At 37.5% G+C, this 57671-nt stretch carries 58 protein-coding genes (2 of these 58 cut by a window edge); 17 read left to right on the plus strand and 41 right to left on the minus strand.

What is annotated here, in order from left to right:
• The 11 genes from yihA to CCAL_RS02795 all read right to left on the minus strand — a co-directional run.
• A protein-coding gene (yihA, locus tag CCAL_RS02745; RefSeq protein WP_170016286.1) for a ribosome biogenesis GTP-binding protein YihA/YsxC crosses the window boundary here: on the minus strand, positions 1-536 show its 5' portion. The gene continues 73 nt to the left of window position 1, outside the view; 536 of the gene's 609 nt are visible here — the first part of the coding sequence; its start codon is at positions 534-536; its stop codon lies off the left edge, out of view.
• On the minus strand, positions 533-1012 hold the full coding sequence (gene lptA / locus CCAL_RS02750) for a lipopolysaccharide transport periplasmic protein LptA (protein WP_169936233.1): 480 nt from the start codon (positions 1010-1012) through the stop codon (positions 533-535). The genes yihA and lptA overlap by 4 nt, the downstream gene beginning before the upstream one ends.
• Positions 988-1512, minus strand: coding sequence for an LPS export ABC transporter periplasmic protein LptC (lptC, locus tag CCAL_RS02755; RefSeq protein WP_170016288.1), 525 nt, complete (start codon positions 1510-1512; stop codon positions 988-990). Before lptC ends, lptA begins: the two co-directional genes overlap by 25 nt.
• Positions 1503-1991 (minus strand): KdsC family phosphatase, encoded by a 489-nt coding sequence (locus CCAL_RS02760; RefSeq protein WP_170016290.1) that lies wholly within the window; start codon positions 1989-1991, stop codon positions 1503-1505. Before CCAL_RS02760 ends, lptC begins: the two co-directional genes overlap by 10 nt.
• Positions 1988-2575, minus strand: a complete 588-nt coding sequence (gene hisB, locus CCAL_RS02765; RefSeq protein WP_194239113.1) for an imidazoleglycerol-phosphate dehydratase HisB — start codon at positions 2573-2575, stop codon at positions 1988-1990. The genes CCAL_RS02760 and hisB overlap by 4 nt, the downstream gene beginning before the upstream one ends.
• A gap of 2 nt (positions 2576-2577) precedes the next feature.
• Complete coding sequence (locus tag CCAL_RS02770) at positions 2578-3387, minus strand: septal ring lytic transglycosylase RlpA family protein (RefSeq protein WP_228026613.1); 810 nt, start codon at positions 3385-3387, stop codon at positions 2578-2580.
• Positions 3374-4585: a lytic transglycosylase domain-containing protein gene (locus CCAL_RS02775; protein ID WP_170016292.1), complete on the minus strand. Its 1212-nt coding sequence runs from the start codon at positions 4583-4585 to the stop codon at positions 3374-3376. Before CCAL_RS02775 ends, CCAL_RS02770 begins: the two co-directional genes overlap by 14 nt.
• 12 nt (positions 4586-4597) lie before the next feature.
• Complete coding sequence (locus CCAL_RS02780; protein ID WP_170016293.1) at positions 4598-5386, minus strand: TatD family hydrolase; 789 nt, start codon at positions 5384-5386, stop codon at positions 4598-4600.
• On the minus strand, positions 5383-6639 hold the full coding sequence (locus CCAL_RS02785; RefSeq protein WP_170016295.1) for a GGDEF domain-containing response regulator: 1257 nt from the start codon (positions 6637-6639) through the stop codon (positions 5383-5385). Before CCAL_RS02785 ends, CCAL_RS02780 begins: the two co-directional genes overlap by 4 nt.
• A gap of 80 nt (positions 6640-6719) precedes the next feature.
• Positions 6720-8240 carry a DNA repair protein RecN gene (locus CCAL_RS02790; protein ID WP_169999789.1) on the minus strand — a complete coding sequence of 507 codons (1521 nt, stop codon included), beginning with the start codon at positions 8238-8240 and terminating at the stop codon, positions 6720-6722.
• Positions 8233-9096, minus strand: coding sequence for an NAD(+) kinase (locus CCAL_RS02795; RefSeq protein WP_169936249.1), 864 nt, complete (start codon positions 9094-9096; stop codon positions 8233-8235). The genes CCAL_RS02790 and CCAL_RS02795 overlap by 8 nt, the downstream gene beginning before the upstream one ends.
• Before the next feature lie 102 nt (positions 9097-9198).
• On the opposite strand from CCAL_RS02795, the gene aspS reads away from it, so the two are divergent.
• Positions 9199-10956, plus strand: coding sequence for an aspartate--tRNA ligase (aspS, locus tag CCAL_RS02800; protein WP_169972063.1), 1758 nt, complete (start codon positions 9199-9201; stop codon positions 10954-10956).
• Between the two features lie 284 nt (positions 10957-11240).
• Positions 11241-11810 (plus strand): adenylate kinase, encoded by a 570-nt coding sequence (locus CCAL_RS02805; protein ID WP_170016297.1) that lies wholly within the window; start codon positions 11241-11243, stop codon positions 11808-11810.
• Between the two features lie 512 nt (positions 11811-12322).
• Here CCAL_RS02805 and CCAL_RS02810 read toward each other — a convergent pair.
• Positions 12323-12676, minus strand: coding sequence for a histidine triad nucleotide-binding protein (locus tag CCAL_RS02810; RefSeq protein WP_169936255.1), 354 nt, complete (start codon positions 12674-12676; stop codon positions 12323-12325).
• 137 nt (positions 12677-12813) lie between these two features.
• Here CCAL_RS02810 and pheS point away from each other — a divergent pair, with 137 nt between their 5' ends.
• The 8 genes from pheS (at position 12814) to efp (ending at position 22638) form a co-directional block, all read left to right on the plus strand.
• The gene (pheS, locus tag CCAL_RS02815) at positions 12814-13809 is read left to right on the plus strand and encodes a phenylalanine--tRNA ligase subunit alpha (RefSeq protein WP_170016299.1); all 996 of its coding nucleotides are present in this window, start codon (positions 12814-12816) and stop codon (positions 13807-13809) included.
• Positions 13806-16139, plus strand: a complete 2334-nt coding sequence (pheT, locus tag CCAL_RS02820) for a phenylalanine--tRNA ligase subunit beta (protein WP_172285049.1) — start codon at positions 13806-13808, stop codon at positions 16137-16139. Before pheS ends, pheT begins: the two co-directional genes overlap by 4 nt.
• On the plus strand, positions 16136-17410 hold the full coding sequence (gene aroA, locus CCAL_RS02825; RefSeq protein ID WP_170016571.1) for a 3-phosphoshikimate 1-carboxyvinyltransferase: 1275 nt from the start codon (positions 16136-16138) through the stop codon (positions 17408-17410). The genes pheT and aroA overlap by 4 nt, the downstream gene beginning before the upstream one ends.
• Complete coding sequence (locus CCAL_RS02830) at positions 17400-18224, plus strand: 4-hydroxy-3-methylbut-2-enyl diphosphate reductase (protein ID WP_170016569.1); 825 nt, start codon at positions 17400-17402, stop codon at positions 18222-18224. Before aroA ends, CCAL_RS02830 begins: the two co-directional genes overlap by 11 nt.
• A gap of 106 nt (positions 18225-18330) precedes the next feature.
• On the plus strand, positions 18331-19986 hold the full coding sequence (locus tag CCAL_RS02835; protein WP_172285050.1) for a 30S ribosomal protein S1: 1656 nt from the start codon (positions 18331-18333) through the stop codon (positions 19984-19986).
• Positions 19987-19991: 5 nt separating this feature from the next.
• Positions 19992-20477 carry a hypothetical protein gene (locus tag CCAL_RS02840; RefSeq protein ID WP_169936267.1) on the plus strand — a complete coding sequence of 162 codons (486 nt, stop codon included), beginning with the start codon at positions 19992-19994 and terminating at the stop codon, positions 20475-20477.
• The gene (serA, locus tag CCAL_RS02845) at positions 20474-22051 is read left to right on the plus strand and encodes a phosphoglycerate dehydrogenase (protein WP_169999783.1); all 1578 of its coding nucleotides are present in this window, start codon (positions 20474-20476) and stop codon (positions 22049-22051) included. The genes CCAL_RS02840 and serA overlap by 4 nt, the downstream gene beginning before the upstream one ends.
• Positions 22052-22071: 20 nt before the next feature.
• Positions 22072-22638, plus strand: coding sequence for an elongation factor P (gene efp, locus CCAL_RS02850; protein WP_169936272.1), 567 nt, complete (start codon positions 22072-22074; stop codon positions 22636-22638).
• 25 nt (positions 22639-22663) lie between these two features.
• Here efp and CCAL_RS09440 read toward each other — a convergent pair whose 3' ends face one another.
• Positions 22664-22909 (minus strand): SelT/SelW/SelH family (seleno)protein, encoded by a 246-nt coding sequence (locus CCAL_RS09440; protein WP_257792146.1) that lies wholly within the window; start codon positions 22907-22909, stop codon positions 22664-22666.
• A gap of 91 nt (positions 22910-23000) precedes the next feature.
• Between CCAL_RS09440 and CCAL_RS02860 the strand changes: the two genes are divergently transcribed.
• The 4 genes from CCAL_RS02860 to dnaE all read left to right on the plus strand — a co-directional run bounded on the left by CCAL_RS02860 (position 23001) and on the right by dnaE (position 28630).
• The gene (locus tag CCAL_RS02860; RefSeq protein WP_170016565.1) at positions 23001-23558 is read left to right on the plus strand and encodes a DJ-1 family glyoxalase III; all 558 of its coding nucleotides are present in this window, start codon (positions 23001-23003) and stop codon (positions 23556-23558) included.
• A gap of 220 nt (positions 23559-23778) precedes the next feature.
• Positions 23779-24024 carry an RNA recognition motif domain-containing protein gene (locus CCAL_RS02865; protein ID WP_169936276.1) on the plus strand — a complete coding sequence of 82 codons (246 nt, stop codon included), beginning with the start codon at positions 23779-23781 and terminating at the stop codon, positions 24022-24024.
• Positions 24025-24041: 17 nt separating this feature from the next.
• Positions 24042-24923 (plus strand): glutamate--tRNA ligase family protein, encoded by an 882-nt coding sequence (locus CCAL_RS02870; RefSeq protein WP_228026745.1) that lies wholly within the window; start codon positions 24042-24044, stop codon positions 24921-24923.
• Positions 24924-25024: 101 nt separating this feature from the next.
• A complete protein-coding gene (gene dnaE / locus CCAL_RS02875; RefSeq protein ID WP_170016563.1) occupies positions 25025-28630 on the plus strand; it encodes a DNA polymerase III subunit alpha in 3606 nt (1201 codons plus the stop codon).
• Between the two features lie 46 nt (positions 28631-28676).
• On the opposite strand, the gene CCAL_RS02880 is transcribed toward dnaE, so the two are convergent.
• Positions 28677-29666 (minus strand): sensor histidine kinase, encoded by a 990-nt coding sequence (locus CCAL_RS02880; protein ID WP_269467456.1) that lies wholly within the window; start codon positions 29664-29666, stop codon positions 28677-28679.
• Positions 29659-30495, minus strand: coding sequence for a DUF234 domain-containing protein (locus tag CCAL_RS02885; RefSeq protein WP_170016561.1), 837 nt, complete (start codon positions 30493-30495; stop codon positions 29659-29661). The genes CCAL_RS02880 and CCAL_RS02885 overlap by 8 nt, the downstream gene beginning before the upstream one ends.
• Positions 30496-30607: 112 nt before the next feature.
• On the opposite strand from CCAL_RS02885, the gene CCAL_RS02890 reads away from it, so the two are divergent.
• Entirely contained in the window at positions 30608-31918 is a 1311-nt protein-coding gene (locus tag CCAL_RS02890) for an aminotransferase class V-fold PLP-dependent enzyme (protein ID WP_170016559.1), read from the plus strand.
• Here CCAL_RS02890 and thiE read toward each other — a convergent pair.
• From thiE to CCAL_RS02915, 5 genes are read right to left on the minus strand one after another with little or no spacing between them, the layout of a single operon-like run.
• A complete protein-coding gene (gene thiE / locus CCAL_RS02895) occupies positions 31898-32503 on the minus strand; it encodes a thiamine phosphate synthase (RefSeq protein WP_170016557.1) in 606 nt (201 codons plus the stop codon). The two genes, CCAL_RS02890 and thiE, sit on opposite strands and share 21 nt — an antisense overlap.
• Entirely contained in the window at positions 32500-33234 is a 735-nt protein-coding gene (gene thiD, locus CCAL_RS02900) for a bifunctional hydroxymethylpyrimidine kinase/phosphomethylpyrimidine kinase (protein WP_169936290.1), read from the minus strand. The genes thiE and thiD overlap by 4 nt, the downstream gene beginning before the upstream one ends.
• Before the next feature lie 23 nt (positions 33235-33257).
• Positions 33258-33971, minus strand: a complete 714-nt coding sequence (locus CCAL_RS02905; RefSeq protein WP_169936292.1) for a transporter substrate-binding domain-containing protein — start codon at positions 33969-33971, stop codon at positions 33258-33260.
• A gap of 18 nt (positions 33972-33989) precedes the next feature.
• Positions 33990-34718: an amino acid ABC transporter ATP-binding protein gene (locus CCAL_RS02910; protein ID WP_170016555.1), complete on the minus strand. Its 729-nt coding sequence runs from the start codon at positions 34716-34718 to the stop codon at positions 33990-33992.
• On the minus strand, positions 34711-35421 hold the full coding sequence (locus CCAL_RS02915; protein WP_169936296.1) for an amino acid ABC transporter permease: 711 nt from the start codon (positions 35419-35421) through the stop codon (positions 34711-34713). Before CCAL_RS02915 ends, CCAL_RS02910 begins: the two co-directional genes overlap by 8 nt.
• A 161-nt stretch (positions 35422-35582) precedes the next feature.
• Here CCAL_RS02915 and putP point away from each other — a divergent pair, with 161 nt between their 5' ends.
• Positions 35583-37070 (plus strand): sodium/proline symporter PutP, encoded by a 1488-nt coding sequence (putP, locus tag CCAL_RS02920; protein WP_170016553.1) that lies wholly within the window; start codon positions 35583-35585, stop codon positions 37068-37070.
• Positions 37071-37077: 7 nt separating this feature from the next.
• Here putP and mnmC read toward each other — a convergent pair whose 3' ends face one another.
• From mnmC to CCAL_RS02985, 14 genes are all read right to left on the minus strand, one after another.
• Positions 37078-38952 (minus strand): bifunctional tRNA (5-methylaminomethyl-2-thiouridine)(34)-methyltransferase MnmD/FAD-dependent 5-carboxymethylaminomethyl-2-thiouridine(34) oxidoreductase MnmC, encoded by a 1875-nt coding sequence (mnmC, locus tag CCAL_RS02925; protein WP_170016551.1) that lies wholly within the window; start codon positions 38950-38952, stop codon positions 37078-37080.
• Positions 38949-40355, minus strand: a complete 1407-nt coding sequence (locus tag CCAL_RS02930; RefSeq protein ID WP_170016549.1) for an N-acetylmuramoyl-L-alanine amidase — start codon at positions 40353-40355, stop codon at positions 38949-38951. The genes mnmC and CCAL_RS02930 overlap by 4 nt, the downstream gene beginning before the upstream one ends.
• Positions 40348-41445 carry a nitronate monooxygenase gene (locus tag CCAL_RS02935; protein WP_170016548.1) on the minus strand — a complete coding sequence of 366 codons (1098 nt, stop codon included), beginning with the start codon at positions 41443-41445 and terminating at the stop codon, positions 40348-40350. Before CCAL_RS02935 ends, CCAL_RS02930 begins: the two co-directional genes overlap by 8 nt.
• Positions 41445-42647 carry a tyrosine--tRNA ligase gene (tyrS, locus tag CCAL_RS02940; RefSeq protein ID WP_236860501.1) on the minus strand — a complete coding sequence of 401 codons (1203 nt, stop codon included), beginning with the start codon at positions 42645-42647 and terminating at the stop codon, positions 41445-41447. Before tyrS ends, CCAL_RS02935 begins: the two co-directional genes overlap by 1 nt.
• A gap of 22 nt (positions 42648-42669) precedes the next feature.
• Complete coding sequence (locus CCAL_RS02945) at positions 42670-44853, minus strand: RelA/SpoT family protein (protein WP_170016546.1); 2184 nt, start codon at positions 44851-44853, stop codon at positions 42670-42672.
• On the minus strand, positions 44840-45052 hold the full coding sequence (locus CCAL_RS02950; protein WP_169936307.1) for a DNA-directed RNA polymerase subunit omega: 213 nt from the start codon (positions 45050-45052) through the stop codon (positions 44840-44842). The genes CCAL_RS02945 and CCAL_RS02950 overlap by 14 nt, the downstream gene beginning before the upstream one ends.
• A 19-nt stretch (positions 45053-45071) precedes the next feature.
• On the minus strand, positions 45072-45788 hold the full coding sequence (gene pyrH, locus CCAL_RS02955; protein ID WP_170016544.1) for a UMP kinase: 717 nt from the start codon (positions 45786-45788) through the stop codon (positions 45072-45074).
• A 69-nt stretch (positions 45789-45857) separates the two neighbouring features.
• On the minus strand, positions 45858-47099 hold the full coding sequence (locus CCAL_RS02960) for a murein hydrolase activator EnvC family protein (protein WP_170016542.1): 1242 nt from the start codon (positions 47097-47099) through the stop codon (positions 45858-45860).
• Entirely contained in the window at positions 47096-47911 is an 816-nt protein-coding gene (locus tag CCAL_RS02965; protein WP_170016540.1) for a cell division FtsX domain-containing protein, read from the minus strand. The genes CCAL_RS02960 and CCAL_RS02965 overlap by 4 nt, the downstream gene beginning before the upstream one ends.
• Complete coding sequence (locus CCAL_RS02970; RefSeq protein ID WP_169936315.1) at positions 47898-48569, minus strand: cell division ATP-binding protein FtsE; 672 nt, start codon at positions 48567-48569, stop codon at positions 47898-47900. The genes CCAL_RS02965 and CCAL_RS02970 overlap by 14 nt, the downstream gene beginning before the upstream one ends.
• Positions 48544-49746, minus strand: coding sequence for a tRNA (guanosine(46)-N7)-methyltransferase TrmB (gene trmB, locus CCAL_RS02975; protein ID WP_170016538.1), 1203 nt, complete (start codon positions 49744-49746; stop codon positions 48544-48546). Before trmB ends, CCAL_RS02970 begins: the two co-directional genes overlap by 26 nt.
• Entirely contained in the window at positions 49746-50252 is a 507-nt protein-coding gene (locus CCAL_RS09500) for a fibronectin type III domain-containing protein (protein WP_322619295.1), read from the minus strand. Before CCAL_RS09500 ends, trmB begins: the two co-directional genes overlap by 1 nt.
• Before the next feature lie 31 nt (positions 50253-50283).
• Positions 50284-50958, minus strand: coding sequence for a fibronectin type III domain-containing protein (locus CCAL_RS09505; protein ID WP_322619294.1), 675 nt, complete (start codon positions 50956-50958; stop codon positions 50284-50286).
• Positions 50891-51862, minus strand: coding sequence for an RluA family pseudouridine synthase (locus CCAL_RS02985; RefSeq protein WP_170016536.1), 972 nt, complete (start codon positions 51860-51862; stop codon positions 50891-50893). The genes CCAL_RS09505 and CCAL_RS02985 overlap by 68 nt, the downstream gene beginning before the upstream one ends.
• A 49-nt stretch (positions 51863-51911) precedes the next feature.
• Here CCAL_RS02985 and CCAL_RS02990 point away from each other — a divergent pair, with 49 nt between their 5' ends.
• Positions 51912-53015 carry an FtsW/RodA/SpoVE family cell cycle protein gene (locus tag CCAL_RS02990; RefSeq protein ID WP_170016534.1) on the plus strand — a complete coding sequence of 368 codons (1104 nt, stop codon included), beginning with the start codon at positions 51912-51914 and terminating at the stop codon, positions 53013-53015.
• Between the two features lie 34 nt (positions 53016-53049).
• Here the strand turns inward: CCAL_RS02990 and CCAL_RS02995 are convergent, their stop codons facing one another.
• The 7 genes from CCAL_RS02995 to rpiB all read right to left on the minus strand — a co-directional run.
• Complete coding sequence (locus tag CCAL_RS02995) at positions 53050-53259, minus strand: alkylphosphonate utilization protein (protein ID WP_170016533.1); 210 nt, start codon at positions 53257-53259, stop codon at positions 53050-53052.
• A gap of 192 nt (positions 53260-53451) precedes the next feature.
• Positions 53452-54555 (minus strand): redox-regulated ATPase YchF, encoded by a 1104-nt coding sequence (gene ychF, locus CCAL_RS03000; protein WP_170016531.1) that lies wholly within the window; start codon positions 54553-54555, stop codon positions 53452-53454.
• A complete protein-coding gene (locus CCAL_RS03005) occupies positions 54555-56006 on the minus strand; it encodes a leucyl aminopeptidase (RefSeq protein WP_170016529.1) in 1452 nt (483 codons plus the stop codon). Before CCAL_RS03005 ends, ychF begins: the two co-directional genes overlap by 1 nt.
• A complete protein-coding gene (locus CCAL_RS03010; RefSeq protein WP_169936329.1) occupies positions 55984-56601 on the minus strand; it encodes a DedA family protein in 618 nt (205 codons plus the stop codon). Before CCAL_RS03010 ends, CCAL_RS03005 begins: the two co-directional genes overlap by 23 nt.
• Before the next feature lies 1 nt (position 56602).
• Entirely contained in the window at positions 56603-57151 is a 549-nt protein-coding gene (locus CCAL_RS03015) for an adenine phosphoribosyltransferase (protein WP_169936331.1), read from the minus strand.
• A gap of 25 nt (positions 57152-57176) precedes the next feature.
• A complete protein-coding gene (locus CCAL_RS03020) occupies positions 57177-57509 on the minus strand; it encodes a hypothetical protein (RefSeq protein ID WP_169936333.1) in 333 nt (110 codons plus the stop codon).
• Positions 57506-57671, minus strand: the 3' portion of a protein-coding gene (rpiB, locus tag CCAL_RS03025; protein WP_170016527.1) for a ribose 5-phosphate isomerase B. It continues 284 nt past the right edge of the window; 166 of the gene's 450 nt are visible here — the last part of the coding sequence; the start codon falls outside the window, past its right edge; it ends in the stop codon at positions 57506-57508. The genes CCAL_RS03020 and rpiB overlap by 4 nt, the downstream gene beginning before the upstream one ends.

Raw genomic sequence — 57671 nt, forward strand, 5'->3', positions numbered from 1 at the left:
ACCAGGATTCCTTTTGGGTCAAATTTCATTACGGCACTTCTTGAGCTTTGATTAAGCTTATCGGCTTTTGTGTATAAATTTAAAACTTTTTGATCCGCTCTTAGGAAGCTATTTATGTATGAATTCACGTTTGTATCTATATCAAGGTCAAAATGTCTTGCGTCGATTAAATGAACGAACAATTTTATATTTGAGCGAAATTTTAAAAACTCATCTAAGCTTTTCTTCCACTCTTCATGCATAGTTTTGGCTACCTTTGCATATCCAAAACCTGGAAGATCGACAAACATAACCTTTAGCTTGTCTTTTGTATCATCATCTTCCATAAGCTCTATCTCAAAGAAATTTATAAGGCGAGTTTTGCCGGGAGTTGATGAACTTTTGGCTAAGCCGTTGTGGTTTGCTATAGCGTTTATAAGGCTACTTTTGCCAACATTTGAACGACCTAGGAATACAATTTCACTTGAAGCAAAGTCAGGAGCTTGACTGATGTTTGCGCTTGAGGTTATAAATTTGGCTCCGACTGCTCTTATCACTTTTGTTTGTCCTCGATCTGAAATATAAATTTAACAGGCTTGTTGTCGTTGCTATTTACGTTATATGTGCCTTGTGTTTGATTGATCGTGATCTTTTCTCCGTAAACATTTTTATCGCTTTCTTGCTCATGTAAATGACCGTTACCGCTTATCGTATAAATTTCCTTTACAGGCTCATAAGTAAGCGTCTCGCCCTTGCCGTTATAGTGTTTTTCTTTCATGAAAACCTTAAATTTAGCATTGCCTGTGGCTATGTATTTTGTAGGTTGGCGTTTAGCGTCAAAATGCACGACGACCTTATCTGCAAAAAGCTCATCATAAGAGCCCTTTTTTATATGAACATTGCCTTTAAATTCGCTTATTTGTTTATTTTCATCGGCGAAAAAACTATCCGAAGTGATCTCTACTTGTTCTGCGCTAAGACTTGTGAAGCTTAGGATTAATCCTAGTATCAATCCCGCTCTTGCTCTATCCATGCTTTTAACCCTTTTATTTGCGTCTGTTTTTTGTTTGTGTTATATGTTATGCTGTTGCCAGTTATCTTGTCGCCATTTTGCGTTATCACAAAATCAACCTTTGAAGCTACGATTTTGGTTTTGAGATTATACAAAATTTCTTCTGAGATAAAGTTCAAACTCTCGTTATTATCATACTTGGCATTGCCTTTAAATATAAACAAGTTGCCCTGTGAAATGGCTACGTCAGAACTCATTTTGTGATTTAAATTTCCCCTTATAATGTCGGCTTTAAATTTTAAAAATTCATCCTTTTTGGCGTATCTGTTTACTTCATCAGCTTCGTAAATTCCACTTACTATACTTGAGTTTATCTCGTGATTAACTACATCGTTCATCTGCATGTTTGAAACACTCATGTCGCGTTTAAATTGCTCGGCAAAATATGGATCTTGTAACGCCAAAAATATCATCACTGCACTAAAAATAGCAACGACGAAATAAAAAATTTTTATAACCAACGTTTAGACCGCTCGCTCTTTAAATTCTCGGCTTCAATGAGCATTTCTATCATCTCTCTAACTGCGCCGTTGCCGCCTTTATGCTTAAGCTTTGTTCTTACTTTAAGATCTTTTATCGCATCTTTTGGTTTAAAACTCCAAGCCACGGCATTTAAAATTTTGTAGTCATTATAATCATCACCGATGGCGGCTGCGTTTTCAAAACTAAGACCTTCAAATTTAAGTATCTCTTTGGCAACTTCTAGTTTATCTCCAACACCTTGATAAACGTGTGTGATTTTTAGATCTTCGGCTCTTCGCTCTACGATTTCTGACTTTCTGCCTGTTATGATGGCTACTTTTTTACCAAGTTTTAACCAACTTTCTATCGCCCAGCCGTCTTTTACGTCAAATGACTTTAAAAGCTCACCTTTTGCATCATACACGATCTTGCCGTCGGTCATACAGCCGTCAATATCTAAAAAAATAATATCTATCATAAAACACCTTTCGTGCTTGGAGTGGCTATGCGGTTATTTTTGCTAAGCGCGCGTCTAAGAGCTACCGCAAAGGCTTTAAATGTGGCTTCGATAATATGATGGTTATTTTTGCCTCTTATTTTTGCGATATGTAGCGTTATGTTTGCATTCATTGCAACCGCTCTAAAAAATTCCTCGGCAAGCTCTATGTCAAATTCACCTATCTTGCCTTTTTCATCTAAATTTTCATAGACTAAAAATGCTCTGTTGCTAAGATCAAGCGCGCAACTAACTGCTGCTTCGTCCATAACAACAACGCTATCTCCAAAGCGTTCTACGCCACTAACCGGATAGATCGTCTCTTTTAAAAGCGAGCCTATAACGATACCCACGTCTTCAACGCTATGGTGAAAATCAACATGCGTATCGCCCTTGCAGGTTATCTTAAGGTCAAGCAGGGCATGTTTACCAAATGCTTCAAGCATGTGGTCAAAAAAACCAATACCTGTTGAAATTTCGCATTTTCCATTGCCATAAAGCTTAAGCTCTGCGCTTATGTCAGTCTCTTTTGTTGTTCGTTGTGTTTTTAAAATTTCATCTTTCATTTTTATCCTCTTACGATAAATGCGCCTACAAATTTTCCGCTTCTAGCATAGTCTCTAGCTTCATCTTCGCTTCTAAATCCGCTTAAAAATACGCGATATATTGTCTCGCCGTCTAGCATGAAGCTTTTAACCACAGATTTATATCCGTCGATACTTCTGTGCTCTTGCTGGTATCTATTTGCACCGCTTTGGTTTTTAAAGGCACCGATTTGCACCATAAATTCGCCACCGATAAAGCTTTGTTGAGCTGATATCGAAACGCCTGTTTGCTGTTGTTTAGGACTTTGTGTTTGAACCGGCACTGTCATGGTTTGCGCGTTAAAACCTATAACTTCCATACTAACAGGAGCAGTTCCTGCAGCTATCATGTCAAGCTTTGTTGCTGCAGCCTTTGAAAGGTCTATAACCCTATCTCCCACAAATGGACCACGGTCATTTATACGCACGATTACGTTTTTTTGGTTTCTTAAATTTACAACTTTTAGCACGGTGTTCATCGGCAATGTCTTATGTGCGGCCGTCATATTGTGCATGTTGTAAATTTCGCCATTTGATGTTTTTTTGCCGTGGAAATTTGGTCCATACCAGCTTGCTATGCCGCTTGCTCTATCTCCGACACTTACTACTGTCGGATAGTAAGTTTTGCCGTTTATGGTGTATGGGCGCATTGTCGCTCTTTGAACGGCGGGAGAGTTGTTTGGCTTAACGCTAGTCGGCCCACTTGGAGTAAATGGAGCACCGCTCCAAGAACATCCGGTGAATAAAAATATTATAAATACAGGTATCGCAAATTTGATATTAAGGTATGACAATGCTTTCTCCGGCATTTAAATTTGAGCTAGCTAAAGAATTTGCATCGCGGATATCTTTTTCTTTGACATTAAATTTCTTTGAAATTTCAGCAAGTGTTTCGCCGTTTTGCACAGTGTAGTTTTGTATAGAATTATCTTTTGAGCGAGGGATTATTAGCTTTTGGTTTTGAGAAATAGCATTTGTTTTAAGCTCGTTAAAATCTTTTATGGCCTTATGACTTACGCCGGTTTTTTTAGCTATAGCTAAAAGCGTATCTCCTCTTTTTACTGTATATGCAAAAAAGTCTTTCTTGCCTGTAAGCGGTTTAAAATTTTGTGAGAAAATCTCTTTTTTGTTTTCAGGTATATACACATAGGTATTTTTTAAGTTAGGCTCGGTAAATACATATTTTAAATGTGGATTATTTGTTTTCATTTTTTTAAGGCTTAAACCTATGCCGTCACCTACGTGCATTAGATTAGTTCCTCCAGGAACTGTTACTTGAACAAGCTTTAGCCCACCTTTTGGATTTAGTAGCGACGAGTCCTTAGAAAGCAAGAAATTTGTCTCTCTCGCGATATATGCCGCTCTTAAAATCTTAATGACAAACTGTCTAGTTTCTGGTGGAAGGTATTTTTTCTGAGGATCTATAAGCGTCGCAAGATCATCTGTGCCGGCGGCTTTTATAGCCTTAGAAAGACATCCATCGCCACAGTTATAGGCCATTGCGGCTAGATACCATTTGCCAAATTGCTTTTTAAGCGTGCTTAGATATGTTGTTGCCGCCTTTGTTGAAGCAAATGGGTCTCTTCTTTCATCAACATATTCGTTTATGTTAAGTCCGTGCATTTTGGCTGTTTTTGGCATAAATTGCCACATCCCGGCAGCTTTGGCCTTTGAAACTGTATGGTTTGAAAAGCCAGACTCTATCATCGCAAGATAGAAAAATGAGTCGGGAACTTTTGAGTTTTGTATATGCTCTTTAATCATCGGAATATAGACATATCCGTTTTTAAGAGCATCCGTAAAAGTCTTTATGTGGGATTTTTTTATGCTTTTTTTCATATTTGTATAGTATGAAGTTTTTATAAAGCTAGGATTTATATCAAGCTCTTTTAAAATTTTAACTTGAGCTTCATAAAAATCTCTATCGGATGTATTTGCAAATAGGCTTATCGCACAGGCAAATATCATAAAAATTTTAAGCATGGCTTTCATTTTTGTCCTTTTTTACGTGTCAAAACACTTAAATAATCTTTTGGCATTGCTTGAGGTAAGTTCTTTAACTTCACTCTCGCTAAGGCTTAGAATTTCAGCTATCTTTTTAGCAACAAATGTCGTAAACATCGGCTCGTTTCTCTTACCGCGATAAGGTTCTGGGGTAAGATATGGAGCATCGGTTTCTATAACTATCCTGTCTTTTGGTATGTTTGGTAAAATTTCAACCAAATTTTTAGCATTTTTAAAGGTTAAAACACCACCTATGCCAAAGTAAAAATTTCCAAATTTTACAAGTTCTAAAAGTAATGGCGAAGCGTTGTAGCAGTGCAAAACAGCTCCTGCCGTAAGCCTTGGCGCATACTCTTTTAGAACATTGTAGCAATCCTCGTTTGCATCACGGATGTGAAGTATAATGGGTTTGTTTAACTCAACTGCAAGTTCAAGTTGAGCTAGAAAAACACGTTTTTGCTCCTCTTTTTCGGCTATCTTTTCCATCTCGTCTTTTGGTAAACGGAAATAATCAAGCCCACATTCGCCGATAGCTACACATTTTTCATGCGAGGCAAATTTGCGTAAGGTCTCTTCGTTATAGCCTCTTATGTCGTATGGATGAACACCAACGGCAAAATAGACATTTTTGTATTTTTGCGATATTTTAGCCGCTTTTGGTAAATCATTAACATCAGCACCTGGAAGTATAAATCCAATCACATCCGAATTTATAGCATTAGATATAACGGCGTCTAGATCGTTATCGTAGCAAGTATCGCTTAAGTGACAATGTGTATCAATGATCACTTAGTAACCTCGATGCGATTTCTTCCACTCTCTTTTGCAATATATAAAGCCTCGTCCACTAGCTCCAAAATTTCGTCTACACCATAGTCGTTTCCACCAAAAGTAAGACCTATAGATACGGTAAATTCTATCGTATCTTTTTTGAGTGAAATTTTATGAGAAGCTATGCTTGTTCTTAAATTTACGAAAAATTTGACCGCGTCTTCATTGCTTGTATTTTTTAAAACTACGCAAAGTTCATCTCCGCCAAAACGCGCAACCAGATCTTTGTCTTTTGTTTCGTCTATCAGTTTTTTTGAAAGGTATTGTAAAACCTTATCACCAGCCTCGTGTCCATAAGCGTCATTTATGTGTTTAAAACGATCTACGTCAATCATGGCGACTGCGTAAGGCTCATCAGTGTCTTGGATCATGGCTAGGTATTCGTTCATGTCGGAGTAGAAATACCTTCTATTATATACTCCAGTTAGAAAGTCTTTGTTAGCAAAATTTGCGATTTTGTTGATATTTTCCATGGCTTCGATGGTGTTATTTACACGACATATCAACTCCTCTTTGCCAAAAGGCTTTGCTATAAAGTCGTTTGCACCACTTTTAAGAAAAGTAGCTGCGCTTACATGCTCGTCAGGCGAGGTTAGGATTATTACGCCTATTTTGTTTTTATCGTGTTCTTTACGTATATCTTTTAGTATCTCAAGACCATCTTTGATAGGCATTCTGTAGTCTGCGATTATAAGTTTTATGTCTGGATTATCAGCAAAGTAGTTCATCGCCTCTTCGCCGTGAGCAGCGGTTAGAACTTGGAATTGAAGGCTTGTTAATATTTTTTTTAGGTTGTTCCTAAAAGGCATGGAGTCCTCTACGACTAGGACTTTGTATTGTCTGTTTTTACTTAGCCTGTTTATCATGTTAAATATATAATTTATATCGTCCATATTGCCTTTATAGACATAGTCTACGATATCTTTATGTATAAATGTTGATTTTGTCTCTTCATCAAGACTGCCGGTTAAGACTATTGCAGGAATTCCTTTGGATAATACATAATCAACTATCTCGCCATTTGGAGCGTCTGGTAAATTTAGATCAAGCAGAGCCATAAAGTATTCATCTTGGTTGTCTTTTATGAGTTGTTTGGCTTGAGCAAAGTCATACGCAACGTCTACTAGCATGTCGGTTACGTTTTTTTCCATCTGTCTTACTACTAGTTTTGCTAAAGCTTTATTGTCGTCAACTACTAGAATTTTTTCCATTTGTCTACCTATCTAAAATTTGTAACTTTCAATTTTATCGAATTTTTATTTTATGTAACTTAAAAATAAATTTTAACTTACTACTTCAAAAGCCCTCTTGCGAATTCCATAGCTTCTTTGCTGATGTGCTCGCCGCTTATCATACGTGCTAGCTCGTTTGCTCTTTCGCCTTTTTCAAGTTCTTTAACGGTTGAAATTTCGCCGTTTTTCTCAACCAAAAAGTGAGAATTTGCCTTTGAACTAAGTTGCGGTTGGTGTGAGATGGCAAAAATTTGATAAAATTTGGCTAGTTTTAACAGGACATTTGCGATACTCATCGCCTCTTTTCCACTTAAATTTGCATCTATTTCATCTAGAATTATAACTCCGTTTCCCTCTTGTGTTATCTGTGTTTCACTTGCTATAAATGCTAGTCTTAAACGGTTTAGTTCGCCTGAACTTAAATTTTTAAGAGCAGTTTCATTTAGCTTTAAAATAATCTCGTCCATGCCTAGTTCGTCAAGAGCTTTTGGCTCTATAAAGAGTGAAATCTCACTCATGTAAAGCTCTTTTAAGTAGGAATTTATCAAATTTTCAAGCTCTGTTAAATTTCGTTTTCTAGCTTTGTTCAAATTTTTAGCCAGTTTGTTTATTTCCGAGCTTGTTTGTTTAAATTTCTGCTCTAATTGACCCTTTTCAAAACTTATGTTTTCATACTTATTAAGCTCGATCTTTCTTTTTTCAAGTGTTTGAAGCGCTTCTTCTATGCTGCCGTAGCGTTTCACGATAGAATTTAACGCTTCGATCCTATCAAGCACTGCTTCGATATCGATATCCTCAAGCTCGTCCATGTTTAAGTTGTCTCTTACGATCCTAAGCTCATTCATGGTTTCTTCAAAAAAACTAACGTCAATATCGCTTATATGAAGTGCGTCAATAACAGCCTTTTCCGTGCTAAATATCGCTTCTGCTTTATTCCATGCTTCATTTATCTTATCTTTTTTACTAAGACGTTTTTTAATATCCATCAGCTCGTCAAATTCGCCTATTTTTGGGCTTACGCTTTCTATCTTGTTTATCTCAAAAGCAGCAAATTCTTTTAGCTCTTCAACCTTTTTTTCATCTTCTAAGATGGAATTTAGCTCTTTTTTTATTTTGATAAACTCTTCAAATTTGTCTTTAAATTCCTCCTTTAAAGCTTTAAATTTGGGCTCTTTTTTGCACTCCAAAAAGTCGAGTAAATTTAAAAATCTCTCATTTTCAAACTCGTTTATCTCTTTTGCCGAGAGATATTTGATATGCTCTTTTGCTATTTTTGCTAAATTTTTCTTTGAAACAGACTGGGAATTTATAAAGTAACGAGTCGCTTTATCTTTGATAAGTTTGAAGTTATTTATGGGTTCGTTTTCGATACCAAATTCATCCATATCAAATTTATGGTCGATGTCAGCTTCTATGACTCTTGCCTCGCTGTCTTTTAAGCCAAAAATAGCCATTATAGCACTCATAAGCACCGACTTGCCGGCGCCGCTAACACCGGTAAAGACACTAAGCCCATCTTTGAAATTTAACTCTACATTACTAAAATTAAGATAATCTTTAATTAAAATTCGCTCAATCATTATGACCCCAATGAAGTTTTTCTTTTAAAATTTGAAAATAATCCCTTGATACATGGCGTATTAATTTTGCCTTTTTGTCGCTAAGACCTACACAAACGCTCTCGTAGTCTTTCATTTTAAAGGTATCTTGACCGTCTATTACAAGCACCTCGTCTTTATAGGCTTTTAGCTCGACCGTTAAATTTTTAGGCATGATTATGGGGCGTTGCGTTAGAGAGTGTGAGCAGATCGGAGTTAGCGAAAAAACATTACTAAGTGGATAGATGATAGCTCCGCCAGTACTCATGTTGTAAGCCGTTGAGCCGATCGGAGTGCTAGCGATGATGCCGTCACCAAAGTATGTGTTAAAGTATTTTTTGTTTAAAAAAGCTTCGACGTTTGCTATAGAAGCCGGTTTTGGTCGCATGATAACTGCATCGTTAAATGCTACTTTGTGTGTTATTTTGCCGTTTTTATTAAGTCTTACGTCAAGCATGTGTGGCTCTTCAACTATGAAATTTCCTTTAAAAAATTCATCAAAAAACCACTCGCAATCTTGCATCGTGATTTCTGTTAAAAAACCAAGTCTTCCAGCATGGATACCTAGAATAAAAGGAGAAATCTCAGCGCTTTTGCGACAAACGCTGATGATGGTTCCGTCGCCTCCTAAACAGATGATAAAATCGCTTTGCAAGGCTAAGGAATTTAGATCGTATCCGTTTTTGTTTACAGCTTTTGCACAACTGTTTTCAAGTAAAATTTCAATATTAAATTTATTTAAAATTTCGCTTATAACATTTAAATTTTGTATAAATTCGGCGTTTACTTTTGCGACTATACCGACTTTTTTTATATTGTGTATATCTAAAATTTTCATGAGTTGATTTTATCATATTTTAATTTAACAAATAACAAAGCTGTGCAAAAGCAAAATTTTAGTATAATCAGGGGTTTTAAACTGAAATTTAAAGGAGTTTGAATGCGAAGCCATTATTGCGCCGATTTGAACAAAGAAGATATCGGCAAAGAGGTTACGCTTTGTGGTTGGGTCAATACTTATAGGGATCACGGTGGAGTTATATTTTTCGATCTTCGCGACCGCACTGGTCTTATACAGCTTGTATGCGATCCGGCAGATAGCAAGACAGCTCACGAAACTGCTTCAAAGGTGCGTGACGAGTATGTTTTACGCATAAAAGGTAAAGTGCGCGCGCGTGGCGAAGGACTTGTAAACCCACGCTTAAAAACAGGTGATATCGAAGTTGTGGTAAGTGAATTAATAGTTGAAAATCCAAGTGAGGCGTTGCCATTTATGATAGGCGACGAAAGCGTAAATGAGGATATCCGCCTCAAATACCGCTTCCTTGATCTTAGAAATGAGAGATTGCAAAATATATTTAAAATGCGCTCGGCGGCAGCGATAGCAGCTAGAAACAGCCTAAGCAAAATGGGCTTTATAGAATTTGAAACACCTATCTTAACCCGCGCAACACCCGAAGGCGCACGTGACTATCTTGTCCCAAGTCGTGTTTATCCTGGGCAATTTTACGCACTTCCGCAAAGCCCGCAACTTTTTAAACAGCTTTTAATGTGCTCCGGATTTGATAAATACTTCCAAATAGCAAAATGCTTCCGTGACGAGGACTTGCGCGCCGATAGACAGCCTGAATTTACGCAAATCGACGTTGAAATGAGCTTTATCGAGCAAGAAGATATCCTAAATATGGCTGAAAACATGCTAAAAGATATCTTTGCCGCTTGTGGATATGAGGTTAAAACACCATTTCGTCGTATGAGCTACAAAGAGGCTACCGAAACATACGGAAGCGACAAACCCGACTTGAGATATGATCTTAAAATGATTGATGTTATTGATATTTTTGAGCGTTCTACAAATGAAATTTTTAGTTCTATCGCAAAAGATGCTAAGCGTAACCGCATAAAAGCGCTAAAAGTTCCAAATGGAGATAATATATTTAGCAAGCGCGAGATGAACAGATTTGAGGAATTTGTCCGTAAATTTGGCGCTCAAGGTCTAGGATACTTCCAAATGAAAGAGGATGGTTTAAAAGGACCGCTTTGTAAATTTTTCTCAGAAAGTGATCTAAATGAGATCGTCTCAAGATGCGAGCTAGCGGTCGGCGACGTCGTATTCTTTGGCGCAGGTAAGAAAAAGGTCGTGCTTGACTATATGGGACGCTTTAGAATTTTCTTAGCCGAGCAAATGGGTATAATCGATCAGGAAAAAATGGAGTTCTTATGGGTGCTTGACTTCCCGATGTTTGAGCAAAATGATGACGGAAGCTACTCGGCAATGCACCATCCATTTACTATGCCAAAAAATATAGATGAAGAGGATTTAGAAGACATACTGTCTGTTGCTCACGACGTTGTATTAAACGGCTTTGAGTTAGGTGGCGGATCTGTGAGAATTCACAAAAATGATGTTCAGCAAAAAGTATTTAAGCTACTTGGTATAGATGAGGCAGAGCAACGTGAGAAATTTGGCTTCTTGCTTGATGCGCTAAGCTTTGGTGCGCCACCACACGGTGGTATTGCGATAGGATTTGACCGCCTTATCATGTTAGCAACCAAATCAACCAGCATTAGAGATGTTATAGCTTTCCCTAAAACCCAACGCGCCCAGTGCCCGCTTACAAAAGCACCAAGCGAGGCAAATAGCGAGCAGTTAAGAGAGCTTGGGCTAAGACTTAGAGAGAAAGAAAAGCAAGCTTAAGAAGCTAAATAAATAGCGAATTTTAGTCGCAAATGATAAATCCTATGAAAGGTTTTCGGCGCAAAGCCTATTATTGATAGGATTTTTTACCTAATAATATTAAATTAGGCAAATTATAAAAATTTAAAGGCGAGGCATCGCTTCTGCTTGTTGTTGGCGTAGTAAAACAAAAAAGCTAGGCTATGGATCTTAAATTTAAGCTTGTGTTAGGCAAAAAGTCTGTGGAGTAAAATTTAAATCCAGCAACACATAGCAAAGCGGTGCAAGCCGTAAAAGGAAAGAAAATGAAAAAACTATTTTTAATCATCGGCGCTCCTGGTAGCGGTAAAACAACAGACGCGGACTTGATCGCAAAGGCTGACGAGAGCTTTACGCACTTTTCTACAGGCGATCTACTACGTGCGGAAGTTGCAAGCGGAAGTGAGCTTGGCAAACTTATAGACAGCTTCATATCAAAAGGAAATTTGGTCCCTCTTGAAGTAGTTGTAAACACTATAGTTTCAGCTATCAAAAGTGCAAAAACGCCAAATGTAGTGATAGATGGATATCCAAGAAGCGTAGAGCAAATGAGCGAACTTGATAAAGTTCTAGCAGCGCAAAATGAGATCGTCTTAAAAGGCGTTATAGAAGTTGATGTTAGCGAGGATGTAGCTAGAGAGCGTGTTTTAGGTCGTGCGCGTGGCGCTGATGATAACAATGAAGTGTTTAATAATCGCATGAAAGTTTATCTAGAGCCAATTGTGGCTATACGCGAATTTTATAAAGGCAAAAGTCTACTTCATGTGATAAACGGCGAAAGAGGTATTGAGCCGATCGTTGCCGACATGAAGGATCTTATAAATTCACTTTTATAATAAAATTTTGGGCTAAATTTTAGCCCAAAAGTACTACATTATTTCTAAAATTTATATTACACTCAAATTTCACGATTTTATTACCAAATTTTAGTCTCCAAAAGGTTTAAATTTGTCGATTTTATGATACTGTTTTAAAAATGCAAAACAATTTTTTTAACAAATCAAAATAAAAATCATGAGCTTCTATCCGAAAATAATATCAAAGGAGATGAGTTAAAATTTTAACCCAATACAATGAACGCAATATGGCTTTACGCTATTTTGTGGGCTTTAGCGTAGCCAAAGACAAGCATGAGGCTTAGTTGATAATGAGACCGGTAAAATGTGTTAGATTTTGAGGTAAAAGATGGCGTTAGCATGAGAGCTTTAGACAGTTATGCAAATGGCATGCTTTAAAGCATGACTTATAAATATGTTGGAAAAATTTTTATCATAAAAAGCGGTAACCCCCTAAATTTAAAAAATAAAAGCAAGAAAGCTAAAATTTATGAAAATTTAGGAGTAAAATTTTAAAATGTTGATTGTGGATCAGTAGCGCTGTCTACCCAGCCTAATTTTGCGCCACCAAGCATATGGAAGTGAAGATGCATAACCTCTTGACCACCGTTTTCACCGCAGTTTGTAACCAAGCGATAACCGCTCTTGTCTACACCCATTAGTCTTGCTACTTGTTGGATAAAAAGTAGCATTTCTCCCATAAGTTCAGGCTCCATCTCTTGAATATTTTCAAAATGTTTTTTAGGGATTATTAAGATGTGTATCGGCGCTTTTGGATTGATATCGTGAAAAGCAAGAAATTTATCGTTTTCCAGGACTTTGTTGCAAGGAATTTCACCTGCGACTATTTTTTCAAATATTGTCATTTTAACTCCTTAGTAAATTTACATAATTATATCAAAGAGGCACTTAAAATTTAAATTTTAAGTGCCAAATAAAGGTATTTTATCTATCTTTTAAACATTTTTCTATACAATCTATTAAAAATTTTAAAGGCTTAAAATTGGAAGAATTTGTAAATAGGATAAAAAACGAGTGTCAAACACTTGCGGATCTTGAAAAAATTCGAGTTGAGATTTTTGGCAAAAAAGGAATTTTATCGGAGGGATTTGCTAAGCTTAAGTATATACCCGAAGACGAAAAGAAAGAATTTGCCGCTCTTTTAAATAAACAACGCGATGAATTGGGTGCGCTTATCGAAACTAGAAAAAGCGAACTTAGTGAGCTTGAAGTTGCTTTAAAAATGAAAAGTGAAGCCGTTGATGTTACGCTATTTAATGAGCCTATTTCAACCGGAGCACTACATCCTGTTATGGCTACGATGGATAGGATTATCGAGTACTTTATGTTGCAAAATTTCTCACTCGAGACCGGTCCTTTGATAGAGGATGATTTTCATAACTTTGAAGCTCTAAATTTGCCAAAATACCACCCGGCAAGAGATATGCAAGATACATTTTATCTAAACGACTTTAGACTTCTTCGCACGCACACAAGTCCTGTGCAAGTTAGAACCATGCTTGCAAACAAGCCTCCTATTCGCATGATAGCTCCCGGAACTGTTTTTCGTCGCGATATGGATCTTACTCATACTCCGATGTTTCATCAAGTCGAAGGACTTATTGTGGAAGACGGAGATAAGGTGAGTTTTGCAAATTTAAAAAGCATGTTAGAACAATTTTTAAAACATATGTTTGGCGATGTAAAAGTGCGTTTTCGCCCTAGCTTTTTCCCATTTACCGAGCCAAGTGCAGAGGTTGACATTAGTTGTATATTTTGCCAACAAGAGGGTTGTAGAGTGTGCAAGCATACCGGCTGGCTTGAGGTGCTGGGATGTGGTGTTGTTGATCCAAATGTATTTAAAGCGGTCGGATATAAAAATGTAAGCGGATATGCATTTGGTCTTGGAGTTGAGCGTTTTGCGATGTTGTTGCACCGCGTGCCTGATTTGCGCTCTTTGTTTGAAGGAGATTTAAGATTAATGGAGCAATTTAAATGATAATATCAAAAAGCTGGTTAAATGAGTGGGTTGATCTTAAAAATATTAGCGGTGAAACACTTTTAAAGACATTAAATTCTATAGGACTTGAGGTTGATAGTTATAAAGAGATCAAGATCCCAGATAGTATAGTTGTGGGATATGTGATAAATAAAGAAAAACATCCGGATGCCGACAAACTAAATGTATGCCAAGTCGATGTCGGAGGCGAAATTTTACAAATTGTTTGCGGAGCAAAAAACGTCACCGCTGGTCAATTTGTCCCGGTTGCGCTTATAGGCACTGTTATGCCGAATGGACTTGAGATAAAAAAAGCAAAACTTCGCGGCATAGAAAGTTGTGGCATGATCTGCTCATCTACCGAACTTGGTATGGTTAAGATAAATGACGGGATCATGGTGCTTGATGAAAGTATTGGAGCGTTAAAACTGGGTGCAAGTTTAAATCAATTTGAAATTTTTAAAGATGCCATTATAGAAGTAGATATCACGGCAAATAGAGGCGACTGCCAAAGCATAAATGGCATAGCTCGTGAAATTTGCGCTGCACTTAATCTTAGCCCAAGAGAAAATTTACCATATGAAGATGGAGAAAATTTGCTCGGCATAGGCAGAGTTGTGGCAACAAGAGCGGACGAGGGGCAAAAAAGCTCATTTTTATATCGTGCGTTTGAAATCAAGGGCGATATAAGTGAAAATTTATTAACTCGTTTGCGTCTTGCCTTGATAGAAAGCAAAAAGACAAATGTAGTTGAAAGATTGCTTGATTATGTTACGCATTGCACCGGTGTATTATTTAAGGCGTATGATTACGCTAAACTTGGCGGAGTGGACGAGCGCGTGGTTTTTGACATTAAAAACGGAAAGCATGGAGAGTCTTATGTAAGTTGCAATGGTAAAAATTTAGGCATAACGGGAATTTATCAAGACGAATGTAGCATGCTTGATGAGAACTCAAAATTTGTAATCATCGAAGCAAACTACACAGTCCCTTCCGTGCTTGCTGAAACTATCGGTGAAAATAAAAATTTACCAAAAGGAGACCATGTTTATAGATCTACTCGCGGAAGTGAGCCAAATCTTGCTTATGGCGCTGATTACCTTTTTAAAAGACTGTCTTCTCATAAAAATTTAAGCCTCTTTGCCGGCTCGCAACAATCAACTATGAGAGAAGAGCAAGTGGCACTAAGCATCTCTTTAAACGAGCTTAAAAATATGATCGGACAAGAGATCGCTCGTAATGATATAGTTAAAATTTTAAAGAAATTAGGCTTTGAAGTTAGCGTAAATGTCGAACAAGAAAGTATTAACGTAAAAGTTCCTTTTTTCCGTCACGATATACTAAATTCTCACGATATTTGCGAAGAGATCGTTCGTATCGTAGGCATTGATAATATCACCTCCGTTCCGCTTGTTTTTGCAGAACAAAATCGTTTAACAAATACTTATATAAATTATAAAAATTCTTTAAATTTAAGAAAGCGTGCGGCGGATTGTGGATTTTTCGAGAGTATTCATTATGTTTTTGATGATGCTGATAGGCTAGCCAAGTTAGGTTTTGAGCCTTGTAAAGTTCAGATAGCAAATCCAATAAACAACGAACTTAACATGCTTAGACCAACACTGCTAAATCACATGCTAAATTCTTGCGAAAGAAATATCAAAAATTCTAAAAAATCAGTCAGGCTTTTTGAGTTAGGCGAGGTATTCAACAAAGATGGAGTTCAAAGCTCAAACATTGCGTTTGTGGTGTGTGGACTTGCAAAAGAGGCTACTTTGATAAACGGTGCAAAGGGTGAGGAGATAAGTTTTTATTCATTTGCTGCAATGGTTCAAGATGTGGTTGGGAAATTTGAGCTAATAGCAAGCGATGAGAAGAAATTTTTAAGCCCTTACGAGCAAGCTAAAATTTGTCAAAACGGAGAAGTTATCGGCTATATCGGACGTGTTGATATTAGAGTAGAGGACTCAAGAGATCTACCAAAGACATATTTTTGTGAGATAGAATTTGATAAGTTAAAATTTGTAAGCATTAAAGCAAATGCATACTCTAAATTCCCAAGCGTGAGTAGAGACTTAAGCCTTGTAGTTCCTGATGGTTTTGAGTTTGCAAAAATTTACGAATGTATAAAAAATTTAGAGCTTAAAGAGTTAAAAGAATTTTTGCCTGTAGATATTTACCGTGGAACAGGACTTGAGAATGCATCAAGTATAAGCATTAAATTTACATTCCAAGATATGCAAAAAACCCTTGAGGACGAGGAGATTAATGCGCTTATGGATAAAATTTTAGTGAGCTTGAAAGAAAAATTAAATATAGGTATAAGATGAAAATTTGTATTTTAAAAGAACCTATAAATATAACGCTAGATTGTGTGGCTTCAGACAAGTCTATCTCGCATAGAAGTGCGATATTTTCGCTTTTAAGTGACAAGCCTTCACGTGTTAGAAATTTTTTACGCGCCGAAGATACTCTAAATACACTACAAATAGTACAAAAACTAGGTGCAAAGGTGCAAAATAACGGTGATGAGATACTCATCACTCCACCAAGTAAAATTTGCGAACCAAATTCCGTACTTGAGTGCGGAAATTCCGGTACTGCGATGCGTATTTTTATGGGGCTTTTAGCCGCTCAAGATGGTTTTTTTGTTTTAAGCGGAGATGAGTATTTAAACAAGCGACCAATGGCTCGTGTTGGCAAGCCGCTTATGGCAGTGGGCGCTAAGATAGATGGAGTAAAAAAAGGTGATTTGGCTCCACTTTGCATACGCGGTAAAAAGCTTGATAGATTTAATTATAAAAGTCCGGTCGCTTCAGCACAGATAAAAAGTGCACTGCTTCTTGCTGCGCTTTATTCAAATGGATGTGAATTCAGCGAGGATGAATTAAGTCGTGATCATACGGAAAGAATGTTAAAAGGGATGGGTGCTAATATAAAAAGTGATGGGTTAAATATCACGCTAGAAGCGATGAAAAAGCCGCTCTCTCCTCTTGACATAGATGTGCCAAATGATCCTAGTTCGGCATTTTTCTTTGCTGTTGCCGCATCGATAATTCCTGGGTCGCATATTGTTTTAAAAAATATACTTTTAAACAAAACTCGTATTGAAGCTTATAGGGTTTTGCAAAAAATGGGTGCGGATATTAAGATAAAAGAGCTTTCTGATAAATACGAAACGATCGGCGAAATTGAAATCAAATATGCTCCTTTGAAGTCGGTTGATGTTAGTGAAAATATATCTTGGTTGATCGATGAGGCACCGGCTCTTGCCATAGCTTTTGCAAATGCACAAGGCACAAGCGTGCTAAGAAATGCAAAAGAACTTCGTGTTAAAGAGTGCGACCGTATAGCTGTAACTGTTGCAGGACTTCGCAAATGCGGTATAGATGCAAAAGAACTAGATGATGGATTTGAGATTACAGGAGGGGTTGCAAGCAGTGCTATTATCGATAGTCACGGTGATCACCGTATAGCCATGAGTTTTGCTATCCTTGGTTTAAAATGTGGCATGATGGTAGAAAAAAGCGAATTTATCGCAACATCTTTTCCAAATTTTGTAAGTATTTTAAGAAAGATAGGCGTTAGCGTTGAAGATTGAACTTGCTAGTAGTTACGGCTTTTGTTTTGGCGTAAAAAGGGCGATAAAAATCGCAGAAAGCGCAGGAAATGCCGCCACTATAGGACCTTTGATACACAACAACGAAGAGATAAACCGCCTTGCCATAAATTTTAATGTCAAGACACTAAACGGCATAAATGAGCTAAGTGATGAAAGAAAAGCTATCATTAGAACACACGGTATAACAAAAGACGATCTTGCTAAGCTCAAACAAAGTAGTATTGATGTGATAGACGCGACTTGTCCATTTGTAACCAAGCCTCAACAAATTTGTGAACGAATGAGCGAAGAGGGTTATGATATAGTGATATTTGGCGATGAAAATCACCCAGAGGTCAAAGGCGTAAAATCATACTCTTATGGGCGTGTTTTTGTAGTGCTTGAAGAAAATGAGCTAGATGATATCAAACTAAAACAAAAAGTAGCCGTAGTTAGTCAGACAACGCGCAAAGTTGAAAAATTTATGCAAATTGTGAATTATCTCATGCTTAGAGTTAAAGAAGTTCGTGTTTTTAATACAATCTGCAATGCAACTTTTGAAAACCAAGAAGCAGCAAAAGAGCTTTCAAAAAGAGCCGACATTATGATTATTATCGGCGGCAAGAACAGCTCAAACACAAAACAACTTTACTTAATATCTAAAAATTTCTGCAAAGATAGCTATCTTATCGAGAGCGAAGATGAGATCGATAAAGAGTGGTTTAAAAACAAAGAGCTTTGTGGGATTAGCGCGGGAGCTAGCACTCCTGATTGGATCATTCAAAAAGTTGTTAATAAAATAGAAAAAATATAAATTCCCTGCAATAAATTTTCTTGAAATTCAACCGCAAATAAGCGATTATTAAATATAATAAAATACTTTGCCCTGCGTGGCATAAAAAAACATAAAAAGGACCAAGATGGCTGTGAACAAAAACGTTCAAATTGAAGCAAATGAAGAAGAAGATTTTGCTGCGATGTTAGAGGAGTCTTTTAAAAAGACTGAAGAGGATAGTGACGGTGTTATCGTCGATATAAAAGGCGAAGAGGTTTCTGTAAACGTAGGTAAGAAATCAGAAGGTATTTTAAATATTTCTGAGATCACTGACGCAGATGGAAATTTAATGTATAAAGTTGGCGATACTATCAAGGTTGCCATAACTGGTTCACGCAGTGGAAGACCTGTTTTGTCACACAAAAAAGCTCTTAGAAAAGAGAAAGTAAAAGCCTTTATAGACTCTTTTGATCCTGAAAATTCAGGCGAGATTGACGTAAAAATTATAAATAAAAACAAGGGTGGATTTATCGCTGTTGATGCAAATGGTATTGAATTTTTCCTACCTAAAACTCAAAGTGGCTTTAAAAACACAAATGATGTTGTTGGTAAAAGTTGCAAAGTAAGAGTTATAAAAGTAGATAAAGATGAGCAAAGCATAGTTGTATCTCGCAAGAAAATTTTAGATGATGAGCGCAGAAAACGCAAAGAGGCTTTATCAAGCATAGTTGATAATACCGATGTGCTTGAGGGAACTATTAAAAAAATAACAACTTACGGCATGTTTGTTGATGTTGGCGGAGTTGATGGTCTTGTTCACTATAGTGAGATCAGCTACAAAGGTCCGGTAAATCCAAATTCTTTATATAAAGAGGGCGATAAAGTTCCTGTTAAAGTTATTAGCTACGATAATGAAAAACGTCATTTATCATTATCTATCAAAGCTGCTATGCCAAATCCTTGGGAAGAGATAAAAGATGGTCTAGAAGTTGGCGATACTATTAAAGTTATCGTTAGCAATATCGAGCCATACGGTGCTTTCGTAGATCTTGGTAATGATATAGAGGGATTTTTACATATTTCTGAAATTTCATGGGATAAAAACATTAAAAATCCAAAAGATCACATCTCCGAAGGCGAAGAGATCGATGTAGAGGTTATAGAGATCGACGCTAAGGGACATCGTTTAAGAGTTAGTCTTAAAAATTTACTTCCTAAACCTTTTGATGAATTTAAAGCAAAATTTAAAGAGGGTGATGTTGTAAAAGGTGTAGTAACGACAGTAACAAATTTTGGTGCATTTGTTCGCATTGATTGCGTTGAAGGACTACTTCATAATGAAGATGCTTCATGGGATAGAAACAACAAGTGTAAAGACATGTTTAAAGTCGGAGATGAGCTTGAAGTCAAGATCATTAAGATCGATGATGCAGAGCAAAAAATTTCTCTTAGCTTAAAAGATCTTGTTAAAAGTCCTGTTGAGGAATTTGCCAGCAAATTTAATATCGGAGATATCGTTAAAGGTACTATCCGTGATATTAAAGACTTTGGCGTTTTTGTTGAGCTTGGAAATAACGTTGATGCGCTTATTCGCAAAGAAGATCTTGGAAGCGTTGATAGTGACACGCTTAAAATTGGAGATGAGATAGAGGCTGCTATAGCGTTTATAGATGAGAAGAAAAATAGAATTCGCTTAAGCATTCGTCGTCTTGCTAAACAAAAAGAGCGCGAAGTATTAAATGAAATCAATGATGATAACAAGATAACTCTTGGCGACATTATCAAGGAACAATTACAGTAGTGTAAATGGGTAGAAATGCTCTTTTTGGCGTAGTGATTTTTTTATTGCTGATACTCGGAGTTTGCGGGTTCTTTTTATGGCGATACGCAAATTTAAATTTGGCGGAGACTCCGACTCAGCATTTTGGTCAAGAAGATGTGTCTACCCAAGTTCAAACACAAAATAATAGCGGTTGGATGGGTGAGCTTGCTTCCATCGATAAAAAAGACTATGCTTTATCGGCTAATGAAATTTTTATCGAATACAATAAGCCAAAGGTTCAAAAAAGTCAAATTACCGCATATGAACTTATAATCGATAAAAATGATATCTACTCGATATTTTGTCTAATGCAGACACTAAAAAATACTTTTGTTGATTTTACGGTCATAAAAGATGGTGTTAAAAGCCAAATTTTTTTAAATACCCAGGACTCAAAGTTGCTTCAAAATATTATATTGGAACTTAAAAACTACGACATTCATTCAAGTGTAAGAGAGGTTAAGCTATGAAGACTATTATCGTTTGTGATGCTATACATCCAGTTGGTTTTGAACTTTTAAACAAGGAAGAAAACCTAAAAATCATTGATGCTGTCAATGTGCCAAAAGATAAACTTTTAGAGATATTGCCAGAGGCTGATGTTGCTATAACTAGAAGCTCTACTGAGATAAATGAGTCCTTTTTAAATGCAGGTAAAAAACTTAAAGCTATCGTTCGTGCGGGTGTTGGTGTAGACAACGTAGACATAGATGGCTGCTCTCGTCGCGGTATAATAGCGATGAATGTCCCGACAGCTAACACTATTGCGGCAGTTGAGCTTACTATGGCACACATGCTGGCAGCTGCTAGAAATTTCCCGTATGCTCACAATGATTTAAAGATAGATAGAATTTGGAAGCGTGAGAAATGGTATGGCGTAGAACTTTTTAACAAAACACTTGGTGTTATAGGCTTTGGAAATATTGGTTCTCGTGTTGCGGTTCGTGCAAAGGCATTTGGTATGAATATCATTGTATACGATCCATATATCGACCCGACAAAAGTCGTTGATATGGGAGGTGTATACACTAGAAATTTCGATGACATTTTGGCTTGCGATTTTATAACTATACATACACCAAAAAATAGTGAAACAACAAACATAATCGGTAAAGATGAAATAGCTAAAATGAAAGACGGCGTGCGCCTAATAAACTGCGCGCGCGGTGGACTCTATAATGAAGAAGCGCTTGCAGAGGGTTTAAAAAGTGGCAAGATAGCTTTTGCTGGCATTGACGTATTTACAAAAGAGCCCGCAACTTCTCATCCTCTTTTAGACTTACCAAATGTTAGCGTTACTCCGCACCTTGGAGCAAATACGCTTGAGTCACAAAGAAATATCGCAGTAGAAGCAGTAGAGCAAGCTATTAGTGCGGCAAGAGGTATTAGCTATCCTAATGCCTTAAATTTACCGATCAAGACAGACGATCTACCGCCGTTTGTTGAGCCTTATATCGAGCTAACAAGCAAGATGGCCTTCTTAGCTGCCCAGCTAAACAAAAAAGCGATAAAAGCTATTCGCATAGAAACTCACGGCGCTATTAGCAACTATGCAAACTCAATGCTTACATTTGCGATAGTTGGAGCACTTAAAGAGAGTTTGGGAGATGCGATTAATTATGTAAACGCTAAATTTTTATGTGATGAAAAAGGTATAGCAACTGAAGCTACAGTTGGCGGCGATAGTATATTTAAAAACAAAATTACCGTTCGCATCACAACAGAAAATGATGTTGTGAGTGTTGGCGGAACAGTATTTGGCGAAAATCAGCAGCGCATCGTAACAGTTAATGGCTTTAAGACTGACTTTAAGCCAAAAGGCAAGATGATCGTCTTTAAAAACAACGACGTTCCAGGTGTTATCGCACAAATCAGCACAATACTTGCTTCTGAAAAGATCAATATCGCAGACTTCCGTCTTGGTAGAGATGAGCACGGCATGGCACTTGCTGTTATTTTGGTTGATGAAAACATCAGCAAAGAGACTTTAGCAAAACTAAATGCGCTTGAAACTTGCGTTTGGGCGCAATACGCAGTTATTTAATAAATTTATTAGGAGAAAATATGGCTTCATATTCAATGGGGGATTTAAAAAAAGGCTTAAAAATCGAAATCGACGGTGTTCCTTACAAGATCGTAGAATACCAACATGTAAAACCTGGTAAAGGTGCGGCATTTGTTCGTGCTAGAATCAAGTCTTTTATCGATGGAAAAGTTCTTGAAAAAACATTTCACGCAGGAGATAAATGCGAACAGCCCAATCTTGAAGATAAACAAATGCAATATCTTTATGACGATGGCGAATATTGCCAATTTATGGACACTGTTACTTATGAGCAAGTTGCAATATCAGATGAAGATGTGGGTGACGCAAAAAAATGGATGATCGATGGAATGATGGTTGATATTTTATTTCACAACGGTAAAGCGATCGGAGTTGAAGTTCCACAAGTGGTTGAACTTAAGATTGTTGAGACTCCGCCAAATTTCAAAGGTGATACTCAAGGTGGTAAAAAACCTGCTACTCTTGAAACGGGTGCTGTTGTGCAGATACCTTTTCACGTGCTTGAGGGCGAGGTTATACGCGTAGATACCGTTAGAGGCGAATACATCGAACGCGCAAATAAATAATATAGGGGCAAATCGCCCCTTAAATTTATGCTATTTTAGCTCTTATCAGGCGAGTGATCTCGTCTCCATGTGGAAAACGTGGCTCATTTGTGCCAATTAGATCTTTTTTTGAAAAAAGAACCTCTCCATTTAACTCAACGATGAAATTTCCACCATCTCCTATGATCTTCTCAACCTTGATATCGTCAAAATTTTTATTTAACTCTTCTTCTACACGAGAAGCTACAGGACGATAGTTTCAAGAGTTGCAGTAAGTGATTTTTACTTGCATCTTTTATCCTTTCCGCCTTTTAGGCAGAGAGATTTTATCTAAATTTTACTAAATAGTTTTATAATATAAAAAATCATTTAAAGGACTAAAAATGAATAAAGTTGCGGTTATTTTGGCAAACGGCTTTGAAGAGATAGAGGCTTTAAGTGTTGTTGATATCTTAAGACGCGCACAGATTGATACCGTAACTGTCGGTCTTGATAGAGCGCTTGTTACGGGGTCGCACGGTATCGCAGTGCAAAGCGACATCTTGCTTTCTGAGTTAAACGAGATTGAATTTGACATGATAGTTTTGCCAGGCGGTCTTCCTGGAGCTACAAATTTAGCAAAAAGTGAAGAGCTATGTTCTTTACTTAGAAAATTTGATGATAACGCAAAATTAATAGCTGCTGTCTGTGCTGCACCGATGGCGCTTGAAGCAGCCGGTGTTTTAAAGCAAAAATTTACATGCTATCCTGGCTTTGAAAGCAGTGTAAGAGCCAACAAATCAGGCTATACGAGTGATAAAAAAGTTGTCTTTGATCATAATATAATTACATCATGCGGTCCTGCTATGGCTATGGAATTTGCGCTTGAGCTTGTTAAAGAGTTAAAAGGCATCGGCGTGTATGAGAGTGTTATGAGTGAATTACTTTATGATAGATTATAAAAAATATGTAATTTATTTTTTAAATTTATACCTCTTAAGTTTAGAGTAAAAATTTAAAATTAAAATTAGCAGAAAACGACTATTTTTAGGCTATTTGCACACTTTAAAAATTTAATGTTTTATTTTTAAATTAATTTCTTAAATTTTATAGCTTTTTGCATAAAATTTAGATACAATACAGCAACCGAGTTATCGGAAATTTTTTTAAGGAAACATTCCTGTGAATATTTATGTTGGAAATTTGTCATACCGTATGACAGACGCAGAGCTTAAGGAGGCGTTCGCGCCGTTTGGTGAAATTAGACGTGCTAAAGTCGTTATGGATCGTGAGACTAACCGCTCAAAAGGTTTTGGTTTTGTAGAGATGGATGATGATACGGCCGCTCAAAATGCCATTACTGAACTAAACGGTAAAGAGATCGGCGGACGTGCGTTAAGAGTTAACGAAGCTCGCCCAAGAGATTAAAAACCATTTGCCACCGGATGGGTGGCAAATTTAAACATTTTATATTTGTAGCTAAATTCTATATCTCATTCATGCTTTGCATTCATGAAAATCGTCAAATAATCTCGCGTATAGCACCGACTCCAAGTGGCTTTTTACATACGGGAAATGCCTATAACTTTCTACTGACCTATCTTTACACACGCTCAAAAAACGGCTTTTTATATCTACGTATAGATGACTATGATGTCACTAGATATCAAAGGCAGTATGTCCAAAATATCTTTGATGTGCTTGAATTTTTGGGTGTTGATTACGATGGTGGGGCTAGAAGTGTTCTTGAGTTTGAGAGTAAATTTAGCTTTAAGCACCGCTTTGAAATTTACAAAAAAGAGCTTTTAAGACTTGACGATACGTATTTTTGCGATTGCACAAAAAAGACACCAAACGCTTATGTGGACGGCGTTTATACAGGTCTTTGCAGAGATAAAAATTTAAAATACGAAAAAGACAAAACAGCACTTCGCATAAATACTAATGGTGAAATTTATCTTGGGGATTTTGTTTTATTTAAAAAAGACGATATGCCATCGTATAACTTTGCAAGTGTTGTTGATGATGAACTTTTAGGTGTAAATTTTATCGTGCGAGGAGAGGATCTAAATGAGTGCTCCGCGGCTCAAATTTATCTTGCAAAAAAGCTTGGCTTTAGATTTTTTGACGCTAAAATCATCCATCACGAACTACTTATAAAAGATGGTAAAAAGTTAAGCAAATCCTCAAATGCTCCCGCAATAAATTTAAAAGAAGATCCAAAAATTTACTACTCGCTTGTGGCTAAAAGGCTAAAATTAAATCCAGGTTGTGCCGATAGTTTGTCAAATTTACTTTATGAATTTCAAACAAAAATTTCTTTTTAAACATCCGCGTAAAGTGTAATTTAATATAAAATTTTTCATACAAATTTCATGCGTTTATTAGCTATTTTTGGGTAGAATTTGCGCCATTAAAAAGGAAAAATATGAGTGATTTTACACATTTGCATCTACATACGGAATACTCATTGTTAGATGGGGCAAACAAGATAAAAGAGCTTGCTAAGACACTAAAAGAGCAGGGCGTAAAAAGCGCTGCAATTACTGATCACGGCAACATGTTTGGCGCTATCGACTTTTATCAAACCATGAAAAAAGAGGGCATAAAGCCACTTATCGGCATCGAAGCTTATATCCACAATCAAGACGAGCTAAATGATAAAAGCACTAAGCAGCGTTTTCACCTTATCTTGATCGCAAAAAACCAAACCGGATATAAAAATTTAATGTATCTAAGCTCGATGAGCTATGTCGAGGGATTTTACTACTATCCGCGCATAAATAAAAAAATACTTAAAGAGCATAGCGAGGGTGTGATATGTACTGCTGCGTGCTTGCAAGGCGAGGTTAGCTGGCATTTAAATTTAAGCGAGAGAAACCTAAAATACGGTGCGAAAGGTTACGAAAAAGCAAAAGAAGTAGCGCTTGAATATAAAGAAATTTTTGGAGATGATTTTTATCTTGAGATCATGCGTCACGGTATAGGCGATCAGCGCAGGATCGATGATGATATACTAAAAATTTCAAGAGAGACCGGCATAAAGGTTATCGCGACAAACGATACGCACTATACTTTCAAGGAAAGAGCAGATGCTCATGAAGTATTTATGTGTATCGCGATGAACAAAAACTTAGACGATCCAAATCGCTTGCGTCACAGTGTTCATGAGTTTTTTGTGAAAACTCCAAAGCAGATGAATGAGCTTTTTTTAGATATCCCAGAAGCGATAGAAAATACGCAGGAAATAGTAAATAAATGTAACTTAGAGCTTGATCTTGGCAATCCAACTCCTCCGAATTTTAAATTTACTATCGAATACGCTAACGAGCGTGGACTAGAGCTTCCTGAGCCGCAAAACAGATATAGCTTTGTAAATGATGCGGTATTTTTTGAATACGAATGTAAAAAAGGGCTTGAAGAGAGGCTAAAATTCGTTCCTCAAGAACAACATGAGATGTATAGAAGTCGCTTGAAGACAGAGATAGATATCATAAATAAAATGAATTTCCCGGGCTATATGATGATAGTCTGGGACTTTATCAATGAGGCGAAAAAGCGCGGTATTCCGGTGGGTCCGGGACGTGGATCTGCTGCGGGAAGTTTGGTTGCGTATTCGCTTAAGATAACTGACCTTGACCCGATACCTTATAGCTTGCTTTTTGAGAGATTTCTAAATCCAGAACGTGTAAGCATGCCCGATATAGACGTGGACTTTTGTCAAACAAGACGCGGTGAGATTATTGATTATGTTACTGATAAATACGGTAAATTTAACGTCGCAGGAGTTATAACCTTTGGTAAGCTACTTGCAAAGGGTGTTATACGTGACGTTGCCAGGGTTTGTGGTATGCCTTATGCCGAAGCCGATACTATGGCAAAGCTCATACCGGACGAGCTGGGCATAACATTAAAAGACGCCTTTGAAAAAGAACCAAAAATTTCTGAGCTCATATCAAGAGACGGTAATGCGGCTCGTGTTTGGAAATTTGCGCTTGACTTAGAGGGGCTAAACCGAAACGCAGGTCAGCATGCTGCAGGTGTGGTTATCTCAAACGAAGAGCTTTGGAACAAGACGCCATTGTTTCGCCAACCAAACAGTCCTGAAGATCACTATGTGACGCAGTATAGTCTAAAATATTTAGAAGATGTCGACCTGATAAAATTCGACTTTCTTGGACTTAAAACTTTAACCGTTATAGATAACGCTATAAAGCTGGTTAAGGCAAGAACCGGCAAAGACATAGTTTGGGAAAATATCGACAAGAACGATAAAAAAGTTTACGACATGATACAAGGCGGCGATGCGATAGGGATATTCCAGATAGAAAGCGAGGGTATGAGAAAGCTAGGAACTAGCCTAAAACCCGACTGCTTTGAAGACATCGTCGCGATGCTTGCTCTTTATCGTCCGGGACCTATGGAGAGTGGCATGCTTGATGACTTCGTTAAGCGTAAGCACGGAGAGGCGGCGATAACTTATGCTTTTCCTGAGCTTGAGCCTATCTTAAGCCCTACATACGGAGTTATAGTCTATCAAGAACAGGTTATGCAAATAGTTCAGAAAATAGGTGGTTTTAGCCTTGGTGGTGCCGACCTTGTTCGTCGTGCCATGGGTAAAAAAGACCCAGAGCTGCTAAAGAAGCAAAAGGATTTATTTGTTGAAGGCGCTATAAAGATGGGCTTTGATGCGGATAAGTCGGGTGACTTGTTTGACCTTATCTTAAAATTTGCGGGATACGGCTTTAATAAATCACACTCAGCGGCTTATGCCTATGTCACGTTTCAAACTGCGTATCTAAAGGCTTACTATCCAGCTGAATTTATGGCGGCACTCTTAACAAGCGAGGAAAATAACACCGATAAAATCGTGCGCTATATCGATGAGAGTAAAAGGCTAAAGATTGATGTGGTAGGACCTGATATAAACCACTCTATGAAAGAATTTAGTGTTGTTGAGACTGATGGTAAAGATCAGATCATATTTGGATTTGGCGCGATAAAAGGTGTCGGAGGAGCCGCGATAGAAAGCATGATAGGTGAGAGAGAAAACGGCGTCTTTAAAGATCTTGATGATTTTGTTTCTCGCGTAGATTCGTTTAAAGTTAATAAAAAGGTTATTGAAAGCCTTGTAAAATCAGGTGCAATGGATAGTTTTCACTTGACTAGATTTTGCTTGATAAATAATATAGAAAATATCCTAGAAGCATGTAAAAATGCCGCCACACTTCGCAAAAATGCCACAGAGAGCCTTTTTGGCGAGGATGAAAGCATGAATGAAGTTAAGGTCAAACTTTTACCAACTGATGTCGAGTATAACAAAAAAGATATGCTTCAGTTTGAGCAAGAAAGTGTCGGAATTTATCTTTCTGGACACCCGCTTGATGAGTATAAAGTGCAGATCGAAAGTATCAAATACACTCTAAGCTCGCAGTTTGATACCTTGCCGCAAAATTCAGAGATAATGGTAGTAGGTAAGATAGAGGACTTTAGTACCAGGATAACCAAAAGCGGTAAAAAAATGGGCACTATAAACATACTTGACTTTCATGGAAGTATCGAGATAGCGGTCTTTGAAAGAGAGCTTGTTAGAGTGGAAGAAATTCTAGCAAGCAGTGAGGAGAAAAATTTACCTTTTGCATTTAAGATAAACATAAGCAAAGATGATCAATTTATAAGAGCAAAATTAAACTCCATCCACACTCTTAGTGAGGCAGGTGAGCTTAAATTTGAAACTAGAAAACTAAAACAGTTTGGCAACTATGCTAAAAAAGATGAGAAACAAGCTCCGCAAAAAGTAAAAGAATACGAGCTTTTAGAGGTTATTTTGGATTTAAATGAACTAAGTAAAGACAAGATAACAAAACTTTACACGCTTGGTTTTGACGAACATCAAGCAGGAGTTGATAAAAACAACAAACGCCTTGTGTTAAAGATTAAAAACAGCCAAACGGATGAAATTTTTGTCTACAACACGGAATTTATCGTTGGAGATAACTTCGGACAAAAAGCCTTAAATTTAATGGCTGGATAAAGCGCATATAAACTACTAAATTTGATGTAAAATTTAGTAGTTTTTGCTATTTTTTATATATCGGCAAGCTTATACAAAAAGTTTTTGGCGACAAGGTTACTTCTATGCTGCCCTTGTGAGCTAGAATAATTTGCAGGCAAAGGGACAAACCAAGTCCGTTGCCTTTTAGCTTGCTTGTCTTAAATGGCTCAAAAACCATCTTTTTATCATTGATTTTCACTCCGCTATCTCTGATATAAAATTTATGCTCTTGTGGGGTCTTTTCATAGCTTAGTGCGACTTCGCCACTCTCATCCTCACTCTCTTCTATCGCGTCTATCGCATTAAATATTAAATTTTGAAAAACCATGCCAAGCAAGTCTTTATCGGCGTTATAAAAGGCGCTTTTAAACCTGAGATCAAATTTAATATCCTTTGAGTATGTGTAGGATTTTATCGCCTCTTCACACTCCTCTTTGAGCTCTAGAAAATTAAATACATCAGGATTTATCTGAACACCTTTTGTAAAGAGCAAAGTTGCTTTTATGATACGTTCTACTCGCCAGATCGCCTTTTGTATCTCACCAACCATAGGTTTGATCCTATCATCGGCTTTTCGTAAAAGCGTGCTTGTTAAAAGCGAGACAGAGCCGATGGGGTTTCTTATCTCGTGGGCTAAATGAGCCGCCACTTGTCCCATAGAAGCTAGTCTTTCATTGCGTTTTTCATTTGTTATATCTACTGCGGAGACGATTTTTTTATCATCTTTGTTTGCGATTTTAATGAGATAAACACAACCTTTAAATTCTATCTCGCCAGGAGTGTTTAAATTTATATTTTGAAAAAGTTCGGAGTCTTTTATGGCTTGTGAATTTTGCAAAAAAAGCGTTCCGTCGCTATTTAGCACCCAAAGTGCGGTAGGCATGACGTCCACCACGTCTTTTATGATCTTTTGCAGATTTTCATAAGAAGAGTGTAAATTTTTATACTCTTGTTCGATAAGATATGTTTGTTCGATTAGGTTTTTTAAGCCATCTTGGATGTTTTGGTTAGTCATTAAGCAACCTTTCAAAATCTTTAATCTCATAAAGTCTAACCCGCTCATCTTTTAGCTCTCTTAGCTCTTTACTAAAGCCATTTCTTGAAAATAGCATTATGATATCCGGGTTTATGTCAAGTTTTTTACATTTATAAAGTAGTAAATTTAATATGTTTTTGCAAATTTTTCTCTCTTTGTATTTTGCTTCACCAACTACAAGCTTATCGTTAAATTGCAAAAAGATATCTATCTCTATTCGCTTTTTCCAAAAGCTGTCTATATGATCTTTTATGCCTAAAATTTTAGCCATCAACTCGCCGCAAAGAAGCTCAAAGCCAAGACTTGCGTATTGGTCAAATTCGCTTTTGATGATCTCTAAAAGCTTTTTTTCGTCCCCGTTTTTTAAAAGTTCTAAATTTGGCTCTATAAACCTAAACCAAAATCTTGAGAAATGGCTGCTAAAGTGCATTTTATCTTCTATCTTATATCTGCGTTCGCTCTTTTTTAAACTCTGGTGTTTTATGCGTTTTACAGGCTCTTCTCTGCTTTTTTCTACAAATAAAAAGTCCTTTTTAAAAAGCTCGGCATAGACTTTGTTGGCTAAATTTTTAGGTAGAATTTTAAGGATATTAAATTTTTTTCTATCGCTTCTTGCTAGTTTTATAAGAGCTGATTTTATGGCTTGCTCTCTATCACTTTGAAAGTAAAATCTAGCCATGAAATTTTTGTAGTTTTTTAAAATTTCACGCTCTATCGCTTCAAAAACATCGTAATACGATCCTTTAAGCTCAAAATCATCAAACACAAGATGAAATTTAATAAGTTCATCGATCTCAAGGTGTTTCATTCTGATATATGTTGAGTTTAAAGATTTGATTTTTGGCTCCTTGCGACTTTATTGTAACATAAAATTTAGCAAAAACGGCTATAATCTTCACTTAAAATAAAAGGGTTGTTTTTTGATAAATTTAGAGCATATTAGAAGAAATATTATCTTACAAGATGGAATTTATTATTTTGACTATACGGCTTCAGGACTAGCTTATGAAAGTATAGAAGACCGCCTAAGACAGATGCTTAAAAGCTATGCAAATACACACTCGGATAGTTCTTCAAGCGCGGTTGCGACTCACAATTTATATGAAGAATCAAGAAGAAAACTTAAACAATTGCTAGGGCTTGATGATAGCTTTTATCTGCTTCCTTGTGGATACGGCTCTACGGCAGCTATTAAAAAATTTCAAGAGCTAACAGGGCTTTATATACCTCCAAAAACCAGAAAAAGATACCACATAAAACCTACGTCAAACTCCCCGCTTGTTATCATCGGACCTTATGAACACCACTCAAATGAAGTAAGTTTTAGAGAGGCTATGTGTGATGTTGTAAGAGTGGGGCTTAGCAAAGAGGGCGGCATAGACTTTACGAATTTAGAGCAAATTTTACAACTAAACTCAAAAAGAGAGATCATAGCTAGCTTTAGTGTAGCCTCAAACGTAACCGGCGTTATTAGTGATTATAAGAAAGTATATGGGCTTGTAAAGCGTTATGGTGGTATTTTGGCGTTAGATGCAGCGAGTTTTAGCGCATATGCAAATGTTGATTGCAACTACTTTGATGCTCTTTTTCTATCTCCGCATAAACTCCTTGGAGGAGTTGGAAGCTGTGGACTACTTGCTATCAAAAAAGAGCTAGCAACCGATGAGGAGCCGACTTTTGCCGGCGGAGGCACCGTAAGTTACGTTAGTAGAAGATCGCATATGTTTGTTAAAGATACAGAACAGCTAGAGCAAGGTGGAACACCTCCCATTACTCAGCTTGTTAGAGCTAGATTTGCGTATGAATTAAGAGGCGAGATAGGGTTTGATAATATCTGTGAAAATGAAAACGAGCTTGGAGAGTATTTTGAGCAAGGCATAGTTCAAATTCCAGACTTGATAAATTATCGCCCGAAAAATCTTAAAAAACTACCAATATTTTCGTTTAATATTAAAGATATTTCGCCGTATGATTTTGCTGCGCTTTTAAGCAACGACTATGGCATACAAACTAGGGCAGGGTGTGCATGCGCCGGACCTTATGGTCATGAGCTACTTGGTATGAAAGACGATGTTGCCACTTCGCAAAAGCCGGGCTGGGTCAGGGTAAGTTTACACTATACACATACATTTGAGGATGTTGATTATTTGATTAATGCCATTAAAGAGAGTATCAAAAAGTATCGCGATATGTGGGCGGAAGAGCGCTCTTTATATGCGATTATGGGATAGGGCTTTTAAATTTTTAGTGATAGAATTTGGCCGATATATGGCGGTTACAACAGCGATTAGGTCGATGTCTAGGTCGTAAATTTGATCTATATTACTAGCATTTATCCCTCCTATCGCACAAATTGGAATGTTTAAAATTTCTTTTGCTTTTTTTAATGTTTCTAGGCTAACTCTCGGTGCGTTTGGTTTGGTTTGGCTGGAAAATACAGAGCCAAACGCCACATAGCTAGCTCCGTCTTCTTGGGCTTTTATGGCCAAATTTACATCGTTGTAGCAGCTAACCCCGATAAATGTGTCCTTGCCTAAAATTTCACGAGCTTTATTTATATCAGCGTCATCTTTGCCTAAATGAACGGCATTTGCTCCTATACTTTTTGCAAAATATATGTCATCGTTTACGATAAATTTGGCGTTATATTTTTGGCAAAGTGATAAAATTTCACGCGCTACTGCTTGATTTTTAACAGCTTTTTTGGAGCGAAATTGAAAGTATTTAACGCCAAATCGTAAAATTTCATCCACTTGTGCGACGATAGTTTCATCGGGCGTTAAAACATCGTCGCTTAAAGCGTAAATTTCACTCATATTTTTATTTTATGGTTTAGAAGATTTTTACCAAGTTTTGTTGTAAGTCCATTTTGTATGGCTTGATAGACATAGTTTTTAGCTTTCGCGATAGACTCCTCCAAGCTTAAGCCTTGTGCTAAAGAGCAAGCGATGGCGGTTGAAAATGTGCAACCGGCTCCGTGCATGATTAGCGGATCGGCCAAAGGAGTGGCGAAATTTTGGCTTGAGCCATCTTTTCTATATAGTGTATCAACGCTTTTGTCGTCCACAACTTGCTTTTTAACGATAACATCACAAGGAATGTTTGTAAAGTCGTTGTTAAATAGCTCTCTTGCCTCATATCTGTTTGGAGTAGCAATTGTTGCAAAGCTTAGCAACTCCTTGAGTGCAGATATGGCTTCATCTTCGATTAGCTTTACGTTTGATTTACTGATGCAAACAGGGTCGATTACGATAGGGACGTTAAATTTAGGTAACCAGTTTTTAACGACTTGCATGACATCTTTGTTAAAAAGCATACCGACTTTTATCGCATCTATCTCTAGCTCTTCGGTTATGCCTTTAATTTGTGAATCAACAAAATTCGCGCTAATACCTGAAATATCGTAAGTAACCTGAGTGTTTTCGCAAACAAAAACCGTCATTGCTGTTGCGCTATAACAACCAAAGGCTTCGCAAGTTTTTATGTCGGCTTGAGCGCCGGCTCCTCCTACACTATCAGAACCGGCGATAATAAGTATGTTTTTCACACTTCTCCTTAAAATTTAAAGACTTATTGTAGATCGTATTTTTTAGCTATGGCGTCAAAAGTGCCGTCTGCTTTTAGCTCCTCTAGAGCTTTGTTTATCTTGCCTATGATTTCTGTTTGTTTACCTTTATCAAATGCTATCGAAAAGCCTTCGCTTCCGTCAGGTAGCTTTAAAAATTCTTCTAAGTCGCTATTTTGTTTTAAATAACCATATCCGATAGAACTATCAACTAAAACGATATCTACTTTGCCTACTTTTAATCCCATAATAGCGCCTAGGATATTATCAGAAGGAACCACTTTAGCACCCTCTATCATGTTTGCTGCAGCCTCTTGAACAGTGCCTAGTTGAACGCCTATTTTTTTACCTTTTATGTTGTTTTCGTTTATGTCAGAGCCTTTTTTGCGGATAAATAAATTCTCTGTAGCATAGTAAGAGTCTGTAAAATCAACCGATTTTCTTCTGTCGTCAGTTGCGCTCATGGCCGACATTACGGCATTTATCTTGCCTGCTTTTAATGCAGGGATAAGTCCGTCAAAGCTGATGTTGTGTAAAGTTACTTCAACGCCTATTTTTTTAGATATTGCTTCTATTAACTCTACGTCAAATCCACTAGGTTTAGCTTGATCGTTTATAAATTCAAACGGCGGGTAATCCATACTCATGCCAACTTTTAACGTTTGTGCGTTTAATACACCCAAAAGCCCAACAGCAACAAGTGCTAAAAATTTTCTCATATCTATCTCCTTTAAAATTTAGTGATTTAAAACTTTACCCAAGAATTCTCTTAAGCGTGGATTTTGTGGATTTTCAAATACATTTTTAGGCGTATCATCAACCGTTATCCTTCCGCCGTCCATGAAGAAAATTCTATTTGCTACGTTTTTAGCGAAGCCCATCTCATGGGTAACAACAAGCATCGTAAGTCCTTTGTTTGCAACGTCTTTCATTATATCAAGCACTTCGCCTATCATCTCTGGGTCAAGGGCTGATGTCGGCTCGTCAAACAAAATAACATCAGGACTCATGGCCAAACTTCTTGCTATAGCAATACGTTGTTTTTGACCGCCTGACAGTTTGTGTGGGAAAGCTTCTCTTTTGTCGCTTAGTCCGACACTTTTTAGTAGTTCGTCAGCCTTTTTGATTGCCTCTTCTTTGTTTAAAATTTCCGCTTTTATCGGAGCTATGATTAAATTTTCGAGGACGTTTTTGTTTGCAAAAAGATTAAAGTGCTGAAAAACCATGCTTACTTTTTGGCGAATTTTATTTATATCCGTGTTTTTGTCAGTTATATCTTCGCCTTTTATCTTTATATGTCCGCTTGACGGCTCTTCAAGGCGGTTTATGCAACGCAAAAATGTGCTTTTACCTCCACCGCTTGGACCTATTATGGCGATTATCTCGCCCTCTTTAATGTCAACGTTGATGTCTTTTAAAACTTGCAAATCACCGTAGTTTTTGTTTAAATTTCTAATCTCAATCATGGCGATTTAGCCTTTTTTCAAGTAGTCTAACCAAAAGCGCGAAAAATTTAATACTAACATAATAAACAAGTCCTGTAAAAAGTATCGGTTTTGGGTTGTAAAATACAGCCTGCAAGCTCTTGCTTTGCATAGTTATGTCAACCACGCTTATATAACCTACGACCGAAGTTTCCTTAAATAAAGATATAAATTCATTAGCAAGAGCGGGTAGGATATTTTTAGTAGCTTGCGGCATAACTATCTCGCGCATGGAAACATAGTAGTTTAGTCCCATTGCTCGCGCGGCCTCCATTTGACCGCGATCTACGCTGTTTATACCGCTTCGCACGATCTCTGCTACATAAGCCGAGCTATTTAGTCCTAGTGCAATGATGGCTACATAAAAGTTATCACTCCAAGTTGCAAATATAACTACTGAAAATATAAGAAGCTGGATAATAATCGGAGTTCCGCGAAGTATATCAATATACTCGTCGATGATAAAATTTAATACTTTTACATTTAAAAATTTTAAAAACGCTAGGAAAAACCCAAGCGCAATGCCGATTAGTATGCCACCAAATGCAAGACCAAGCGTTACGCCATAACTCTTTAAGTATGCCGTTTGTTGTATCTCGTTCATTTCTGTCGGATATGTGTAGTAAGCGCCTATGGTTACTATAAGAACAAAAAAGAGAATTTTTAAAAATTTTTCGTTAAACAATACTCGCCCTTTATCAAATTCATAAGCTTATAATAATACGAAAAAATTGATATTTTTTTGCTTAAATTTATCAAATTTGCAACAATTGAAGCGGGTTTGATTAGCTTTTAAAAAAACTTTTAATAAAATAAAAACTTTATATTTTGTTAAAAAGGACTATCATGGGCATTGGGGCTTATGTCGCGATTGCGCTTTATTTTGGATTTTTACTTTTTGTCGGAAGGTATTCGTATAATAAAAACGCAAATATGGGAGAGTATCTACTTGATAATCGTCGCTTAGGACCCATAGTTACAGCGCTTAGTGCAGGAGCTAGCGATATGAGTGGCTGGATGCTTCTTGGCGTGCCTGGAGCACTTTACGCCGTTGGTATCGCAAATATCTGGATGGTAATTGGACTTATCATAGGAGCTTATCTGAATTACTTGCTTTTAGCAAAGCGTCTTCGTGTTTATACAGAGGTTGCAAGTGATAGTATCACGATACCTGATTTTTTAGAAAATCGCTTTAAGGATAGAACCAAAATTTTACGTATAGTATCAGGGCTTATCATCCTTGTGTTTTTTACGCTTTATGTAAGTAGCGGGATAATCGCAGGCGGAAAGAGCTTCGAGGCCTTTTTTGGTTTGCCGTTTAATTATGGAGCGATATTTACCTTGGCAATAGTTGTGTTTTATACTTTTTTTGGTGGTTTTCGCGCTGTTTGCATAACAGACGCTTTTCAAGGAACGCTTATGTTTTTTGTGCTTGTCGCTATCCCGTTAACTGCCTTTTTTAATCTAAATTTACCGGAAAATACAAATTTATGGGCGGAAATTTCAAAGCTTAGCACTGCCCATTTAGACCCTTTTGCCAACCAAACTTTTTGGGGAATTTTGGGTCTTATGGCGTGGGGTTTTGGCTACTTTGGACAACCGCATATCATTGTTAGATTTATGGCGATAAGAAATTCGCAAGAGCTTGCCCAGGCTCGTCGTATCGGCATAGGCTGGATGACGATAGGTCTTGCCGGAGCTATGATGAGCGGACTTATAGGATTTGTTTATTTTTCTACAAAAGGAGGGCTTGGAGACTCTGAAACGGTCTTTTTAAAGCTTGGCGAAGAGTTGTTTTCGCCGTTTTTGCTAGGAATTATAATCTCGGCTGTTTTAGCCGCTATCATGAGCACTATTTCAAGCCAACTTTTGGTTAGCTCAAGTTCTGTGACAAAGGACTTTATCCTAGCTTTTTATAAAAAAGAAATTTCAACTTCGACGCAGGTTGCTGTCGGTAGATACGCTGTTGTGGCGGTTGCTTTGGTGGCTACTATTTTAGCTTTTGGCTCAAAAGAGAGCGTTTTAAATGTCGTTGGTAACGCATGGGCTGGGTTTGGAGCTAGTTTTGGTCCTGTGCTACTTTTTAGCTTGTATTGGAAGCGTATGAGCGCGCTTGGTGCGTTGGTTGGGATGATAGCAGGCGGTGCAACGGTGTTGTTTTGGATAAGCTCCGGGTTAAATTCTTATGTTTATGAAATTTTACCGGGTATCATAGCTTCAAGTATTGCTATTGTGGTTGTAAGTATCTGGGGAGATGCGATAAATAAAATGACTGCCGAGCCAAACGAACAAGTCATAAAAGACGAATTTGATAGGATGAAAACCAGACTTTAACGGCGAGCTAAATTTTAGCTCGTTTTAGTTTTCTCACTAAAAATCTAGCCGGATGAAGGTCGTTAAATAGACTTTTTTCTATGCAAAGAGGGCGATTTAAAACAAGATCTCCTATAAGTTTTGCGCCAAGTATCGCAGTGCCTAGACCTCTTGAACCGTGGGCAAAATTTACAAAAACATTTTGTTCGTATTTGGGTAGGGCGTTATTTGCTTTATGCTTTGTCCAAAACAAATCCTTGTAAACGCTTTTATAATACTCTTCGTCATGTAGCGCGCCGATAATTGGGAAACGATCCGCGCTATAGCTTCGAAATCCTACTTTTTGCGAGATAATCCTGGTATTTTTAATATCTATAAAATCGCTTAGTTTGTTTAAATTTTCGTTGTCATCATCTGCTCTTGGATTGGGGTCAATATCACCTCTGGCATATGTTGCGCCGATTATTTGTATGTTGTTTTTAGCAGGACAGATATAGCCAAGTGCACTTAGAGGCATGGTGTTATTTAAAATTTTTTCTATATGTGTAACCTGTCCTCTAACTGAACTTATAGTGATATCTTTGTCGCCAAAAATTTCCGTGCTTTCGCTTCCTGCCGCAAAGATCAAAAAGTCGGCTTTTATGCTTTTTGTCTTTTTATCGTGTTTAAATTTTATGCTTATTTTGCCGTTTTTTAGGTGTTTATGGCTTAGGTATTTGTACGAGAGTAAGACTTCAAACTCTTTGGCTAGTTTTTTACAGGCTTTTATGGGGCAAACATGCGCTCCGTCTTTTATGAGCAGTGCAGGATATGGCTTTGCGCTTTCGTCATAGTCAAAAATACCTTTTGAGTCATCGCTAAACCTGCTCTCATAACGTCTTTTTAAAAGTTCGTCATAGGCGTATTCGATACAGCCTGTAAAATTTATCTCTTGTTTGCTTAGAGTGTTTTTATAAAATCTTACCGCTTGTAAAAATGCGTTAAGATGCATTCGACCTAAATTTACTTCAGGCTTTGTGATTAACGGCATTAGCGCTCCGGAGATATTACCGGAACCGTTTGTGGCAACTGAATTTTCTTTTTCCATTAAGGTTACCCGTATGCCGTTTTTACTTAGTTCATAAGCGGTTGCAAGACCTGCTATGCCCGCGCCTACAATAATGGCGTGTGAATTTTTACTTAAATTTGTAGTTTTTGCTCTTTGAAACCATGGATTTACGCTGCTTTGTGTTTTATGCTTTAATACCGCATGACTCATCTGTCGTTTTTTGCCGTATCCTTTTAGTAAAGTTAGTTCAAAGCCTGATTTTATAAAATTTTCGCGTACGATTTTTGCACACGAATATGTTCTTATAACTGCCTCTATCTTACTTAAACGAGCGACCTCTTTAAAAATTTCTTCGTCCCACATTGAACTATTTTTACTTGGAGCAAAGCCATCCATAAACCAAACATCAGCCTCAAAGTCAAGTTCCGGTAAAATTTCTTTTGCTTCGCCAAAGCACAGATCAAGAGTGATATTTGGGCTAAATTCTATCCTGTGTATACCACTAATGATAGGAGGATATAGACTAATTAGTTTTTTACTCAAAAGCTTAAAGGCGTTAAGCTTTTTATAAATTTCTTGTAGATCGTTTGGTGAAATGGGGGTCATTTCAATACTAACAAAGTGAAGCTTTTTGTCTGTATTTTTAAATTTATTGCAAAGCGTTAAGAAATTTAAGCCTGCCCCAAAGCCAAGCTCTGCCACGATGAAACTATCTTGATCTTCAAAAATTTCATCTACAGCACTTGCAAAAACGTATTTACTTTCGCCTAGAGGATCGCTAGTGTTAAAGTAAATATCGTTAAATTCTTCGTTGCAGGCGATCTTGTCTTTGAAATTTATAATTGCCGTATTCATCTGTTTTTAGCAAAATAGCTCTCAACGCCGTTTGCGATACCTTTTGCAAGTGCGTTTTGATATGCACTATCGTATAACATCTTCCCTTCCGTTGGGTGCGTGATATAACCGATTTCTATTAGCACAGCAGGCATTAATGCTCCTACGAGCACCCAAAACGGAGCTTCTCTTACTCCGCCGTCCGTAGCTTTATAAACACGTCTTGCCTGCGATAAAATTTCACGTTGCATGTCTATGCCTAGCTTGTTTGAAGCGATGATTTTTTCGCGGTTTAAGAAATTTAAAAATGTTTGCTGGGAGAAATAATTCATCTCTTCGATATCTGATTTGTTTTCAAGAGCGGCAGCATTTTTGCTTCGTTCAGATCTTGCGGGAGAGAGAAAAAATGTCTCTATGCCGTGCATTGTTTTTGCTTTTTGTGCGTTTGGTGCGGCATTTGCATGTATGGATAAAAATAGATCTGCATTTTTGTCATTTGCAAATTTGGTTCTTGTCCTTAGGTTGATAAATTTGTCGTTATTTCTTGTAAAATATACCGTATAGCCACTTTTTTGAAGGTATTCGCCAAGTTTTTGTGAGACCGCTAAGACGGCAACTTTTTCTTTTAAACTGCCGTTTACCGCTCCAGGGTCTGTTCCGCCATGACCGGGATCGATGACTATTATTTTATTTTTCTTTGCCACCGGTGTTTGCGGTATAGCTTTACTCTGTGTTTGAGTTTGTATTTTAGTGCTTGTTTTTGCGATTTTTATGTTTTCTTTTGATATGAAATTATCCGTAGTGATGATTAGAGTATTGTCTTTTACGTCCGCTTTTATTGTTTTTTGTGAAGAGTCGCTAAATACTATGCGAACTGTTTTTTTATCAAATTGCGCTATGCGGATACTATCGACTATGAAATTTTTATAATTTAAACTCTTTCCGTTTAAAATCGCCTCTATGTCGATGACATTTCTATATGCTCCTTTTTGGTTTAATGAGAAATTTTTAAGTTTTATACCATCAAGTGATTGGTTAAATTTTAAAACCAATGTATCATCCATCTTGCTTGCACTTAGCATGTAAAGAGGTTTTGTGGATTGTTGCTGCGGAGTTTCTCTTTTTGTGGTTTTGGTTGTTGTTTTTACACCCTTTAATTTGTTTAGGTCGGCTATGTATGACTTAGAGTCTAATTTTAGTGCTTTTGCGCTAGTTATAAGTCGCTCTAAGCTTTCTTTTTTTAAATTTATATCGTTTTTTATGATGGCTTGGACATAAATTCGCTTAATATTTTCATGCATTGTTGCTTTTTGTGCAGCCGTAGCATTTGCAAAGCTCTTGTCGAAATTTGCAAACACTTGGCTCTCATTAGCACCAAAAAGCGCTATTGCTAAAAACAAAAACAGGGCTAAAAATTTATGCATTTTCGCCTTGTGTTAGCTTTTTGATCAGCTCTTTCACGCTTATTATCTCGTTTAGTCTATATCCGTTTGCGCCTGTAAAAAACAGACCTGTTTCTTTAACTCCGGCATAAGCATCATAAAGTCTATCGGCGATACAGTATCCTACCATTTTTGCCTCTTTGCCGTGTCCACAAGGCGCTACGCAGTTGCTTATGCACTGAATTTTAGGTGCTATTTTTTTCTCGATTAGTGAAAATAAATTTGTCTTAATACCTCTTGCAGGGTAGCCGACAGGGCTTTTTATAAGCTCTATATCCTCTTGTTTTGCATCAAGCAACATTTGCTTAAAGTTATCACTGGCATCGCACTCGTGAGTTCCGATAAAACGAGTTCCCATTTGAACACCGTCCGCACCAAGAGAGATAGCATTTTCGATATCGTTTTTATCCCAAATTCCTCCTGCCGCAAAGAGCGGAAAGTCGCCCCATTGCTTTATCTCTTCTTTTACTTGCGGGATTAGCTTTTCAAGTTGATACTCGGGGTCTACGCATTGCTCATATGTAAAGCCTTGGTGTCCTCCGCTTAAAGGCCCCTCAAGAACAACGGCATCTGGCAAGCGGTTGTATCTTTGTGTCCAACGCTTGCAGATTATTTTGAGTGCTTTGGCTGAACTTACGATAGGAACGAGCGCAATATGCTTAAATTCTTGTGTAAATTCAGGCAAATTTGTAGGTAGTCCCGCGCCGGATATGATTATGTTAAAACCCGCTTCACATGCGTCTTTTACTACTCTTGCGTAGTCGTTTGCCGCATACATGATATTTACGCCAAGTGGTATATCGCCGCATACTTTGCGAGCGTTGTCTATTATGGCTTTTAGTCCTGCTGCAGAGTAGAAATTTTCACTTCCAAGAGGTTTTAAATTTAGTTCTTTGCTTATGTGGCTGCGATTTTCATAGTGACCTGTTCCAACGGAGCTAATAACTCCAAGTCCACCCTCCATGCTAACTGCAGAAGCAAGCCTGTCCCAGCTTATACCAAGACCCATGCCACCTTGAATGATAGGAATTTTAAGCTCGTATTGGCCTATTTTAACCGGTTTTAAGTCCATCATATAACCTTTAATCTGGCAAATTTTTTCTTGCCAACTTGTAAGACGTATTCGCCTTTGTTTAGTTTAAGCTGTTCGTCTTTTATTTTATTTTGATCGATACTTACGGCATTTGCCGCTATATCGCGCCTTGCTTGAGAATTTGTAGGAGTAAGCCCACAGTGTGTTAATGCCTCTACTATCCAAGCCGGTTCATTCATGCTAAATTCTTTTATATCGCTTGGAAGTTCGCCTGAGGCATGAACGTTATTAAACTCATCACGTGCTTTTTGGGCCGTTTCTTCATCATGATAGCGAGCTGTTATCTCAAAAGCCAAGTCCTCTTTTGCTTTTTTAGGATGGTAAGAGCCGTTTTTGACAGCCTCTTTAAGAGCTGCGATCTCATCAACGCTTTTTTGACTTAAAAGCTCATACCAGCGCCACATAAGCTCGTCTGATATGCTTAGTGTCTTAGCGAACATATCATTTGCATTATCGGTTACACCGATGTAGTTGCCTAAGCTTTTACTCATTTTATTAACACCGTCAAGACCTTCAAGAAGAGGCATCATGATAACTGCTTGCTCTTTGCCGATATTATAAACACGTTGCAAAGTTCGTCCCATTAAGAGGTTAAATTTCTGATCCGTTCCTCCCATTTCGATGTCGCATTTCATAGCAACACTGTCGTATCCTTGAAGTAGCGGATACATAAATTCGCTAATGCTTATCGGGGTTCCTGCTTTTAGTCTTTTTTCAAAGTCATCGCGCTCTATCATACGAGCTACAGGAAATGTGCTAGTTAGTTCGATAACACCTGCCGCTCCAAGTTCGTTACACCAAGTAGAGTTAAACATTATCTTGGTTTTGCTTGGGTCTAAAATTTTAAAAACTTGCTCTTCGTATGTTTTGGCATTTTTTAAAACCGTTTCTCGGTCAAGCTTCTTGCGAGTTGCAGATTTGCCGGTAGGATCACCAATCTGTCCAGTAAAATCACCTATTAGAAATTGTATAATGGCTCCGTGTTGTTGAAGTAGTGCCATTTTGTTTAAAACAACCGAGTGCCCTAAGTGCAAGTCGGGTGCTGTTGGGTCAAATCCTGCTTTTACGTAGAAATTCTCGCCATTTTCGTAGAAATTTTTTATAAGATTAAGCACTCTTTCTTCATCGATCATTTCGGCAACGCCTTTTTTGATCTCTTGCATTATTTTATTTAAATCAATCACTCGTTCTCCTTACTTAAATTTAATTATGATACGGGTCGTTTGTCGAGATAAAATCAATGATCTTAAAACGCTCTTTAAGCTTATCTCTTATCATATTGGCATCTATGTTTTCTGCTATTTCTATGCTTAGAACAAACACTTCGCCTGTCACGTCTTTTGATTCGTTTAATGTGATTGTAGCCAAATTTACGTCAAGTCGTGCAAGATATGTTAAAAATTCAGCCAAAGCTCCTTTGCGGTTTTCAAGATTAAGCAAAATTTTATACCTATGTGGAGCATTTCTGGTCCACTTTACAAAGATAACTTCTTCATCTTTTTCTAGCATCTTAGCGGCTCGTTCGCAAAGCTTGTGATGAACGATGACATTGTGACCGGATTTAAAGCCGATGATATTATCGCCGCGTTTTGGATTACAGCAGTAGTCAAATTCTACATTTGAAATTTTGTGGTTTGAATATATCACGATATTTTCAAATTTTTGCTTTTTGATTTGGTATTTGTCGCCAAGACTTAATAAAAACGGTCTTTCTTTTTTGACATATTTTTTAAGTGCATTTGCTACTTCTTGTAGATAGATCGAGTCGGTTGCGGCTTTAAATATCTTTTTGGTTGATTTTTCTTGCTCTAGCCAATCTAAAATTTTTTCTTTTGGCACGTCAAAGGCTGATTTTAGTATATCGATCGCTATTTTGTTATTTATATCTTTTATCTTTTGTTTACAAAACGAACGTATCGTTGCTCTTGCTTTGCCTGTTTTTACGCTACTTATCCATGAGCAGCGGTATTTGGCTTCGTCTCCTGTTACAATACGAACGATATCTCCGTTTTTAAGTTCGGTTAGAAGCGGAACTTTTATGCGGTTTATAAAGGCCTCTTTTGCGTAAAGTCCAACCTCTGTGTGCACTTCATAAGCATAGTCAAGAGCCGTAGCGCCTCTAGGAAGCGTAAATACCGTCCCTTTTGGCGAATATACCGCGATATCTTCGATATAAAGGCTGTCTTTTGCGTATTCGTAAAGCTCTTCGGGGTTGTTTTCGGCTTCATTTTGCATGCCTATATCATTTAGCCAGTCAAGCTTTGGATTTAGCATAGTGCCACCGTTTTTGTATTTCCAGTGGGCTGCTACACCGTATTCGGCGGTATTATGCATGTCGTAAGTTCTTATTTGAACTTCAAAAATACTTTTTGCGTCAAATATCGTTGTGTGTATAGTTTGGTAGCCGTTTTGCTTTGGAAGTGCTATATAGTCTTTAAAACGCGAGATGAGCGGATTGAAATTTATATGTAAATTTCCAAGCGCAAGATAGCAATCAAGTGGCTCCTTGACTATGATACGAATGGCAAGTAGGTCAAGAACCTCTTCTATCGAAATGCCTTTTCTTTGCATTTTTAGATATATCGAGTAGTAATGTTTGATACGTTTTTGTATCTCAAATGAACCTTCGCTAAAACCGTTTTGAAGTAGAAATTGACTTACTTTTTCATGAAAAGAATTTAGTTTAAGCGCAAGTTGTTGCTTGTGTTCGTCAAGATAGTCATGAATTTTTTGAAATTCTTGAGGGAGTATGTATTTAAAGCTAAGATCCTCAAGTATATTTTTGATAGAAGAAATTCCAAGTCTGTGAGCGATAGGCGCATAAACCATTAGCGTCTCTTCGGCTATCCGTCTTTGCTTTTCAGGGGCAAGTGCCTCAAGGGTTAGCATGTTGTGCGTTCTATCGCAAAGTTTAACGACTAAAACGCGAACATCCTCTATCGATATAAGAAGCATTCTTCTAAAAGTAAGAGCTGAATTTGCAAGTTTTTCGTTGCTGTCCGAGCTTACAAGCTTGTCCTCTCTGATCGCAACTATTTTTGTAAGCCCCTCTACTAGCTTTGCTACTTCATCGCTAAATTCACTTCTTACATCCTCAAGCGTAGCACTTGTGTCTTCTACTACATCATGCAAAAGAGCGGCTGCTATCATGCATTCATCTCCGCCCATATATGCTACTATGCAAGCAACAAGTATTGGGTGGATGGCGTAAGGCTCACCGCTTTTTCTGTATTGTCCAACATGTGAGATAATGCAACGCTCTACGCCTTTTTCTATCAGTTCACTTCGTTCGTATAGCGAAAACAACAAAGCCGTAGCGTCAGAGACGTTTTTGCACGCTACTATCTCGTCTATGAGCTCTTCTATGAATATACTATTCTTCAACAATAGCCTCTAAACCGATTTTTCCTTCTGCAACTTCAAGCAGTGCTATGTCGGCAAATTTCATCTTGCTCACATCCGTATCAACAAGCGCAGGTGCACCGTTTGCCAGTGCTTCGGCGCGTTTAGCTACGATAAGTGATAGTTTATAGCGGTCATCTCCGGTTTGCTTTAGTGCTCTTGCGGTTACTTGTTCTGTTCTCATTTTTATCCTTTTAATTTATTTATTTGACAATCGAATATAGTGCGTTTTCGTCTTCGTTTATGATCTTTAAAAGATTGCCTTCTTTAAACATATTGCATACTAAAATCGGTAGTGAATTATCTTTTGCCAAGGCTATTGCCGTATCATCCATAACTTTTATATCGTCACTCATAGCCTGCTCATAAGTTAGGGCTTTAAGTAGTTTTGCATCGCTAAATTTATTAGGATCTTTGTCATAAACTCCATCTACCTTTGTTGCTTTTATGATAACATCAGATCCTATCTCGATAGCACGAAGCGTAGCTGCAGTATCGGTTGTAAAGAAAGGATTTCCTGTTCCTGCGGCAAAGATAACAACTCTGCCTTTTTCAAGATGACGTTGGGCTCTTCCTACAATAAATGTTTCGCAGATCGCTTCCATTTTGATGGCGCTTTGAACGCGAACGTCAAGCCCGCCCCTTTCAAGTGCTTCACGCATGGCGATAGAGTTTATGACGGTTGCAAGCATACCCATATGATCACCGCTTGTTCGTCTAATGATACCATCTTTTGCTGCGCTTACTCCGCGTATGATATTTCCTCCGCCGATCACTATGCCGACTTCAATGTTGTTTTCTACGAGCTCTTTTATCTCGCCTGCAATAAATTTTAGTATACTGCTATCAATGCCAAAGCCGTTTTCCCCGGCTAATGCCTCGCCTGAAAATTTTACCAATACACGCTTCTTTTTACTCATTATTATGCTCCTTAAAATTCATGAATTTTAACTAAAAAGGGTTTAAATTTAGCTAATATCCAAGTAAATTTATTTTAAGCTGATTAATTCAAGCGGATCGATGTGGTAGTTTTTCTGCGTTACTTCAAATGTTAAGTCGTCTATAACGCGTCCGATAACATAGCCTTTTTGAACCCTTGTGCCGACTTTTATAGTAGGTGCTATTTGGCTAAGGTGCGCATATATCGTGTGTATACCATTTTCGTTTTCGATAATAACTACTCGGTCAAGCAGCTGTGTTTCTTTAGCAAAGACCACTTTGCCGTTTAACACGCTTTTAACCTTTGCGTTTGGCGTATTTGAGCGAAGAACTACGGACTCGTTGAAAATTTTAATATTGTAGATCGGATCCACGTAGTTGCCAAATTTTTGCTTTACGCTAAAACCGTCAAGCGGAGCTATAGTTTTGGCACCGGTGTATTTTTTAACCGCGCTTGTTTGGTAGCTTGAGCCCATTTGTTTAACATCTAGGTTGCTATCCTTTGTGCCGCCTTGTCTTTTAGAGGTTTGGGCTTGTCTTTGGCGTTCAAGTTCGGCTGCTTTTGCGTCCTCTCTTTTTTGCATGATGGATAGTTGTTCTAGTGTTTTTCTAAGTTCGTCTTGTTGAATTTGTAGTTTGGCAAGCTTTTTTGTATAAATTTCTTTATCGCGTTTTAGGCTACTGATCGTACTTTTTTGGTTTTCTTTAAGTGCTAGAAGTTCATTTTGTTTTTGCTTATAGTTTTTTATACTTGTTTGAATTTTTTCTATTTTGTTTGATTGGTTTTTGATGTGATTAACGGTCTCTTCGTATGTTTTTGTTAATTTTTTATAATCCTCTTTAACTATACTATTTAGCTTTGTTAAAATTTGAGAAACCATTATGGAGTCTGTGCTTTGGCTCTTTTCATCTTGTGATAAAAATAATTCAAAAGAAAGATCTTCGGCGATAATTCTAATGATATTTTGCTCAAGCTCTTTTTGTGTTTGTATCAGCTCTTTGTTTTGCTTGGTTAGCTTTTCAAGTTCGCTATTTGCACTTGTGGCGTTTGCTTCAAGGGCTGAAATTTGCTCTTTTAAATTTGCTATATCGTTTGTGATTTGTCTAAGTTTTTTGTTGCCGCTTACGATATCGCTTGCAAGGTCTTCTAGTTTTTTGTTAAGCTGCTTTGACATCTCTTCGCTCGATCTTAGAGATGTTTTTGAGCTTTTTATCTTTTCTTTTGTTTGTGAAGCCTCTAAATTTAAGTTAAAAAGTGCACAAATAAGTAGCAAAGAAAGAAATTTTCTCATATATTGTCTTTTTTAACTCTTCTCATAACAAGGCTTACGGTAAATATACTAAGCGCTATTGCCACGCCAAAAAGCATGGCTGGTTCTTGCTCGAAATTTAGTCTTGGCAATGCCACATCTATCTCTTTTGCGATTGAGTTAAAAAACTCAATGTCTGGCAAAAAGTAAAAAAATACACTAACTAAAATCGAAGAAAGTATACTGTCTATTACGGCGATCCTGTAAAGCATAGCACTTTTAAGCCAAAACGGTGCACCAAAAAGCGTCATGATCTCTATGCGTTCTTTGTGTTCGTAAAGCCAAATTCTAGCTTGTTTAAACATAAGCATAGAGCCTACAAAGGCAAGTATCCACATGAACATATTTGATAGCATTTTTGTTAAATTTAAAATTTTATAGACTTTGTCGTGTGTACTTGAAAAAGTTTCTACTTTGCTTATGCCTTCCATTTTTTGAATTTTATCTTTTATCTCGTTCATGGTTTTTGGAGTTGGAAATTCGCTAAGTTTTAACGAGTAAAATTTCGGTAAAGCATTTTGTAGGATAGATAAATTTTTAGCTGAAATATCATCTGATAGCCTGTCTATTATCTTTTGTGTGCTTAGTGGCTCAAGCGATAAAAAGCTCTTTATGACCGGTTTTATGTCGGTATCGGTTAGCTCTTTAAGAGAGACTATTACGATGTTATAATCTCTGCCCATTAAGGCTTCATAGTTTTTTACGATCTTGTCTGAAGTTATACTAAATTCTACCGCAAAAAGCAGGGAGATAAGAGGCAAAAGAAAGCCTAGGTGGTTTTTAAGCGATCTCATGAACGCCCCCGTTTTCTATAGAAAAATGCCTATACGGTATGCGAAAAGTAGGTGGTATGTGGTGAGTTACAACAACTATAGTTGTGCCTAAAAATTCCCTTGCAGACTTAAGTAGCGACCATATAACATCGCTTGAGTATTCGTCTAAATTTCCTGTTGGCTCATCGCAAAGAAGCAAATTTGGATTGTGCGCTAACGCCCTTGCCATGGCAACCCTTTGCTGCTCTCCACCACTTAGCTCCATTGGGTATTTATCGGCTTTATGTAGCATATTAACATGTTTTAAAAGCTTTGCGACTTGCTTTTTGCATACACTTTGGGCTATGCCTTTTATGATAAGCGGAAGCATGACATTGCGCTCCACGCTCCATTCATTTATCAAGCGATAGTTTTGGAAGATAATACCTATGCGTTGTCTAAGTTCGCTTAATTTTTTAGTATCGATATCCACAAGTGAGGTCATGCAGATGTTTAAGTCACCCGCACTCGGCGTTATCTCCCCATAAAATGACTTTAGTAGGGTTGATTTACCACTTCCGCTTTTGCCTGTTATAAAGACAAAGTCATTTGCAAAAATATCCAAATTTGCGCTATTTATAACAACTTCATTACGTTCGTAAGCAAGGGTTAGGTTACGAGCGCTGATAATTTGCTGCATTTGCCAAATACTCCTTTAAGACATTATGAGCTTTTAAATTCTCTCTTGTTAAAAGTGGTTTTTTGATGAAATACTCACACTCGTTTTCATTTACTTTAACAAAGCATTGTTCCGGTTTATTAAATGCGCCAAAAGCTACTTTGAGTAAAATTTCATTGTCGTCTATAGTATAAATTTCTTCAAAATGTATGAAGAAGTCATCAAATTTAAATGTTTCATTCTTGAAATTTTTAGTTAAATTTTTAACGTCATAGCCACCTGCAAAGTCCATTTTATCATCTAATTTTTCTTGTTCGGAATCATTCTTGCAGGTATATATAACATCATAGATGTCTTTTTGTTGCATCTTCCATCGATCTTCGTATTTGCTACTTATCTGTAAATTTCTATTTTTATATATGCTTAGCTCTGAGTCTTTAAAATTTAAAAAATGCATGATACTAAAGTCGCAATACTCCCTAGAGTCGGTCCTGAGCTCGAAATTTCCGCCGCTTTTAAGCACTCGTTCGCACTCTATGGCAAAGCTTTTTGATACCACGCGTCTATGCTCTGCCTTATCCCAAGGCACAGGAAAATGAAGGAAAATTTTATCTACCAAATTTGAGCCCACAAGTGATAAAAGTAGCCTTGCGTCAGTGTTTATAAGTCGTATGTTGTCTAAATTTTTAACTTTTGCAAGTTTTGCTACTTGTTCGATACTCGGCTTATAAACCTCTATGCCGACAACTAGTGCGTTTTGGTTATTTTGCGCTTGAAAAAGAAGATGCCTTCCAGAGCCAAATCCTATCTCTATAAAAATTTTAGGAAATTTTTCTTTTAGTTCGTTAAACTCTTCTAAAAATTCTTTAATATCTGCGATAAAGCTTGTTTTTTGAGTTAAACGGTTGTTTTTTACCGCAAAGGCTTCACTTAAAACTTCGCTCGTGTTTTCGTCGCGATAAATACAAAGTGCTTTTTGTAAAAGTCCTACACGTGAAGGTTTGGTAAGCTTTTCGCCTTTAATAACGAAATTCTCGCCACTATCTTGTTTTTTTGTAATGATAAAAAAGTCTTCATCGCCACTTTTGGTGTAGATGAGTTTTTCTGTTCTACCGCAGGCTTCCCATAAAAATTCCACATCGTCTTTACCGAATGGATAAGGTTTGTTTTTTAAATTTTTAGCTATGAAATTTGGCATTATTTTGTGTTTATCTCTACTTTGTCTGATTTGTCCGAGCCAAGACCGAATTCATCGACGCTAATGACCCTGTAATTATAAGTAACGCCGACTTGTATCGCTGCGTCGCTATAGTTTGTTTGAGCTATATCGCTTATGATTTTTTCAACTCCGCCACCCTCTCTATAAAGAGTGTATAACACAGCTCTATCAACCCCGTTCCAGCTTAAATTTATAGCTGTGCCGTCAAAACTTATCGAAGTAAAGGCAGGAGTGCTTGGCGAACTAAGCGTTTGACCGGCTGTAGGCTCTTTTTGCTTTAGGCTTTCAAGCTGATCCTTGTCCACAACCGTTACTTTATAATATCTTTGAACGCCGTTGGAATTTATAAGATCCTCGTATGAATTTGACGTGGTTTTATCAACTAGCGTATATGGTAAAATTTTGCTTGAGGTTCTATAAATTCTATAATGAGCAAAATCCTCTCCAACGTTGCTGTCCCAGCTTAGAATGATTTTTTTAGGCACATTGGTCGTTGCTTGTAAATTTATAACCGGGCTAGGGCAACTCCTTTGTAGTTGCTTTTACGACCGCGCTTGGTTTTGATGTCACCCCGGAACTCGTTTTTACTAGAATTCTATACTCATAAGATCTTCCACTTTTAACATCAGTGTCGATATACTCGGCATTTAGGCGACCTTTAACGGTTGCAACGCTTCTCCATTTGTTTTCTGAAGCATTACTTCTTTCTACAACATAGCTTACTACGCGAAGATCAGGATGTGGTCTCCAGATGATTTTTACGCGGTTTGGTAGTCCTGCTATCGCTTGTAGAAACGGAACTGACTCAAGCAGGGCTTTAGTCGTTGCATTTACTGTAGCACCAGCCGGTGAAATCGCATTTTGCGAGTAGCTTCTCATTTGATATGAGTATGTGGTTTCAGGCGCTAAGTCTGTATCTACGTAGTGAGTTGCAAAGCGATCTTTTATGTCGGCTACGATTTGCATACTTGCATTAGGTGTGTTTGGATTTGAGCGATATAAGTAGTAGCCGGCGACATTTTCGTCGTTTGTTGGCGTCCACTCAAAACCGATTTCGGTCATATCCGAGATCGTTTTTAAATTTGTAATGGTCGGCAAAGAGGCGCTTTGTTGTGTCGGAACTTTAGATGCACAACCAGCTAGAAGTATCGCCAAAAGAGGCATTAATAAACTTAGGACAAATTTTTTCATCAAGTAACTCCTTGGATATTTTTTTATCTAGTAAATTTTTAAAATCATCATACAACGGCGCGATAAATTCGACCATCTCGCCGGTTCGCGGGTGGATGAAGTAAAGCATATACGCGTGAAGCATAACTCTATTTATTTTACTCTTTTCGCTCTTAAAACCGTATAAATCATCTCCTAAAATATGGCGATTAATACTTGCTAAATGAACACGAATTTGGTGAGTTCTGCCCGTAAAAAGCTTTGTGGCGATCAAATTTAAGCCGTCATTTGAGATTAAATTTAAAAATGCGCTTTTTGCACTTTTGCCGTCGCTAACGATAGCTTTTTTTAGGCGGTTGGAGCTATTGCGCCCAATAGCTCTATCGATGATGCAGTTTTGTTTAAGCGGCAAGTCTGTAAGCGCCAGGTAAATTCTTCCCATACTTTTGTCGTTTAACTGCTCGCTTAATGCGGCATGAGTGGTGTTATTTTTAGCGACGACGATAGCCCCGCTAGTGCCTTTGTCTAGTCTGTGAACTATGCCTGCTCTAACATCGCCGTTTAAATTTGAAAGCATATATCCTTTGTCGTTTAACCACTCAACAAGAGTGGCTTCTTTAACACTTGGCGCACCGTGAACCACTATGTGCGGGGGTTTGTTTAAAACCAACAAATCCTCGTCTTCGTAAATGATAGGTATGTCAAAATTTACCTCAAATTCGTTTTTAACCTCTTTTGCTTCGCCGAAATTTATAGAAATTTTATCTTGTAAAGATGTCAAAAAAGATGGTTTTAATATAGTTTTAGAATTTACCTTTACAAGGGCGTCTTTAATAAGTTTTGAAGCTTGGTTGCGTGAAATTTTAAGCTCATTTGCAACGCTTACGTCAAGCCTGTCGGCACAAGTTGTTATGACTTCAACCAAAATTTTACCTTTTCGTGTTATGATTAAACCAAAAACAAGGTTAGCGTAATTGATAGTTTTTGATAGGCGTATTTTAACACATTTTGACTTTTTGCAGCCTTTGTTTATACTTCCGATTATCGTGCTTTCATATGTTTTAGTATCTGAGGCAAATGCCGTTTTAGCAAATAAACAGCTTGTTTATTTTGGTGTCGGCGGCTTGGCTTTTATGTTTTTTTTCTTACTACCAATTAGAAGGCTTGAGTGGCTTATACCGGCGCTTTACTGGGTAAATATCTTACTTTTGCTTTCGGTTGATATATTTGGCGTAAGTAAGCTTGGTGCAAGAAGATGGCTTGAAATCCCTTTCGTGCACTTTACTATACAACCTTCGGAAATAATGAAACCGGCATTTTTATTAATGCTTGCATATCTTATAAAAAAACGACCGCCGGGTGAAAACGGCTATAATTTAAAAGAGTTTTTTAGACTTAGTTTTTATATAATTTTGCCCTTTGTTTTGATAATGAAAGAGCCCGATCTTGGCACGGCTCTTGTGCTTTTACTGGTTGGTTACGCAGTGCTTTTTGTTATCGGTGTGGATAAGAAAATTTGGATAAGTATAGCCGTGATAATAGGTGTTAGCGCTCCGATACTTTATGAAAATTTACATGATTATCAAAAAAAGCGCATAACCGACTTTTTATCGGAAAAGCCCAGCTATCACGTTCAACAAAGTATAATCGCGATCGGAAGCGGTGGCTTAAAAGGCAAACCAAAAGATGAAGCCACTCAGACGCATTTTAAATTTTTACCCATTGCAACCAGTGATTTTATATTTGCTTATAATATCGAGCGTTTTGGGTTTTACGGCGCACTCGGACTTCTTGGGACTTATGGGCTTTTGATCTTTCATCTTTTGAGCTTAAACTACATGCTTAAAAAGGATTATTTTACACAAGTGGTGACGACGGGGATCGCGGTTTTGATATTTATATATGTAGGGGTTAATATCTCGATGACTATCGGCTACGCCCCTGTAGTCGGCGTTCCATTGCCATTTTTTAGTTACGGCGGCAGTAGTTTTATAACATTTATGGTGCTATTTGGTATACTTCAAAATTTACTGACTTTTAGGTTTGACTTTACGAGGAATTTTATAAAGATAAAGTAGGGCGCCTACTATAAATTTAAGTAGGCATTTGTTGTTATGCTTTCTTTAGAAATTCTGTTTTAAGCACTATAACGCCCATTTTATCGATCTTGCCCTCGATCTCTGTGTCTTTGTTTGTCAGTTTAATATTTTTTACAAGAGTACCTCTTTTAAGTGTTGTACCGGCACCTTTTACCTTAAGATCTTTGATCAAAGTTACGCTATCTCCTGCGTTTAGCTCTGTTCCGTTTGCATCTTTTGCCATATTTTCTCCTTTAAAATTTAAATAATTTTAGCTAAAAAAGTTTAAAATTTAAAGCGTGTATTGTTTAAAAGGGTATTAAGACAACCATGAGTCGTTAAATTTAAGAGTAAAAAACAATTAGCGGCGAGTAATTTCTCGCCGTTTTTGTGCTGTGTTTTAAATTTGAGAATTTGTGATTGAGATTTAACAAGCTTATACGTTAAATCTAAAGTGCATAACATCTCCGTCGGCAACGACATAGTCCTTGCCTTCAAGTCGCATTTTACCGGCTTCTTTAGCTCCGTTTTCGCCGCCACACGATATGAAGTCGTCATAGCTTATAACCTCGGCTCTAATGAACCCTCTTTCAAAGTCGTTATGTATGACGCTTGCGGCTTTTGGGGCTTTCCAGCCGTTTGTGATCGTCCAGGCTCGAACTTCAACCACTCCGGCAGTAAAGTAGCTGATCAAATTTAGCTTGGCAAAGCTTGTGCGGATTATCTTTTCAAGACCGCTTTCTTGTGCTCCAAGCGAAGCCAAAAACTCATGCGCCTCATCATCATCCATACCCACAAGCTCTTCTTCTATCTTTGCGCATAGTTTGATAACCTCGTGATCAGAGCTCTTGGCAAAATCTTTTAGTGCTTTTACGTATTGGTTATCTTCTGCGATACCGTCTTCATCGACATTTGCGCCATAAATCACCTCTTTGGCACTAAGTAGTCTTAGTTCTTTATTTAAATTTATAAAAGCCTCATCTTCGCGTTTTTCAAAGCTACTAGCACTTTTGCCTTCGTTTAGATGGTTTAGAAGTTCATTTGCTAGAGCAAGAGTTTCTTTAGCACCTTTTGCATTTGCTTTGGCTTCACGAGTTAGGCGTTCGCATTTTTTATTTAGTTGTTCTATGTCGGCTAGTATCAACTCGGTTTGAATGATCTCTATATCTCTTATAGGATCAACTACGCCTTCAACGTGCGTGATATTTTCATCATCAAAGCAACGCACAATATGCAGTATAACCTCGGTCTCTCTGATGTTTGATAGAAATTTGTTTCCTAGCCCTTCGCCTGTGCTTGCACCTTTAACAAGACCCGCGATATCAACAAATTCGATAGTTGAGTATTGTATGCGATTTGGATTTACTATCTTTGCAAGCTCGTTTAGCCTTTTATCAGGCACAGCCACTACGGCTTTGTTTGGCTCTATAGTGCAAAACGGATAGTTGGCGCTTTGGGCATTTTGTGCTTTTGTTAGTGCATTAAAAGTGGTTGATTTACCAACATTTGGAAGTCCTACGATACCTACGCTTAATCCCATTACAGCTCCTTTGCCATGGCGTTTAGATAGTATAAATTCATTCTTACTCCGGCACCAGTAGCGCCTGATTGGTTATAGCCCCAGGCTTTTTCGGTATATGCGGGACCTGCGATATCTTGGTGTATCCAGATATCTTTATACTCATCTTTGATAAATTTATCTAAGAAAATGCCTGCCGTTATAGCTCCGCCGTATCTACTTGAAGCCGTGTTGCTTATATCTGCTATCTGGCTTTTTACAAGTTCTCTTAGATGTGGGTTAAATTCTAGCACCGTGGTTAACTCACCGCTTGCTTTACTTTTTGTCTTAAATTCGTGCTTTAGCTCCTCGTTGTTGCCCATTATTGCACTAGTGTATTCGCCAAGTCCTACTACGCAAGCACCTGTTAAAGTAGCCATATCTATAAGCAAATCAGGCTTTAAGTCTTGTGCAAAACTTAGACAGTCGGCTAAAACCAAACGACCCTCGGCATCGGTGTTGCGCACTTCGATAGTCACGCCAGAGCGTGAGATAAGCACGTCGTCCGGCTTGTAAGCGTTACCGCCTATCATATTTTCCGTAGCACCAAGTATCGCATGAATTTCAAAAGGCAAATTTAGCTCGCTCGCTCCTTTTATGATACCCATAGCAGCAGCAGCTCCGCTCTTATCCGACTTCATTGTTAGCATATAGTCAGCCGGTTTTAAGCTAAGTCCGCCACTATCGTAAGTAAGCCCTTTGCCTACAAATACTATGCGTTTTTTAGCGTCTTTTGGTTTGTAAGTAAGATGTATTAGGCGAGGAGGATTTGCCGAGGCGCGATTTACCGCTAAAAAGGCATTCATCTTCTCTTTTTCTAAAAATTTCTCATCGTATACTTTGCAAGTTACGTTTTTTAGCTCTTTTGCAAGATCCTTGGCATCTTTTGCCATTTTTAAAGGAGTGTAAATTTCAGGAATTTCGTTTACGATATCTTTGCTGAAATTTGTTGCACTTGCTATTATTTCACCTTGTTTTACCCCTTTTTTGGCTTTGTCAAGGTCGATTTTTACGTCATTTAGCTCTTGGGTTGAGATTATCACTTCTTCTAATGAAACTGGTTTATTTTTACTTTTGTATTTATTAAACTCATAACTTCCAAGCAAAAAACCTTCTACTATACTTTGTATACTTAATCTATCGCAACCTACGTGATAGCTTGCTACTTTTAGACTTTTTATCTTTAAATTTTTAATTGCGCCATAAGCTTTTGACGCACCAAGTCTTAGTTCGTCTGCTTCGAGTTTTGGTATGCCTACGTAAATTGTATTTGAAGATTGAACAAGTTGCGCTCCCTCTCCGTCAAATCCCAAAAATTCAAAAGCTTCTTTATCTTTTATAAATTTATTTTCAAAATTTTTATCTATTATAAAAACCAACTCACAGTCAGCTTTTACGCTACCGATGTTTTTATCGGTTATTTGAAATTTCATCTCTTCTGTTTTTCCTTTCTTTTAAAATTTTATTTTCTATGCTTCTAAAACCAAAAAACAAAGCAGCCAAAAATGCACCTATAAGCGGTATGGCAACATACCAGTGCGCTTCGATGATGTTTATCGTATCCCAAATGGCTTGTCCAAACACCCAAGCTAAAAGTATCGTGATCGCAGCCCAGCACCAGCCACTTATTAAATTTATAAATGCGTATTTTTTAGCGCTATATCTAGTTAGTCCGATACTCATCGGGATTATTACACGAAATCCATACATGTAGCGTTGGATAAAGATAATAGGCCAGCCGTATTTTTTAAGCATGATATGCGCTATGGCAAATTTCCTCCGCTGAGCGACTAATTTTTTAGCTATGTATTTTTTATTGTACCTGCCTAGATAAAAGTAAATTTGATCTCCGACAAAAGCTCCTATACCTGCTACAAATATAGCCAAAGCCACATCCACATGACCTTCGTGTGCTAGTATACCACCTAAAATAAGAGCTAGTTCCCCTTCCATAATGCACCAAAAAAACAATATAATATAAGCGTATTGATGGTAGTTTAACATTAAATTTTTTAATGTCTCTTCCATCTCACAACTCCAATACGCTGTAAATTTTGGTTAAATTTTTTAGATTGTTACTCCCGCCAAGCTCTTTTAGATCTATTAAAAAACAGGCTTCAATGCAGGTTGCATTTGTTTGATTTATAAGCTCTACAGAGGCTTTTGCAGTGCCTCCGGTGGCTATTAGATCGTCTATTAAAAGAACTTTTGCATTTTGTTTTTCTCTAAAGGCATCGATGTGAATTTGCACTTCATCAACGCCGTATTCAAGTGAGTATTTTTGAGAGATCGTGATATAGGGCAGTTTTTTAGGTTTTCGTATCGGAACAAAAGGCAGCCTTAGTCTTGCTGCAAGCGCCGCGCCAAATATAAACCCTCTCGACTCTATCCCTGCGATAAAATCAATCTCCATCTCGCCGTATCTTGCAACCAGGTGGTCTATTAAAAAGTTAAATGCTTCTTTGTCGTTTAAAAGCGTGGTTATATCGCGAAACACGATACCGGGCTTTGGAAAGTCATGCACTTGGCGGATGGAGTTTAGTAAATACTCTTTTTGTTCTAAATTTAGTTCTTTCATCTTGATCCTTAAAAATTTATGATATTTATAGCAATGCTTCGATCTTGCCTTCAAGCTCACGAATTCTGCCGCGAAGTTTGTCGTTTTCTAAGCGGTATTGCGAATTTCTCGTTCTAAGTGAAGTTACATCGTTTTTGCTTTTGTTTAGTTCGTCTGTTAGTATGTCGATATTTCCAAGGCTTCGTTGAAGTTGGATTTGTAGTTTTCGTATAACGATCTCTGTGTCCTGGAGGTTGTTTTTCATAAAATCTTTTGTGACGCGCTCTTTTTTTAGCAAGGTTTTAAAGTAAAAAACCATAACTGCTAAATATATACACGCACATATCAAGCAGGTAAGAAATATCCACTCGGTTATCATGAATTTTCCTTTTGCGGTTCTATCTTTTTAACTCTTCTTTCGTGTCTTCCGCCTTCAAATTCGGTGTTTAGAAAGACTTTTATCATATCTAGTGCAACTCCTGTGCCTATAGTTCTAGCTCCCATTGCGATGACGTTTGCGTCGTTATGCTGTCTTGCTAGG

This window comes from Campylobacter sp. RM6914, assembly GCF_004803835.1.
Taxonomy (GTDB): domain Bacteria; phylum Campylobacterota; class Campylobacteria; order Campylobacterales; family Campylobacteraceae; genus Campylobacter_A; species Campylobacter_A californiensis.

Coding starts and splice junctions, on each gene's coding strand:
- lptA (WP_169936233.1), bottom strand. CDS start 1,012: ATGGATAGAGCAAGAGCGGGATTGATACTAGGATTAATCCTAAGCTTC.
- mnmC (WP_170016551.1), bottom strand. CDS start 38,952: ATGAATACGGCAATTATAAATTTCAAAGACAAGATCGCCTGCAACGAA.
- hisB (WP_194239113.1), bottom strand. CDS start 2,575: ATGAAAGATGAAATTTTAAAAACACAACGAACAACAAAAGAGACTGAC.
- CCAL_RS03020 (WP_169936333.1), bottom strand. CDS start 57,509: ATGATAACCGAGTGGATATTTCTTACCTGCTTGATATGTGCGTGTATA.
- CCAL_RS02965 (WP_170016540.1), bottom strand. CDS start 47,911: ATGAGATCGCTTAAAAACCACCTAGGCTTTCTTTTGCCTCTTATCTCC.
- serA (WP_169999783.1), top strand. CDS start 20,474: ATGAAGACTATTATCGTTTGTGATGCTATACATCCAGTTGGTTTTGAA.
- CCAL_RS02905 (WP_169936292.1), bottom strand. CDS start 33,971: ATGAGAAAATTTTTAGCACTTGTTGCTGTTGGGCTTTTGGGTGTATTA.
- CCAL_RS02960 (WP_170016542.1), bottom strand. CDS start 47,099: ATGAGAAAATTTCTTTCTTTGCTACTTATTTGTGCACTTTTTAACTTA.
- aspS (WP_169972063.1), top strand. CDS start 9,199: ATGCGAAGCCATTATTGCGCCGATTTGAACAAAGAAGATATCGGCAAA.
- CCAL_RS02885 (WP_170016561.1), bottom strand. CDS start 30,495: ATGAAACACCTTGAGATCGATGAACTTATTAAATTTCATCTTGTGTTT.
- CCAL_RS02995 (WP_170016533.1), bottom strand. CDS start 53,259: ATGGCAAAAGATGCAAACGGAACAGAGCTAAACGCAGGAGATAGCGTA.
- CCAL_RS02970 (WP_169936315.1), bottom strand. CDS start 48,569: ATGCAGCAAATTATCAGCGCTCGTAACCTAACCCTTGCTTACGAACGT.
- CCAL_RS03015 (WP_169936331.1), bottom strand. CDS start 57,151: ATGAAAGAACTAAATTTAGAACAAAAAGAGTATTTACTAAACTCCATC.
- CCAL_RS02870 (WP_228026745.1), top strand. CDS start 24,042: ATGGGTGGCAAATTTAAACATTTTATATTTGTAGCTAAATTCTATATC.
- thiE (WP_170016557.1), bottom strand. CDS start 32,503: ATGAGTGAAATTTACGCTTTAAGCGACGATGTTTTAACGCCCGATGAA.
- efp (WP_169936272.1), top strand. CDS start 22,072: ATGGCTTCATATTCAATGGGGGATTTAAAAAAAGGCTTAAAAATCGAA.
- CCAL_RS02910 (WP_170016555.1), bottom strand. CDS start 34,718: ATGATTGAGATTAGAAATTTAAACAAAAACTACGGTGATTTGCAAGTT.
- CCAL_RS02860 (WP_170016565.1), top strand. CDS start 23,001: ATGAATAAAGTTGCGGTTATTTTGGCAAACGGCTTTGAAGAGATAGAG.
- CCAL_RS02810 (WP_169936255.1), bottom strand. CDS start 12,676: ATGACAATATTTGAAAAAATAGTCGCAGGTGAAATTCCTTGCAACAAA.
- CCAL_RS09505 (WP_322619294.1), bottom strand. CDS start 50,958: ATGAAAAAATTTGTCCTAAGTTTATTAATGCCTCTTTTGGCGATACTT.
- putP (WP_170016553.1), top strand. CDS start 35,583: ATGGGCATTGGGGCTTATGTCGCGATTGCGCTTTATTTTGGATTTTTA.
- dnaE (WP_170016563.1), top strand. CDS start 25,025: ATGAGTGATTTTACACATTTGCATCTACATACGGAATACTCATTGTTA.
- CCAL_RS02775 (WP_170016292.1), bottom strand. CDS start 4,585: ATGAAAGCCATGCTTAAAATTTTTATGATATTTGCCTGTGCGATAAGC.
- ychF (WP_170016531.1), bottom strand. CDS start 54,555: ATGGGATTAAGCGTAGGTATCGTAGGACTTCCAAATGTTGGTAAATCA.
- pyrH (WP_170016544.1), bottom strand. CDS start 45,788: ATGAGTAAAAAGAAGCGTGTATTGGTAAAATTTTCAGGCGAGGCATTA.
- CCAL_RS02840 (WP_169936267.1), top strand. CDS start 19,992: ATGGGTAGAAATGCTCTTTTTGGCGTAGTGATTTTTTTATTGCTGATA.
- CCAL_RS02930 (WP_170016549.1), bottom strand. CDS start 40,355: ATGCATAAATTTTTAGCCCTGTTTTTGTTTTTAGCAATAGCGCTTTTT.
- CCAL_RS02805 (WP_170016297.1), top strand. CDS start 11,241: ATGAAAAAACTATTTTTAATCATCGGCGCTCCTGGTAGCGGTAAAACA.
- aroA (WP_170016571.1), top strand. CDS start 16,136: ATGAAAATTTGTATTTTAAAAGAACCTATAAATATAACGCTAGATTGT.
- trmB (WP_170016538.1), bottom strand. CDS start 49,746: ATGCCAAATTTCATAGCTAAAAATTTAAAAAACAAACCTTATCCATTC.
- CCAL_RS02835 (WP_172285050.1), top strand. CDS start 18,331: ATGGCTGTGAACAAAAACGTTCAAATTGAAGCAAATGAAGAAGAAGAT.
- CCAL_RS02795 (WP_169936249.1), bottom strand. CDS start 9,096: ATGAAAATTTTAGATATACACAATATAAAAAAAGTCGGTATAGTCGCA.
- CCAL_RS02790 (WP_169999789.1), bottom strand. CDS start 8,240: ATGATTGAGCGAATTTTAATTAAAGATTATCTTAATTTTAGTAATGTA.
- CCAL_RS03005 (WP_170016529.1), bottom strand. CDS start 56,006: ATGAAATTTCAAATAACCGATAAAAACATCGGTAGCGTAAAAGCTGAC.
- CCAL_RS02935 (WP_170016548.1), bottom strand. CDS start 41,445: ATGGACTTAAAACCGGTTAAAATAGGCCAATACGAGCTTAAAATTCCT.
- CCAL_RS03010 (WP_169936329.1), bottom strand. CDS start 56,601: ATGGAAGAGACATTAAAAAATTTAATGTTAAACTACCATCAATACGCT.
- CCAL_RS02880 (WP_269467456.1), bottom strand. CDS start 29,666: ATGACTAACCAAAACATCCAAGATGGCTTAAAAAACCTAATCGAACAA.
- CCAL_RS02950 (WP_169936307.1), bottom strand. CDS start 45,052: ATGAGAACAGAACAAGTAACCGCAAGAGCACTAAAGCAAACCGGAGAT.
- CCAL_RS02760 (WP_170016290.1), bottom strand. CDS start 1,991: ATGATAGATATTATTTTTTTAGATATTGACGGCTGTATGACCGACGGC.
- CCAL_RS02785 (WP_170016295.1), bottom strand. CDS start 6,639: ATGGAAAAAATTCTAGTAGTTGACGACAATAAAGCTTTAGCAAAACTA.
- pheT (WP_172285049.1), top strand. CDS start 13,806: ATGATAATATCAAAAAGCTGGTTAAATGAGTGGGTTGATCTTAAAAAT.